Here is a 55,559-nt window from a genome sequence, read left to right as displayed (position 1 = left end):
TCAACCGGCTGGCAGAATGCTGCAATAGTGCGGGGCTGTCTCCGGTCCATCTTGCTGATGTTGTGGAAGATTTTCGGCGCTCCTGAATGGGAGAAAATAGGTCCAGATACTTGACCGCCGCACTGGAATCAGGTAAACTGAGACCGGCAAACGGCAATCGAGTGAAGCAGAGTAAAAAGCCACCCGCCAGGGTGGCTTTTTCGTCGTGTTCAAAGGGGGAAAAGAAGCATGGAGCAAACACAGAAAAAATGCGCCCTGTTCCGCTTCTGGAAGCGGGAGCCGGTGCTGTGTATTGCCGCAGTGTGCGCGGCGGCCTCCATTTTACTCAATCCGCCGTCGGCGGACTATCTCAATTATATTGACTGGCGGGTGCTGAGCCTGCTGTTCTGTCTGATGGCGGTGGTGGCTGGCTTGCAGGAGTGCGGCGTGTTCGCGGTACTGGCTCAGCGGCTGCTGGCCGGCGAACGGAGAATGCGGTTTGTGACCCTGGCACTGGTGCTGCTGCCCTTCTTTGTGTCCATGCTGGTGACCAACGATGTGGCCCTCATTACATTTGTGCCCTTTGCGGTGCTGGTGCTTGGATTGATTGGCAGAACGGAGCGGCTGATTTATATTGTGGTGCTCCAGACCATTGCCGCCAATCTGGGCAGCATGGCCACCCCGGTAGGCAACCCTCAGAATCTGTATATCTATGCCAACTATGAGCTGACCGCCGGTCAGTTCTTTGCCACCATGGTGCCCCTCACCCTGATTAGCCTGGTGGGGCTGGTCATTGCGGCCCTGTGTGTCAAGCCGGAGGGGATCCGGGTCACCTTTTCGGAAAAGGCCTCCATTCGCAGTCCTAGACGGTTGGGGCTGATGGCAGGATTGTTTGTGCTGTGCCTGCTGTCGGTGTTCCGGGTGCTGCCCTATCCGGCCCTGCTGGCCGTAGTGGCGGCGGGTATGCTGATCTTTGACCGGCCTCTGTTCCGCAAGGTGGACTACGGCCTGCTGGCCACCTTCTTCTGCTTCTTCCTTTTTGCAGGCAATGTGGGAGCCTGCACTCCCGTACGGGAGGCGCTGACGGCGGTAATGGCGCAGAACACAGCTCTGGCCTCCGGCATTACCAGTCAGGTCATCAGCAACGTGCCGGCGGCGGTACTATTGTCCAACTTTACCACCGACTGGCACGGGCTGCTCATCGGCACCAACATTGGCGGCCTTGGAACACCCATTGCATCTCTGGCCAGCCTGATCTCCATGAAGGCCTATCTCAAGTCCCCCGGCGCCCGGGCCGGCCGCTACCTGCTGGTGTTTACCCTGGCCAATGTGGCAGCCCTTGCCATTTTGACGGGCAGCGTGGTGCTGATGGGGCTGATTTTCCCCGGATAAGCGGATTTTGAACCCAATATAAGCGGATTATAGCTTGTATTTGATTAAAGAACATAGTATAATAATATACTGCTTCTTTTGCGTATTGCGGCGGGCCGGGGATCACCGGCAGCCTTGTTGGCCGGATCACCGGACCCGGCCCATATTCGATTAGAGAGGGTTCGGCATGACATGAATCGTACGTTGGAACATATCCTTCCCCGGGTGCAGAAGCCTGCACGCTATACCGGCGGCGAGTATAACGCGGTGGTGAAGGACCGGCGCCAAGTGGATGTGCGCTATGCACTCTGCTTCCCGGATACCTATGAGATCGGAATGTCCAATCTGGGTATGCGTATCCTTTATGGAGTTATGAACCAGATGGACGGCGTTTGGTGCGAGCGGGTGTTCGCACCCTGGGGCGATATGGAGGAGGAGATGCGCCGGGAGGGCATCCTGCTCTATGGCCTGGAGAGCGGCGACTCCATCGCAGACTTTGACCTGATTGGGTTCTCCCTGGGCTATGAGATGGCATATACCAATGTGCTTAATATGCTGGATCTGGCCGGGCTGCCCCTGCGCTCCGAGGAGCGCTACGGTCTGTCTCCCATTGTGATCGCCGGCGGTACCTGCGCCTACAATCCGGAGCCCCTGGCCCCCTTCGTGGACATCTTTGTGCTGGGCGAGGGCGAGGACGTGAGCGTAGAGATTATTCAGCTCTACCGCAAGGCCCGGGAGGAGTGCTGGAGCAAGGATGAATTCCTGGCTGCCGCTGCTCAGATTCCCGGCCTGTATGTGCCCTCCCTGTATGAGGTGTCCTACCGTCCTGACGGCACTCTGGAGCAGGTTGTTCCCCATGAGGGCGCCCCTGCGGTGGTGACCAAGCGGATCGTCCAGGATTTTGACAAGAGTTACTTCCCGGTGAAGACCATTGTGCCCTCCACCGAGATCGTCCATGACCGGGTGATGCTGGAGCTGTTCCGGGGCTGTATCCGGGGCTGCCGGTTCTGTCAGGCGGGCTATGCCTACCGGCCGGTCCGGTCCCGTGACCCGGAGATCCTGCTGAAGCAGGGCATTGAGGCTTGTAAGGACTCCGGCTATCAGGAGATGACGTTGTCCTCCCTGTCTACCAGCGATTACCGGCCTCTGGAGCACCTGTGCGACGGGCTGCTGGACTGGTGTGAGCCCAACCGGGTGTCTCTGTCCCTGCCCTCCCTGCGGGCGGATAACTTCTCTCTGGGACTGATGGAGCGGGTGCAGCACGTCCGTAAGTCGGGCCTTACCTTTGCCCCTGAGGCGGGCACCCAGCGCCTGCGGGACGCCATCAACAAGAACGTCACTGAGGAGGACCTGCTTCGGTCCTGCCGCACTGCCTTCTCCGGCGGCTGGTCCAGCGTAAAGCTCTATTTCATGCTGGGTCTGCCCACCGAAACTGACGAGGATGTGCTGGGTATTGCCGACCTGGCGGAGAAGGTCTACAAGACCTGGAAGGAGGTCACCCCCAACCCCAAGCGGGGTGTGACCATCACAGTGTCTACTGCTTGGTTTGTGCCCAAGCCCCACACCGCCTTCCAGTGGGAACCTCAGATCACCATGGAGGAGTATCAGCGGCGGGTCAAGCTGCTGCGGGAGCATATGCGGGGCCGGTCCATCAAGTACAACTGGCACGACTCCCAGACCAGCTTCCTGGAGGCGGTCTTTGCCCGGGGCGACCGGAAGGTGGCTGACGTCATTGAGACCGCCTGGCGGCAGGGCGCCAAGTTTGACGCCTGGAGCGAGTATTTTGACTTTGACCGCTGGCTGGCCGCCTTTGAGGCCTGCGGCGTGGACCCCGCTTTCTATGCCAACCGTACCCGTGAGAAGGACGAGCTGCTGCCATGGGATGTGACCAGCGTGGGCGTGACCAAGAACTTCCTGTGGCGGGAGCGGGAGCGGGCCTATGAGGCTGTCATCACCCCCGACTGCCGGGTCCAGTGCACCGGCTGCGGTGCCAATAAGCTCTATCCGGGAGGAAAATGTGATGCATAGACTGGCATTTACCAAGGCGGACACCGCCAAATTCATTTCCCACCTGGATCTGATGCGTACCTTCCAGCGGTCCTTCTTGCGGGCGGGTATCCATATCAAGCATACCGAGGGCTTCAATCCCCACGCATTCGTTTCCATCCCCCTGCCCCTGTCGGTGGGCTACTCCAGCAGCTGTGAGGTGCTGGAATGTGAGGTGCTGGACACGCCTCTGGAGGAAGTTCCCCAGCGTATGAACGCCGCCCTGCCTGCCGGTATTACCGTCCAGCGGTGCTATGAGGGTGTGCGCCCGGTGAAGGAGCTGTACTATGTCAACTATATCGTCACCCTGGAGTATGAGGCTGGCGCCCCCTTCGGGGCGGAAGCCGCTATCCGGGGCCTGCTGAGCCGGGACAGCCTGGTGATGGAGAAAAAGAGCAAGAAGGCCAAGACCGGCAAGGTGGAGGTGGACCTGATCCCCCTCATCGCCAAGGCCACCGTGGAGGAGCGGCGGGACACCATCGCCCTGGACCTGATCCTGAAGGCCCAGAATCCGGGCCTGAATCCGGAACTCATTGTGTCGGCTATCCGCACCTACTGTCCAGACGCCGCCCCCGATTATGCGGTGTTTCACCGCCGGGCGGTGCTGGATGAGCAGTTCCAGCTCTGGGAGTAATTGCATCAAAAGGAAAACGGACTTTTCGCCTTTGGGCGGAAGGTCCGTTTTTGATGGGAAACGAGCGCTCATTTTTGAAGAATCGATAATTGACAAGGGCAGAGGGGAGGGCTACAATGAGGCCTGTTGTACCGGCGGGACAGGCCGGTACGGATATCCCGGAAGCGAGGCGAACTTAACCAATGAAAATACTCTGTCAATTCGGCGTGATCTTCGGGGTGTGCTGGGTGAGCCAGATCCTGGAGAACCTGCTGCCCTTTCCATTCCCAGCCAGTGTGATCGGTATGGTGCTCCTCTTTGTGCTGCTGGCCACCGGTGTGCTCAAGCTGGAGCACGTTCGCGAAAAGGCCGACTTCCTGCTGGCTAACATGGCCTTCTTTTTCCTGCCCGCCGGGGTCAGCGTTATGAACTACTTTGACGTATTGAGCAGCGCCCTGGCGCCCCTGCTGGTGATCTGCCTGGTGACCACGGTGCTGGTGTTTGGCGCCACCGCTCTGAGCATCAAGCTGACTCTGCGGCTGATGGGAAGGGGGAAGCGCCGTGTCTGAGTGGACCAATTCTCCCTTCTTTGGGGTGGCGCTTAGTGTACTGGCCTTTTGGATTGGTGTGAAGATCCAGAAAAAGACGGGCCTGGTGGTATGCAATCCGCTGCTCATCGGCGTGATTCTGGTGATCGGACTGCTGCTGGCTCTGGGGATTCCCTACGAGAATTACGACCAGGGAGGCAGCCTTATCAATCTCTTCCTCTCTCCTGCCACTGCCTGTCTGGCGGTGGCCATCTACAGCAAAGTTCAGCTGCTGAAGGAGAATTGGCTGCCCATTCTGGTGGGCTGCGTGGTGGGCTCCCTGGTGTCCATGGGGAGCATCTTGGGGCTGTGCCGCCTCTTTGGGCTGGATGAGGCTATGACAGCCTCTCTGCTGCCCAAGTCGGTGACTACCCCCATTGCGGTCAGCGTGGCCCAGGCTCACGGCGGCATTCCCTCTATTACCGTGGTGGCGGTGATCCTCACCGGTATCCTGGGCAGCATCCTGGCCCCCCTGCTGATCCGCCTGTTCCGGGTGAAGGACCCAATTGCCGCGGGTCTGGCCATCGGGGCCTGCTCCCATGCGGTGGGTACTTCCAAGGCTCTGGAGCTGGGCGAGACCGAAGGTGCCATGAGTGGTCTGGCCATCGGGGTATGCGGCCTTGTGACCGTGCTCTTTTCTCTGATTCTGCTGTAAAAAAAGATCGGGCGCATTGCGCCCGATCTTTTTTTTACAGATCGATGGGGTCCACATCCACGGGATGGGTCTTGCGGTACTCCTTGGTCCACTGGGACAGCTGGAAGATGGTCCACAGATCGGACACGCCGGCATACAGCAGTACGATGCCGATGACCCGGAAGAGGGCGGCCTCAGCCAGCAGGGGGTGGAACACCACAAAGATGCCCAAGCCGGCGGAAACCAGAGAGAGGATCAGGTTGATGTTCCAATGGGAGTAATCCATCCGCTGCAGCTCCAGGGTGCGCTTGACGCTGAGCAGAGCGTCAATGGCGATATACAGGCCCAGGATCACAGGAATAACGCCCTGAATCAGCGGGGGATAGATGACCATGACAGCACCGATGGCGGCAGCCACGATGCCCAGGAACAGTCCCAGGAAAGCGCTTCCCTTCCGGTCCTCGCTGCGGTAGAAGCCCACAATGGCAAAGATACCGTAGAGCAGCAGAATGGCGCCGAAGGCATAGCAGATGATATCCATGACAATGGTGGGCCACAGGATGAGTACAATGCCCAGGATCAGATAGAGAATGGAGAGAAAGACAAAGCTGACCGTCATATTTTTCAGACGTTCTTTCATAATAAGACCACCTTTCTCCAGTGTTACAGGCTTGGGGCCTGCCAGCCCTTGCATACATCGATCCAGCCGGCGCTGTTGGACAGCTGGGCCAGCTCGTCACAGTTGAGCCTGACGGCGGAGGCTGCATTGCCGGCGGCGGGGTAGATGGTGTCAAAGCGCTGAAGGGAGATGTCCAGATAGGTGACGGTGTTGGGGTGGGTGATGCCAAAGGGACACACGCCGCCGATCTGATGGCCGGTAAAGGCTTCCACCTGCTCCGGAGTCAGCATGGTGGCCTTGTGGTGGAACTGGGCCTTGAATTTGGCGTTGTCGATCTTGGCGTCACCGGCGCAGACGATGAGTACGGCACCGGCCTCATGAACAAAGGAAAGGGTCTTGGCAATGCGGGCGGGCTCGCAGCCTACGGCCTGGGCAGCCAGCTCCACAGTGGCGCTGGATACGTCAAACTCCCGGATACGGTCCTCGTAGCCCCGCTGGCGCAGATAAGTGCGGCACACTTCAATGGACATTTTACTTCCCTTCTTTCTTGGCCTCAGCCTTGGCCAGGAACCGGTCAGCCTGAATGATGAAGCGCTGATGCTCTCCCTTGCCGATGGGACCGGCCTCGTCAAAGGCGGCCACGGTATAGGTGAGCTTGCGGCCCTCCACAGCGGTGACCTCCGCCTCGGCCCACACCTTCATACCCACAGGGGTGGCGGCGTCATGGCTGACGTTGAGCAGGGTGCCTACGGTACCCTGCCCCTCTTCCAGCTGGGCCTGCACCGCATTGACGGCAGCATTCTCCATCAGGGCGATCATGCAGGGGGTGGCAAACACGGGAACCAGACCGCTGCCCACGGCGGCGGCTGTATTTTCAGGGGTGACCACAATTTCGGCCCGGCCCTTCATACCTACAGTAATGGACATAAGAGCGACTCCTTTTTTCTGAAATCAGTTCGTACGTGTACTATTTTACATCAATCCCCAGCATAAGGCAAGCGGAAAGCCGCACATTGCTGTGCGGCTTTCCGGAGATGGGATTTAGTTGGAGGCCAGCATGAGACGGGTCCACTCAGAGTCGTAGAGGGCCAGGGTCTCGGCGGGCAGGTTCTTGAAGCTCTCGCACTGGTCCAGAATGCTCTGGTCGGGATAGGCATAGGGATCGCCGGAAACCTCGGGGTCCAGCTCCTCCCGGACGGAGAGCAGGGGGGAGGAGTACCAGATCTCCTCACAGTTCTTCAGACCGGCGGCGGTGGAGCACATATAGTTGATGAAGATCTCGGCGTTCTCCTTGTTCTCGGCGTTCTTGGGGATGCACATGGCGTCCACATACAGGTTGGTGCCCTCCTCAGGCAGGCAGAAGGCCAGATCGGGGTTGATCTCCTGCATGGTCAGGAAGTCGCCGTAGTAGTAAGCGCCGATGGCGGCGGAGCCGCCCTGCATCTTCTCAAAGATCTCGTCCATGACGTAGGACTGGACCAGGGGCTTCTGCTGGATGAGCAGGTCCACGGCCTCCTTGATCTGAGCCTCGTCGGTGGTGTTGTAGGAGTAGCCCAGGTACTTCAGGGCCACGCCGATGGCGTCCCGGGAGTTGTTGAACATGAGGATCTGGCCGGCGTAGCTCTCATCGAACATGGTGCCCCAGCTGGTGGGAGTCTCCTCCACCATGGTGGTGTTGTAGATGATGCCCAGAAGGCCCCACATATAGGGCACGCTGTACAGGTTCTCCGGGTCGTAGTCCGGGTTCTTGAGGGCGGGATCGATGTCCTCAAAGTTGGGAATGTTGTCGAAGTTCAAAGGCTCCAGCATATCCTCTTCGATCATACGGGAGATCATATAGTCGGAAGGGATGACCACGTCGTAGCTGGCACCGTCGTTTTTGAGCATACCGTACATGGACTCGTTGCTCTCGAAGGTGTCGTACACGACCTCAATACCGGTCTCGGCGGTGAAGTCCTCCAGCACGGACTCGTCAATATAGACGCCCCAGTTGTAGACGTTGACGACGCCCTTGTCGGCGGCGCCAGGTTCGTTGGCATCACCGGAGTTGGTGCCGCCGCAGCCGGTCAGTGCCAGACTGAGGGAGAGTGCGGAGGCGGTCAGAAGTGCGAGAGACTTTTTCAATTTCTTTCTTTATCCCCTTTCGGAAATGATGATTATAACAGCCCGGAGGGCGTGTTACCAGAGGGCGGGCTTACCGGCCCGGGTTGAGTTTGGCCTTCCGGCGGGCGGCAGCGTTCTCCTGGCGCACCTGCCGGATGTTGACGGTCAACAGCAATGCAAACACACAGATAAACATGAGGGTGGACAGGGCGTTGATCTCGGGCGTCACCGGCTTTTTCACCGCGGTATAGATCTCCACCGCCAGAGTGGTGACGCCGGAGCCCTTGGTGAAGTAGCTGATCACAAAGTCGTCGATGGACATGGTGAAGGCGATGATCAGGCCGTTGAGCACGCCGGGCATGATCTCAGGCAGGATGACTTTGCGGAAGGCGTACCATCCGGAGGCCCCCAGATCCTGAGCCGCCTCATATACGTTGGGGTCCAGCTGCCGCAGCCGGGGCATCACCGACAAGATCACATAGGGTGCGTTGAAGGTGATGTGGGCCAGAAGCAGGGTGCCGAAGCCGGTGCGCCAGCGGACACCCAGCCACTGGCTGAGGAAGCTGTCGTTAAACACACCGATGGCGAACACGAAGAGCAGCATCATGGACACGCCGGTGATGATGTCCGCGTTGGTCAGGGGAATGTTGTTGATGGACATACACACACTGCGGGAGCGGCGGCGCATACTGTAGAAACCGATGGCGGCTGCGGTGCCCAGAATGGTGGCGATAAAGGCGGCCAGCACCGATAGGATAATGGTGGTCCGCAAGGCTCCCAGCAGGCGGGTGTTATGGAACAGCTCTACATACCAGTCCAGGGAGAAGCCGCCCCAAACCCGGTTGCTCTTGGTGGCGTTGAAGGAAAAGATGATGAGCAGGATGATGGGGGCGTACAGGAAAACGTACACCAGCAGGGTAAACACCCGGGAGGGAATGCGATGCTTTCTCACAGCACAGCCACCCCCTCTTCACCTTCGCCAAAGCGATTCATAATGGCCATCAGGATCAGTACGATCACCATCATCACCAGGGCGATGGCGGAGCCCAGGTGGGGGTTGTAGGCGTTGCCCAAAAACTGCATTTCGATCAGGTCGCCCAGCAGCAGGGTCTTGCCGCCGCCCAGCAGGCGGGACAGGGCGAAGGTGGACACCGAGGGAATGAACACCATGGTTACTCCGGACAGCACGCCGGGGAGAGACAGGGGGAAGATGACCTTCCGGAACACCATGGAACTGCTGGCTCCCAGGTCCTGGGCGGCTTCGATGACCTTGGGGTCGATCTTGTCGATGACCGAGAAGATGGGCAGCACCATAAAGGGCAGGAAGTTGTACACCATGCCCAGCACAATGGCGCCCTGGGTATTGATCATGTGGAAACAGGTCAGATTGGTGCCGAAGATGGTGTTCCACAGATCGAAAAAGCCGATGGCGGACAGGAACTGATTGATGAGGCCGTTGTCGTCCAGGATGGACATCCAGGCGTAGGTCCGCAGCAGGAAGTTCATCCACATGGGCAGCATGATGAGCATCATGGCTACCTTGCGTACCATCAGCTTTTCCCGGGACAAAAAGTAGGCCAGGGGGTAGCCGATGAGGATGCAGATGGCGGTAGCCACAAAGGCCAGGACAAAGGAGTTGCGGAAGGCGGGGACGTAGGTCCCCATGTTGCTGAAGTTGTCCAGGGTAATGCTGCCGTCCTGACCGGTAAAGGCAAACACCACCACCAGAATGAGGGGGGCCACCACGAAGATGGCCATCCAAACCACATAGGGCGCGGCCAGCCACTTATTCTTCATCGTCGCTGTCCTCCTCCAGCCGGTCCTCGTTGAGCTCGTCATACTCGGAGGAGTAGGAGCTGTAGTCGCCGAAGGTGCCGGAGTATTGGCTCTTCTTCATGATATGGAAGCCGTCGGGGTCAATCTTCACCCCAATCTTTGCCCCCACGGGGGAGTAGTCGGTGGTCTGGATGAGCCACTTGAAGCCCCGGAAATCCACGATGATGTCGTAGTGGATGCCTTTGAAGGTGACCTCGGTGACAGTGCCGGTGAGCTGGCCCTCGGCCTCGGGCACGATGTCGATGTCCTCGGGGCGGATGACCACGTCCACCGCCTCGCCGGGGGCAAAGCCCTTGTCCAGGCATTTGAACTTCCGGCCGTACATTCCAACCACATAGTCCTCGTGCATGATGCCGTCGATGATGTTGGACTCACCGATGAAGTCGGCCACAAAGGCGTTCTTGGGCTCGTTATAGATGTCCTCGGGGGTGCCGATCTGTTGGATCTTGCCCTCGTTCATCACCACGATGGTGTCCGACATGGTGAGGGCCTCTTCCTGATCGTGGGTGACGTAGATAAAGGTAATGCCCACCTGCTGCTGGATGCGCTTGAGCTCGATCTGCATATCCTTACGCAGCTTCAGGTCCAGGGCGCCCAGAGGTTCGTCCAGCAGTAGAACCTGGGGGCGGTTGACGATGGCCCGGGCGATGGCGACACGCTGCTGCTGGCCGCCGGAGAGAGAGTTCACCGACCGCTTGCCGTAGCCGGCCAGGTTGACCAGGGCCAGAGCCTCCTCCACCCGCTCCTTGATCTCGGACTCCGGGACCTTGATCATCTTTTTGGGGTCCTTGGGATCGGGCACTTTGTTGACCCGCAGGCCGAAGGCCACGTTTTCAAAGATGTTCATGTGGGTGAACAGGGCGTATTTCTGAAAGACGGTGTTGACCTTCCGCTTGTGAGGGGGAACGTCATTAATCCTCACGCCGTCAAAATACACGTCGCCGGAGGTAGGCTTCTGAAAGCCGCCAATGATACGAAGCGTCGTGGTTTTGCCGCACCCGGAGGGACCGAGCAGCGTGAGGAACTCCTTGTCATTGATATAAAGGTTGATGTGGTCCAAAATGACGTCGTCGTCAAATTTCATGAAGCAATCCGACAGGCGGATCAGTTCCTTGGACATTTATCCTCCCCCATTTCTAAACGGTAGTAAAGGGCGTACCCAAACCGGCGGTTGGGTACGCCCTTATGACGAAACAAATATATATGGAATTGCGAAAAATGTCAATAATAAAACCGCTTTTTTTTCAGGGATTTTACGGCCGCTAACTTTGATGCCAAGTGTGGTGGCAACAAAGTTATCAGAGGATTATCATATGAGGTGAATAAAAGGGACATAGGCAGCCCTTTTGCTGTTAAAACAGATTGAACGGCCTGGGACAAACAGGTATAATAGAAGCTGAAAAAAGCTTTCTTATGTGGCTGGAGCGGCAAAGATCCGGGGGATGGTAACTGTGAAAGAATGCTATCATGATAAAAAACGGCTTATTGCCTGTTTTGCCAGTGTGATGTGCGGAATACTCATCCTGACCGGCGTATGGTGGGGGAGCCACGCCCGGGCATTCCGGGTCTTGCTGGAGCAGCTGCCGACGGCCGACGGCTGCGGAATGCAGTTTTATGTGAGCGATGAGGACGGAAAACGGGAGCGGAGGACCATTGACGATCCGCAGGACCGCGCGGCGGTACTGGCCGAGGTGGAACGGTTGGATTTTTCCAGGCCCAGGCTGTCAGACGATCTGTGGGACGCGGCGGAATATTATAGCTGCTTCTGGATAGAGATCTATGGGACGTCGTACCTTCTGGAGCTTCAGATCCCATTGGACGATCCGCAGCAGGCCCTTATCCGGGCCGACGGAAAGGCGTTCCATGTGGAGGGCGGCGAGGCGTTTTTGACGGCCCTGGAAGGCTGGTTGTACGAGTAGAGAGATGGAAACAAACAGTCTGCGGCGCCCTGACCGGGCGCCGCAGACGATTTTCTATTCTTATTCCCCAAAATATTCCGCCACAAAGTCCACGTTTTCCACCGTGAACACCTTACCTCTTAAATACTCCAGAAGTCCCGCGTCGGTGGGGAAGGTAAACTCCAGCTTGTAGGAGTACAGGGCCTGGAAGGAGCGGCCGTACTGCTTGTTGTCCCGCTCCCGGCCGTACTTGCCATCCCCCAGCAGAGGGTGACCGGCGGCGGCAAACTGGGCCCGGATCTGGTGGGTGCGTCCGGTCAAAAGCTCGCACTCCACCAGGGACAGCCCCCGGTTGACCTTTAAGGTCTTATATAAGGTAGCGGCGCTCTTGCCGCCGGGCACCGGTTTGTGGAACACCTTCACCTGGGCGCGGCTCTCATCCTTCAGCAAAAAGCCCTCCAGCTTGCCCTGAGGCGGGGCCATGCGCCCGTGGATGATGGCCAGGTAGAACTTGGCGATCTCCCGATCCTTGATCTTCTGGTTGAGGATCCGCAGGGTCTCGGCGTTCTTGGCCGCCATAACGATGCCGCCGGTGTTCCGGTCGATGCGGTTGCACAGGGCGGGGGTGAAGGAGTGCTCGTCCCGGGGATTCCACTCCTTCTTTTGATAAAGGTAGGCCTGGATGTGGGTAATGAGGGTGTTGACCTTCTCGTGCTCGTCGGCGTGGCACAGCAGGCCGGGCCGCTTGTTGAGGAGCATCAGGTTCTCATCCTCATATACGATGTCCAGCTTGGGCTTGAACACCGCCAGGAAAGCATTATCTTCCCGGGGCTGGTCAAAGAACTCATCGTTGATGTATAATTGCAGCAGGTCCCCCACCTGGAGCCGCACATCCCGGGCGGAGCCCTTGCCGTTGACCTTCACTCGCTTGAGGCGGATGTATTTCTGAGCCAGGGGAGCGGGGAGGAGAGGCAAGGTCTTGCCCAGCCACCGGTCCAGCCGCTGCCCGGCGTCATTTTTTCCAATGGTAAATTCCCTCATAGTGACCTCCAGTACGTCAGAGACGTATCTTTTAAGCAGTCCCTATTATACTGAACAGGCTGCCCCAGCGCAAGTGGGGCGGGGATTTGGCCTGAAAAAAGTGGTAGAAAAAAGTTGAAAAAAAGATTTGACAACCGGAAGTATTTTCGCTATAATATTCCGCGTACCGTTATGAGGAGGGTATTATGCGCTTCAATCTGAAGGAGATACTTCATGTACCGGGCGCGTCCCTGCCCTTTGCATTCCAGCTGGATCTGTCCGACTTGGATTTCTATGGGGAGCGGCCCTTTGCCCATCCCATCGTGATCCATGGGACGGTACGCAATATGGCGGGTGCGCTTATGCTGGAAGGAAGCGCGGACACCACCCTGGAACTGGTGTGTGACCGCTGCCTGAAGCCCTTCCGTCAGGAGTTGCGTCTGCCCGTCAGCACTCTGCTGGCAGAGACCCTGGAGGATGAGGAGAACGACGAGATCGTGCTTCTGGAAGACGGCGCCGTGGATCTGGACGAGGTGTTCACCACGGCTTTGGTGCTGTCTATGGATTCCAAGCACGTCTGCTCGGAGGACTGCAAAGGCCTGTGTGCCACTTGCGGCGCCAACCTGAACGAGGGCCCCTGCGGATGCAGAAAAGAGATCGATCCACGTTTGGCTGCACTTGCGCAGCTGTTGGATAAAGATGAGTAAGATTTGCCCGGCCAGGGCATGAACCTAAGGAGGTGTCATAGATGGCAGTCCCTAAGAGTAAAGTGTCCAAGCAGCGCCGGAATAAGCGCCGCAGCTCCGTGTGGAAGCTGGAGACTCCCGGCGTCACCACCTGCCCCAAGTGCGGTGCGTTCCGTCTGCCCCACCGGATGTGCAAGAGCTGCATGAGCTACAATGGCCATGAGCTGGGCAAGGTGGAAACCGCTGAGGCGAAGTAAATAGCCGAAAAAGAACGAGGGGAGACAAGCCCCTCTTTCTTTTTGCCCGGAAATCGGGTAAAATGAAGTGAAATGCCCTATATACCATAGGATCCCGGGAAGGAGCGTGCCCATGAGCCTGACAAAAATTGCATCGGTGGACCCCCACAGTCCGGCCCGAAAGGCGGGGGTGCGCCCGGGGGAAACCCTGACCCACATCAACGGCCATCCCATTGTGGATGTGCTGGACTATAAGTTCTACGCCTACGACCCCAAGCTGGAGCTGACCCTGACAGAGCCGGAGGGAGGCAGCCGTACGCTCCGCATCCGCAAGGCGGAGGGAGAGGATTTGGGGCTGAATTTTGAGACCTACCTCATGGACCGGGCCCGTTCCTGCGCCAATAAGTGCATCTTCTGCTTTGTGGATCAGATGCCCCCCGGAATGCGGGATACCCTTTATTTTAAGGATGACGATGCCAGACTGTCCTTTTTGATGGGCAACTATATGACCCTCACCAACCTGTCCAAGCGGGAAATTCAGCGGATCATCGATTTGCGGATCAGCCCCATCAATATCTCGGTCCACGCCACCGATCCCGAGCTGCGCACCGCCATGCTGAAAAATCCCCGGGCGGGGGAGTGCCTGGACATCATGTCTCGGTTTGCCCAGGCAGGGATCGAGATGAACTGCCAGGTGGTGGCCTGCCCTGGCATCAATGACGGTCCCGCTCTGGCCCGTACCATGGAGGACCTGGGCCAGCTCTATCCTGCGGTGACCAGCGTGGCGGTGGTGCCGGTAGGTGTGACCAAGTTCCGGGAGGGACTGTGTAGCATCGAGCCCTATACCAAGGAACAGGCTGCTGCGCTGATCGACCAGGTGGAGGATTTTGCTGCCCGCTTTATGGAGAAAAAGGGTACCAATCTGGTGTGGTGCTCCGATGAGTTTTACCTCATTGCCGGACGGGCGCTGCCGGGGAAGGCTTATTATGAGGATATGGACCAGCTGGAAAACGGTGTGGGAATGCTGCGGCTGCTCCTCCATCAGGCCTCCATGGCCCTAGAGGAGGAAGAGCCGGAAGAGACGGAGCCCTTTTCCATTGCCACCGGCCTGTCCGCCGCCCCCTTTGTGCAGGAAATTGTTGACAACGCCCGGAATCAGTGTGGTAATATAAAAGGAACGGTCTATCCTATTATCAATCGTTTCTTTGGGGAGACCATCACGGTCTCCGGCCTGATCACCGGAACCGACCTGATCGAGCAGCTCAACGGCAAGGATTTGGGCAAGCGGCTGCTCATCCCGGATAATATGCTCCGGGCAGGAGAGCAGGTATTTCTGGACGACGTGACCGTGGAGCAGGTGGAGCAGGCTCTGGGCGTGACTGTGGTTCCGGTGCCTGCCGACAGCGGCTTTGACTTGGCGGATGCCATCCTGGGCCGGGAAGTAACAGCCCAATGCCCCGTTCTCCCACCGGAGGCGGAGTATTATCGATATAACCCGTCGTCGTAGCAAAGTCCATTCCGTTCGTGACGCCCTGGTGGGCATCCCTTACTTCATTCCCTTGCTCCTCCTCTCCCAGCCGAACCCGCTGCGCTGGGCTTCGGCTGGGGGCCCAATGAAAGGATGATCCAATGAAACCTTTAATTGCTATCGTGGGACGGCCCAACGTGGGCAAGTCCATGCTCTTTAATAAGCTGGTGGGCCAGCGGCTGTCCATTGTGGAGGACACCCCCGGCGTCACCCGGGACCGGCTGTATGCCGAGGCCGAGTGGCTCAACCGGAAGTTTGACCTGGTGGATACCGGCGGTATCGAGCCGGGCACTGACAGCGAGATCCTGGCTTTCATGCGCCAGCAGGCGGAGATCGCCATCCAGAACGCCACCGTTATCATCTTCCTGTGCGACGTCAAGACCGGCCTCACCGCCTCTGACCAGGAAGTGGCCAATATGCTGCTGCGCTCCGGCAAGCCGGTGGTGCTGGCGGTAAACAAGATGGACCAGGTGGGCCACACCAATCCGGACATCTACGAATTCTACAACCTGGGCCTGGGCGATCCCATCGCCGTGTCCGCCGTTCACGGCCACGGTACCGGCGACCTGCTGGACGAGTGCTTCAAATACTTCCCCCCGGAGGACGAGGAGGAAGAGGACGACGACGTCATCAAGGTAGCCATCATCGGCAAGCCCAACGTGGGCAAGTCCTCCCTGGTCAACCGGATTTTGGGGGAGAAGCGGGTCATCGTCAGCGACATGGCAGGCACCACCCGGGACGCGGTGGACAGCTACTTTGAGAACCAGAAGGGCAAGTACCTGCTCATCGACACCGCCGGAATGCGGAAGAAGTCCAAGGTGGACGATCCCATCGAAAAGTTCTCCGTGCTCCGGGCCACCATGGCCATCGAGCGGGCCGACGTGTGCCTCATCCTGATCGACGCCAACGAGGGTGTGACTGAACAGGATACCAAGGTGGCCGGTCTGGCCCATGAGGCGGGCAAGGCCTGTATCATCGTGGTCAACAAGTGGGACTCCATCGAGAAGGACGACAAGACCATGGACCGGATGCGCCAGGATGTGCGCCGGGACCTGTCCTATATGACCTACGCCCCCATCGTCTTTATCTCCGCCCTGACGGGTCAGCGGGTGGACCGGCTCTTTGACCTCATCAACTATGTCAATGACCAGGCCTCCCTGCGCATCACCACCGGTATGCTCAACTCGGTGCTGGCTGACGCCACCGCTCGGGTGCAGCCCCCCACGGACAAGGGCCGTCGACTGAAGATCTACTATATGACCCAGATCGGCATCAAGCCCCCTCATTTCGTCTGCTTCTGCAACGACGCCAAGCTGTTCCACTTCTCTTACCAGCGCTATCTGGAAAATCAGATCCGCTCTACCTTCGGCCTGGAGGGTACGCCGGTGCGGCTCACCATCCGGCAGAAGAGCGACAAGGAGGGGTAAGTCCATGCCGGCAGCTTCGATGGAAATGATCCTTTTGGTGGTGGCTGCAGTGGCGGTCATTGCCTACTTCTTCGGCTGTTTCAATGGGGCGGTCATTGTCTCCAAGTATATCCTGCGCAACGACGTGCGCAAGCATGGCAGCGGCAATGCGGGCCTGACCAACTTCTACCGTACCTTCGGCGGTCCCCTGACCCTGGTAGTCATCCTGACCGACGTGCTGAAGGCGGTAATCGCCATCCTGCTGGGTCAGTGGCTTTTCAGTATGGTTACTCCGCCCCAGGACTGGCAGGCCATCTGGCCGGTGCTGGGTAAATACTGGGCCGGTACCTTCTGCCTGCTGGGCCATATGTTCCCCTGTATGTTTGGTTTCAAGGGCGGCAAGGGGATTCTGTCCGGCGGTACCATCGCCATTATGATGGACTGGCGTATCGCGCTGGTGGTGTGGGGCGGGTTTATTATCCTGGCCGCCATTACCAAGTGGGTCTCTCTGGGTTCCATCTGGGCGGGGGCCTCTTTCCCCTTTGCCAGTTGGTTTGTCTATCAAAATCTGGTGATTCTGGTGATCGCCATTTTGATCGGTGGACTTGTGGTGTGGAAGCACCGGGGTAATCTGGTGCGTATTCTGAAGGGCACCGAGTCCAAATTCAGCCTGCATCATAAATTGAACGGGGGTACTTCGAAGTGAAGATCGCGGTACTGGGAAGCGGCGGCTGGGGCACGGCCCTGGCGCTGGTGTTGCTGGAAAATGGTCATGATGTGACCTTGTGGTCCTATACGGAGGAGGAGTCCGCCGTACTGCGTCAGACGGGAGAGAACCCCATGCTGAAGGGTGTAGCTCTGCCCAAGGAGCTGAAGCTGACCTCTGATCTGGTCTGTGTGAAGGGCTGCGGCGCGGTGGTGCTGGCCACCCCGTCCTTTGCCGTACGTACTACGGCTAAGGCCGCGGCGTCTCTGCTGGAGCCTGGTGCGGTGTTGGTATCGGTGTCCAAGGGCATTGAGAAGGATACCTCTCTCACCCTCACCGACGCCATTGAGCAGGAGGTGGGCGATGCCCATCCCATCGTAGCCCTCTCCGGTCCCTCCCATGCGGAGGAGGTGGGACGGCATATCCCCACCGTGGTGGTGTCCGCCTCCAAGGATCGCTCCGCCGCGGAGCAGGTCCAGGACCTCTTTATGAATGAGCGCTTCCGTGTGTATGCCTCCGACGACGTGGTAGGCGTGGAGCTGGGCGCAGCGCTGAAGAATGTCATCGCTCTGTGTGCCGGTATCAGCGACGGTATGGGCTACGGTGACAACACCAAGGCGGCCCTGATGACCCGGGGCCTTACCGAGATCGCCCGGCTGGGCGTGGCCATGGGCGGCCGCCGGGAGACCTTTGCCGGCCTGTCCGGTGTGGGTGACCTGATTGTTACCTGTACCTCCATGCACTCCCGTAACCGCCGCTGCGGTATTCTGATTGGTAAGGGCACTCCCACGCAGCAGGCGGTCAAGGAGATCGGTGCTGTGGTGGAGGGCTACTATGCCGCCGCCAATGCCCGTACCCTGGCCCGGAAGGTGGGTGTGGAGATGCCCATCACTGAGGCGGCCTATCAGGTGCTCTACGAAGGTAAGGACCCCCGCCAGGTGATCGTGGATCTGATGACCCGGGAGCGGAAGCACGAGCTGGAGGATAGCTGGGTTTAAGGCCTCCTAAAAAAATTTCAAAAAATCGAAAAAAGTACTTGCATTCCTCTAAGAGGTGTGGTAATATAATCAAGCCGTCTGAAACACGGCGGCGATCTCCGGGTGTGGCGAAGTTTGGTATCGCGCTTGAATGGGGTTCAAGAGGCCGCTGGTTCGAATCCAGTCACTCGGACCATCTAATGGTAATCCGAATTACATTATCCAAGTGGGTAATGTAATTCGGATTTATCATTTTTGTTGAAAATATGTTTTGGAGAAGCGATAGGGAATATTCCCTATCGCTTTCTATTTTATCACATATGTGTTATTCTTAATGAAACGGATATGTTTATAACTTAGAGGGGGAACTAACATGAGAAAGCACATGAAAAAGATCCTGATTGCTTTGCTGGCCTTAATTGTCCTTTGTGCTGGTGTGTGGCGTTTGCGGCCGCATTCTTTAGCGGATATCATTTCTGTTGATGAAAGTGCAATTATTAGTCTTGCCTGTACTGCAAATATCAGTGGAGTTAGCAAGGATGGAACGCCATTTATTGATAACTATGAATTGCAAGCGCTAACAGGCGGCAGCAAGGATTTTATCGCAATCATCGATATATTAAATCAATCTGGATACCAGCAGAACTTTCAAAATTTATTCCCCTGGGCAATCACATCTGTCAGTTCAAATGGCAGTTCTATGAATGCAAACATTTTCCTTGTATGGGGGAGCACAGAAAAGGAAACGTGTTTTTTGACGGTTTACGACGATGGAAAAGTAGTTGTTAGTTTGGGAGAGAATAATGGATTTTTAGTTTATCATGCAACGGATCGTTCTATGTTGGATCAGCTTGTGAACTATGTGCAAGAACATGGGACAAAAACTGATAAATGATATGATTAAGGCGGGAACATCGCTTCAGATGTTCCCGCCTCTTGTTGTTCCTGTTTTATCTTATTCCGTTCCTGGGATACGAAAGAGATCGATCACAGGAAAAGGCTGCTGCAGCCCTGAACCGCCAGGAACAGGACCCCGGCAGAGAGCAGGGGTGCGATCTTGCTTGCCGGACTGGAGGCCAGACGCTGACAGATGGCGGTAAACAGGAAGGTCAGCACCATAAACGCAGCCCAGCTCACCAGGGCAAACCGGAGCAGCTCCTGACCGGACATGAGACCTGCCGCCAGAGGCAGCAGAACGAAGGTCAGCGCGCTGAGCAGCGCTGTCACAGGCCAGCAGCGCCCCTCCACCGGCTTCCCGGAATAATGCTCGAGAATCAGGGCCACCAGGGAGATCCCGCTGACCAGCATCAGGTCCAGCGGCGGCAGGATGGCGGCGGGAGCAAAGGCGTGCTCTGCCAGATAGCCCAGAAATACCAGGCCCGCAACCACAGCCAGGAAGGTATTCAGACGATAGGTATTTTTCATCACATCAACCTCCCCATTCGGTGGCGCTGGAGCCAATATCCGCGCCGGTTACAAAGGCACTGGCTGAGGTAACAGCCTTGGCCACCGCCTTGGAGGTAACGGTGGCGCCGGTGAGGGCGTCCACATTTTCGCCTACGGTAAAGGTGGTGCCATTCCAGAGGAACTGAGACAGGAAGGATACATCGGAGAGGGCCTCCATGCCAAGCCCGTAGGTCTCCTGCATATCCCGCACCACCAGACTGGCAATGGTGCCGTCCAGATTGACGCCTACCAGCATGGTGATATCGCCGGCATATCCGGCGGTGACCGTTTCGATCACATAGCCGTTATCTGCCTTGTAGACCGCGGAGATAGCATCGTCCTCGCCGGTGTACTCCTCCTGGACAAAGGATTCTGCGCCGGGCAGAAGGCTGGAGAGGATGGACTGCAGCTCCTGTTCCTTGTTTTCCTGAGCAATGGGGGAGAGCACGGTGGTGCCCAGGAACAAAACCAGGGCGGCGATAAGAAGGGCAGCCACAGGCTGGATCAACTGTTTTACGTTCACTGTACGCCGCCTCCTTTCACAGTACCAAAGCGCTTGGGGGGTGTGAGCCGGTCCAGGCTCCAGGCACAGGCGTTCATCAGCAGGATGGCATAGGTGACCCCTTCCGGGAAAAGTCCGTAGTAGCGGAAGCAGACGGTCAGTACGCCGCATCCCACGCCGTAGATCAACTGGCCCATGGGGGTAACAGGGGAGGTGGCATAGTCGGTGGCCATAAAGAAGGCGCCCAGCAGCACGCCGCCGCCCATCAGGCTGTAGAGCATCCACAGGACGGGGTCCTGGCCTTTGGAGAAGATCAGGGTAAGCAGTGCCACAGAGCCCAGGTAGGCCACCGGAATGCGCCAGGAGATCACCTTGCGCAGCAGCAGGTATCCGCCGCCCAGCAGCAGGGCCAGGGCGGACACCTCGCCGATACAGCCGCCCATATTCCCCAGAAATACATCCAGCAGGGACTCCGTAGGCAGCGCAGGCATCTGCATATGGTGCAGAGGGGTGGCGGAGGATACGATGTCCACTGAGACCGACAGCGGGTCCAGGGAGGTACCAGGCGCCGCATAGCGGACCATCCAGCTGGGCCAGAACAGGACCAGGAAAGCCCGGGCAGCCAGGGCAGGGTTAAAGATGTTCTGTCCCAGACCGCCGATCAGCCCCTTGACCACCACAATGGCAAAGACACCGCCCACAGCCGCCAGCCAGTAGGGGGCGGAGGCGGGGAGGGTCATAGCCAGCAGAACGCCGGTCACCGCTGCGGACAGGTCCGGCAGGGTGTTGCTCTGCCGGGTGACCATGCGGTAGAGCCACTCAGAGAGCAGGCAGGCCAGCACGGTGACCGCGGTCAGGACCAGGGCTCTGATACCAAAGAACCACACACCGGCCGCAAGGGCGGGAATCAGCGCGATCAGCACCGATCCCATCAGACGGCTGGTGCGGAACCCGCTGTGAATGTGCGGAGAGGATGTTACAAGCAGTTTCATGCTTTCTTTGCCTCCTTCAGCTGCTGTTTGCCCGCACGGAACCGCTCCACCAGCGGGAGCTGTGCCGGGCAGGTGTAGCTGCAGCTTCCGCACTCGATACAGTCCGTCAAATGCAGTTTCTCAAGTTCCTTCCAGTTCCCGGCCTGTTCAAAGCGGTACAGGTACAGAGGCTGCAGGTGCATGGGGCAGACGGACACGCACTTGGCGCAGCGGATACAGGTCTGGGTTTTGGACTGGGGAACTGTGGCTTTCAGGCACAGAATGGCGTTGGTGCCCTTTAACACCGGTACGGCCAGGTCCTTTTGGGCAAGGCCCATCATGGGGCCGCCGGACAGCACTTTCTGGGTGTCCTCCGCCATGCCGCCAGCAGCGTCAATGGCCTGCCCGAAGGTGGTACCAATGCGGAAAATCATATTCTTGGGCGCCGCAGCTCCGTCGCCGGTGACCGTCACAATGCGGCGGGTGACCGGCTTTCCCTCGTATACCGCCTGATAGACGGCGGCAGCGGTGGCTGCGTTGAACACGGCGCAGCCCACGGCGGCGGGCAGCTTGCCCGGAGGGACCTGTCGGTTGGTCACGGCCTGGATCAGCTGCTTCTCCGCGCCCTGGGGGTAGCGGGTGGGCAGTACCCGCAATTCGATGGATGAGTCCTTGGGCAGGGCGTCCCTCAGGATGCGGATGGCCTCCTGCTTGTTGTCCTCAATGGCAATCACCGTATGCTTGGGTGCGAGGGTATGGATCAGGGTCTCCGTTCCCCGGATCACCTGCTCCGGATAAGTACAGATGAGGGTATCGTCCGCCGTAATATACGGCTCGCACTCACAGGCGTTGATGATGACATAGTCCACCTGGCCCAGTGCGGAGAAGGCCTTCACGTCTGTGGGGAATGCGGCGCCGCCCATACCCACGATACCTGCATCCCGGATGATGCGGAGGATCTCGTCTCCAGAGAGATCCTGGTGGGTCAGATGGGGCTTTAAGGTGTCGTCCGGTGTGTCTGTATAGTCATTCTCGATCACCACGGACAGTGCTTCGCTGCCGCCGGGGTGGGGACGGGGCTCCACAGCCACCACTTTACCGGAGACAGAGGCATGGATGGGGGCGCAGATTCCTTCGCCATCGCCGATCTTTTGTCCCATTTTGACCTGATCGCCCACCTTGACCACGGGGGTGCAGGCTGCGCCGATATGCTGGATCATGGGCAGGACGACCTGCGCCGGCAGGGGTGCGGGAATGGGGGCCGCGCCCCGGGAGAGAGCTTTATGTCCCTCTGGGTGGATACCACCCCAAAACAATTTTCTCATTCTTTCCACCTCGATGATATGAGCGCTTTGGCTATATGCGGATATACGCCTGAAATCCGGGGCTGTACAGGATGGTTCCGTCCTGACGCACCCACATGGCTTCTGCCTGGAAGGCGTCCAGCAGGGCCTGTCCCTCCTCCTGGGGCAGGGTAAAAAGGGCGGTAGAGAGGGCGTCTGCTACACCGGAATCCCGGCACAGAATGGTGACCGAGCGCCAGTAGCCGGCAGGATAGTTGGTGTCAGGATCTATGATATGGTGGTATGGAACGCCGTCCACGGTAAAATACCGCTGATAATCTCCGCTGGTGACCACAGAGACATCTTCCACATAGATGGTATGGAGATATTGCTCCGGATCTTCCGGGTCCTGAATGCCTACCACCCACGGCTGGCCGCTTTCCGGCTTTGGGCCGGTGGGACAGACATTTCCACCCACGCTGATGAGCAGCCCGGAGGGGGTGTTCCGGCAGACCTGCTCCACCGCATAGCCTTTGGCAATGGCGCCAACATCCAGTTTGACCTCCGGGTCAGACAGGAAAATGGTACTTTCTTCCACGTCAATCTGGATGCTGTCGATATCCGTGTGGGCTGCGGCCTGTTCCAGGGCAGCCTGGTCCGGCAGTGCCGCCCGACTGGGGTCGGCTATGCCGGTTTCCCGGGCGTCATGCCACAGGCGAAGTACGCTGCCCATGGCGATATTGACCCTGCCCTCCGTCTGGGTATACAGCTCCTTGCTGAACAACAGCAGGTCAATGATCCGCTGATCCACCTTGATGGGGTGTTCCCAGCCGTGATCGTTGATGGTCTTGATGTTGTTGATTCCTTCGTACTCATTGTAGATGTCGTAGAGCTGATGATATTCCAGCAGTTCATCATGGAAGACCTGGGCCGTGTCGGTAAAGGCCTCCTCGGTTTCGGCATATCCCACGATGGTGGTGACGGTGTCAAACAGGGTCAGAAATGTAGCCTCATAGCGGTTCAGACCAGTGTCGTCAGACTTTGCGGGGGCTGCTGTGCACCCGCAGAGCAGAACCAGCAGGAGGATCAAAGTGGCCGTTCGCTTCATATAACCTCTACTTTCCAAATGACAGGCGTATCAAGCTGCCGTCTGAAGAAAACTCAGGCGGCGGCTTTTGCGATCAGGGCCTGGAACTCCCCGATGGCAATGGTGACCGAGGCGGCCAGGTCTGCGTCGGCGGCAGCGCCCTTTTCGGTCACGGCGATCCCCGCCACCTGGTCCAGGGTCTTGCCGGTCACATATGCGCAGAAGGCAGCCACCTGCTCGTTCCATTCCTTGCCGATGGGGCTGATCTGGCCCATGCCGTAGTTGTCGCCCAGCTCATTTTTGGTGGGCGGTACCGCGGTCAGGTCGGTGGTGATAACGCCGGCAGCGTCAAAGTCCACGTTGGCCTGCACAGCGTCGATGTAGCAGCTGGTGATCACGTCGCCGTTCAGGGTAATGGCGGCCACAGTGGCGGAGGTCTGGACCTGGCCGGGCTCCTCAGCGGTGGCGCTCTTGCTGTTGGCAATGTTGGTGGAGGTGGTCAGAACCAGACGATCCCCCTGCATGGCGCCAAGATGAGTGGCGTTGGAAACCGCCTGCTCGATGGCATCCAGATAGCCGGCGATGGAGACGGTGACGGAAGCAGCCAGATCCGCATCGGCGGCCTTGCCCTCCTCGGTCACGGCGATGCCCTTGATCTCCTCCACCGTCTTGCCCTCTACGTAATCGGCCAGAGCCTGAACCTGTTCGTTCCACTCCTTGCCGATGGAGCTGACCTGGCCCATACCGTAATTGCTGCCCAGCTCGTTCTTGGAGGGAACCTGGGCAGTCAGGTCGGCAGTCAGGGTTCCGGTGGCGTCAAAGGTGGCTTTTGCCTGGATGGAGTCGATCACGCAGGAGTCGATGACCCCTTCGTCGGTCACAGTGACCGCCACCAGTTCAATATTGGCCTGGCTGTATCCATCCTCGCCGTCCGCGGCATTTTTGCTGCTGGACAAGCTGGTGCCCAGATAGAGACCGGTTTTGACCGCGGCATCCGATGTACCTTGAGTGTGTTCCGGAACCGGTTCGGTGACGGCGGGCGCAGATTCCTCAGGCTGAGGGACAGCCACCACTGCCGTGCTGCCGCAGGCGGACAGTGCGCCCATAGTCAGCGTACCGGACAGGATCAGTGCAAGCAGTTTCTTCATGTGTGATACCTCCTGAATTATGATTCGGTGTGATGTATCTGCTTCATTTCAAAGTGAATGAGAAATGATAACAGCGCACGCAAAAGGATGACCGCCCCCAATACCATCAGCTCATTGAGCTCGTGCACCAGGACGGTTTTCAAGATCTCGGCGGCCATTTTGAATTCCAGACTGATGGCCAGCCCGTTGGCCAGAGCAAATTTGACGTCTGATCCGGAGTGGGTGACAAGCCCTTTCAGGTAACGGATAAATGCGCCGGTGGCCGAGACGACCACCACGAAGATGCCCATGATCTCCAGAATTGCGATGATGGTGGGCAGGGCAGTTTCAATCAAATTCTCCAGCATAGGAAACCTCCATGTTTGATGCAAAGGGCAGCTGTGCCGCGATCATGGCCCGGAAACAGGCGGCGGAGACTGCGCCGGTCAAAAAACCTGTGACAATGGAAATCAGCAGCAGCGCCGGAAGATATCCAGCCACATAGACAGAGCGCAGCAAGAGCACCGCCATCAGGACCTGACCGGTCTGGTGGGCGGCCGCACCGCAGATGCTCACCCCATAGATGGAGAGGAAGGGGAGGCGGCGGGTCAAAGCCATGGTAGCCATGGCCAGTACCCCGCCGGTGATGGAAAAGAAAAAGGCGGTAAGGCCGCCGCCAAACATGGCACCAAGGGCGCACCGTATGACAAGGATCTGAACGGCGCTTTTGCCGCCCAAAAAGTACAGGGCAAATAGGGTGACAATATTGGCCAGCCCCAGCTTTACCCCCGGCAGCGGGATCAGCAGCTGTAGGGGAAGAAAGCGCTCCATATAGGATAACCCCAATGCAAGTGCAATCAGCATAGCGCTTAGCGCAAGAGATCTTGTTTTTCCCATGTCAGCCTCCTATCTGGTTACACCGTCCACCTGGGGTTCCCCTTCGGTACCCACCAGACGAAGCTCCAGGCGGTTGGGCAGGCAAACGATGCTCTGTCTGGCATCTTCGTGCCAACCGCTTTTGACGCAGTCCTGGCCCGGACAGTTGGAATCAATGATGGCAGCCCGGCCATTTTGGATTTTGACCGTGTTCTGATAGCTGCCGCTGATCTGGATCTCCTGATCCTGCATCAGGTCATACTCGCCCTTCCAAATGCCGTCCTGCCAGATCTGGACAGAAGCGGCCTTTCCGCCTGAGCCCATACTCCAGCCGGCAATCAGAGCGGCCGCGGCCATAAGGACCAGGCACACCGCCAGAAGATCGCCCCGGCACAGAGTCAATCGAACTGTTTTGTATGTTTCTCTCATTTCACTGACCTCTGCGCTTGCGCATGACATTCAGCGCCACAAACTGACCCAGCAATTCCACAGTGCCGACTGTTCCCAACAGACTGCTGTTTACAGTCAGATCATACCGGTCCAGATTGGCCCATTTCTCGCCGGTATAGAGTCCGTACAGCCGGGCCCTCTCCCGGTCCTGGTAGAGGGCCTCGCGCTGGGCCTGTTCTCTGGAGAGATGATTTTCTTCCATGATCCGCTGGAGGCGATGCTCCATGTCACAGTGGATGAAGGTACGCATGAGGCCTTCCCGCCCGGCCAGCACATGATCGGCACAGAAGCCCACCATGACGCAAGGCCCGGCATCGGCCAGCCGGAGAATCTCTTCCTGCCAGTCCTCGATTCGAGTGTGGGGCAGGGCGTCCACATTGTAATAGGGAATATTCAGATGTTTGGCCAGTCTCTGGCCGATCTCCCGGCCGCCGCTGCCATATTTCCGTGCAATCGTTATAATCATCTGACGGCTCCACTTCGTGACAAGAATGAATTTGTCAAAATTATAACAATCTCTGATTAATGGGAAATTACTGTACCCTTAATATTTGTTAAGAAAAGAGGATGGATGCCTCCCAACAGGAAAACATCCATCCTCTTTCTTATGATATGCTGTTGTCGCAGTGTTCATCCTCCTGGGCGGGGATGGGCAGTCGAACGGTGAATGTGGTTCCCTGTCCCAATTCGCTGTGGACACGGACCGTGCCGTGGTGTTCCTTTACCACCTGCTGTACGATGGCCAGACCCAGCCCGGTTCCTTTGCCTCGCTCCTTGGTGGTAAAGAAGGGCTCAAAGATGGTTTCCAGCAGTGCAGGGTCGATTCCAGGCCCTGTGTCGGCCACATGGAGGCAGATCCAGTCATCCTCAGGTTCGGTTGTGATGGTAAGGGTTCCGCCGTCTGTCTCCATGGCCTGGTAGGTGTTTAAAACCAGGTTGAGCAGCATCTGGGACAGTTGGATCTCGTTGCCGTGTACCCAGAGGTGCCGGCACTGAAGCTTGTGGCTGACCTCTACCTTGGGAGGTTTCGCCGGTGCGGCGATCTCCAGAACGCGGACCACCAGATCGTCCGGCGAGATATACTGGAAAGTGAGGGGAGTATTTTTGCGGGAGAGGTCCGAGAGGCGGGAGATAATGGTTTTTGCCTTTCTGGAGGCCTCGTAAATTTCCAGCACATTGTCATAGGTCTCTTCGGCGTCCGGCGGCAGTTTTTCCAGAACCAGAATGGAGTAACCCATAATGGGGGTCAGAAGGTTGTTGAATTCATGGGCAATGCTGGAGGTCAAGGTGCCGATGATCTCCAGCCGCTGATGGTGGGCCAGAGCCTGAGACTTCTTAGTGACCGCCTCCAGGGCAAGATTTTGTTCCCGAAGCATGAGTACTTCCTGCTGGGCTCGTGCGTTGCGCCGGGCCACCAGCAGGATGGAGCCAGCCAACAGCAAAATTCCAATCACGATCATGCTGCTGTAGGCGGTAAGCCGTATAGCGGACATATGGATGGGCCGTTTAATGGTTTCATAATTGAGGGAGGCACCCACTGTAAACACACCATTGTTTCCGTCGGCTGGGATGGCTGCCATGCGCGCCGTATAGGCTTTTCCATCTTCGCTGGTCTGAGCTTGGTAGAAAAGAGACACATTCTCGCCCTGGCTTTGGCAGTTCAGCAGCGCATTCAATTCGTCCTGATTGATTATGCCGCCTGTATCATCCTGGACCAGGGTTGCCACAGCGCCTTCATCTGTTTGATACAGCAGGGTTCGCCCACCTGCGTCCAGAAGCAGAATGCGGTCTTGGGTGCCGGAAATCAGATTTCCCGCCACAGCCTCATAAAATTCCGTAAGCTCGATCAGTACGGCGTATTGCAGCTCTCCTTCCATGCCTTTCTGGAACGAAAGATAGATGGTGCCGGAGGCATCCACGCAGGGCCTGATGTCAACGTCTCCCTCCAGGCCGGCATTGGGCGGAAACACATAGTCTGTTTTTCCGCGGGAGGAGTATAAAATACTTCCATTGTCGATACAAAGAATGTCGTATGTCAGAGGATGTTCTGATAGGATGGTCCCCTCCACCTGAAGGGCAAGTGCTTCCGTATTTCCAGTGTTTCGGTAAGCAGTCTCAGCATCGTCCAGGTCGTTCCTCTGCAATGTGTGCTTCAGCTCCCGGGAAAATTGCTGAATATAGCTGGTGATACTGCGGTCCACCGAGCGGGACAGCCCCAAAAGCTGCCGGTCTTCGTTTTCGATTATAATGTTTTCATATTGGTGGAAAACCCGAAATACCATAAAAATTCCGGCAAATATGAGGGCGAAGGCCAACAGGATAATAACCAGAAATTTGCGCTCCAATTTGATGGGCGGCTTCAAGTAAATTCCCCCCTTGTCAAACATATACTCGTCTTTTATACTGGATATCATACTGGAAGAAGCAAGCCGTGTAAAGGGGGATGCACCTTGGCTGATCTTGTACTCATTGTTGATGACGACAAAGCCGTTCTTACCATGCTGTATAAAGTGATCAGCAGCAATGGCATTCAGGCAGATACCGCCGATTCCGGCGAACAGTGCCTTGAGATGCTGACAAAGAAAACATACGATCTGCTTTTGCTGGATATCAATCTGTCCGGCATGGATGGGTTTCAGGTGATTCAGCATATCCGGCGAAACGGCAGCAAGATCCCCATTATGATCGTCAGCGGACGCAAAGAGGATTATGATACCCTCTATGGCCTGGACATCGGTGCAGACGACTATATTACCAAACCCCTCAACCCTGTTACCCTTGCGGCAAAGGTAAAAGCCCTGATCCGCCGCAGCCGGGGGAATTTGCCCGGAGCGGATCAGATCATCACAGCCGGTCCCTTTCAGTACAATACCAGCACTCTGCGGTTCTATAAAAATGGGGAAGAGGTGGTTCTCTCCTCCAAGGAAAACGCCATTATCAAGCTGTTTATGGACAATGTGAATCATATTTTTTCCAAGGATATGATCTACGACCTGGTATGGGGATCGGCTATCATTGACGAAAATGCCATTATGGTTTATATCAACCGAATCCGGGCAAAAATCGAAGAAAACCCATCCAAGCCCCAATATATCCAGACGGTCCGTGGATTGGGCTACCGCTTTGTAATTCCATAAGGAGCGGAAGAATACGGGGCGGCCTTCCGTGGCGCATGGATGAGACTTCCAGCAAAGTATTTTAGAGGAGGCATTTTGTCTGAATCTGGATTTCTTTGTGGAAGAAAAGGCGGAGCGGCGGGAGTGCAGGCTTGCAATTCGGTGGGAAATAGCATATAATAAGGGGTAGCCCAACGGCTGGCAGTACCAGTCAGCCAGTTTTTAGGGGAAACAGATTATGTCATAAGGGAGTGATATGCGCCGTGAGCGGTGACCCTCTGAGTCGAGAATGCAACACAACTGGCACGGCGTATTGGATCGGCGTTTGACCGGTATAACCGGGAGCGCCCGCACGCCTGTGCCCTTTTTCGGTCCGCTGGTATAAGCGGAACGAATCAGCGAGACAATAGGTGTGCGGGGATTTTTATGCCTTTTTGGTCCCTGCGCCCAGAAAGGCGTGAGTGAATTGCTTTCCATCCATAAGACCATCAATGGGAAAATGACCAAGCTGGATGCCGTACAGGACGGCTGCTGGGTCAACCTGACTTATCCCAGCGAGGATGAACTGAACACAGTGGCGGTGACCCTGGGCGTGGAGCCCACCTTCCTGCGGGCCGCGCTGGATGAAGAAGAGACCTCCCGTATCGACACGGAAGAGGGACAGACCCTCATCATCATTGACGCTCCTTCGGTGGAGAAGGATGATGCGGTGGTGTATTCCACCTTGCCTCTGGGCATTATCGTCACGGAAAAGCACATCATTACTGTCTGCCTGAAAGAGACTTCCATTCTGAAGGATTTCCAGGACGGGCTGGTGCGCAACGCAGACACCCAGAAGCGGACCCAGTTTATTCTCTATATGCTGCTCCAGGTGGCCAAGCGCTTCCTGCAATATCTGAAGCAGATCGACAAGATCTACAACTACATGGAGCGGCAGCTCTACAAATCCCAGCGGAACAAGGAGCTTATCCAACTGCTGGACCTGGAAAAGTCGCTGGTTTACTTTAATACCTCACTGAAAGCCAATGAGGTCACGTTGGAGAAGATCCTCCGGGGACGCATCATTACCCTTTATGAGGAGGACCACGATCTGCTGGAGGACGTGCTCATCGAGGTGCGCCAGGCTATCGAGATGGCCAACATCTATTCCTCCATCATTTCCGGCATGATGGACGCCTTTGCCTCCGTAATCTCCAACAACCTGAACGTGATCATGAAGGTGCTGACCTCCATCACCATCCTGCTCACCATCCCCAATATTTTCTTCAGCTTCTACGGCATGAACGTAGCCAATCTGCCCCTGGATCATTTCTGGTGGTTCCCCCTGGTGCTGTCCCTGGGCGTGATTCTGGTGACCGGCATCATCCTGAAGAAGAAAGATCTGTTCTAAATTTCGACCCGCTGTCCGGCGCTGCCGCAGCGGGTCTTTCTTTTATAAGCTGACAAATATTTCAAAGAAAAAATAAAGTGCGATTCATACTGTGGTAACATTTTCATGGCATAATAGTTAGCAATGAACTAATTGGCAAAGGGGTTGTCCCCTGGGTATGTGAAGAGAATGGAGGTTTTTCATGGCAAGCAATCCGAATTACTGTAATATTACGCCTGAAATCGAGAGCCTGGCGACTATGGCAAAAGAAAACAGCCGCATCGATCCAGGCGATTTTGTAAAGTATGATGTGAAGCGGGGCCTGCGTGATCTGAACGGTAAGGGTGTGCTTGCCGGACTGACCGAGATCTCCGATATTGTGGCCAAGAAGATCGTGGACGGACAGGAGGTTCCCTGTGAGGGCAAGCTGTATTACCGCGGCGTGGACGTGGAGCAGCTGGTGGCAGGCGCTCTGAATGAGGGCCGCTTTGGCTTTGAGGAGACCGCTTATCTGCTGCTGCTGGGCAAGCTGCCCACCAAGGAGGAACTGGACGGCTTTACCAAGCAGCTGTCCTATTATCGCTCCCTGCCCAATAACTTTGTGAGAGACATCATTCTCAAGGCGCCCAGCCATGACATCATGAACTCTCTGGCCCGCAGTGTCCTCAACCTGGCCTCCTACGATGACCGGGCCGACGACATCTCTCTGCCCAATGTGATGCGCCAGTGCGTCCAGCTTATTGCCCTGTTCCCCATGCTCAGCGTCTACGGCTATCAGGCCTATAACTATAAGAGCGGCAGCAGCCTGTACATCCACGCGCCCCGGCCGGAACTGTCGGCGGCGGAGAACATCCTCTCCCTGCTGCGGGCGGATTCCTCCTATTCCTTCTGGGAGGCCCATGTGCTGGACATCTGTCTGACCCTCCATGCCGAGCACGGCGGCGGTAACAACTCCACCTTTACCACCCATGTGGTTACCTCCTCCGGCACCGATACCTACTCCTGTATGGCGGCGGCCTTGGCCTCTCTGAAGGGTCCCAAGCATGGCGGTGCCAATATCAAGGTGGTGCAGATGTTTGAGGACATGAAGGAGCACGTAAGGGACTGGAAGGATGAGGACGAGGTGCGGCAGTATCTCCAGGATCTGCTGGACAAGAAGGCCTTTGACAAAGCGGGCCTGATCTACGGTATGGGCCATGCCGTTTACTCTCTGTCCGACCCCCGCGCCAACATCTTCAAAACATTTGTGGAAAAGCTGTCCCGGGAGAAAGGCCGCAACGAGGAGTACGAGCTCTACTCCATGGTGGCCCGTCTGGGCCCCGAGGTCATTGCCGGGGAGCGGAAGATGTACAAGGGTGTGTCCGCCAATGTGGACTTCTACTCCGGATTTGTGTACCATATGCTGGATCTGCCTCTGGAGCTGTATACGCCTATCTTTGCTATGGCCCGTGTGGCAGGCTGGTCCGCCCACCGCATCGAGGAGCTTATCAATATGGGTAAAATTATCCGTCCTGCCTATAAGTATGTGGGCAGCCATGCGGATTATGTGCCTATGGATCAGCGCTGAACAACAACAAAAGAGCCGCCCTTTAGGGCGGCTCTTTTTTGCTCAATTGGCTCTGCGAACCTCCAGGTAGTAGTGTTCGGTCGACGGGTCCAGCGTGACGGTTTTGATCCCGCTGTATAAATCAAAACCAAAGTTCTGCCGGACGATCCGAATCAAACCCCGGTCCTCCAAAGTGGCGGCCTGTTGGGTACAGGTCAGGTTGGAACCCAGCTGAGTCAGAAGATCATAGCCGTAGATTCCGCGGTTCTCTGTGTGGGCGCACACGAAGTCGTAGCTGCCTTCTTTGATAAAGGAGGCCTCCACCGTGACACGCTCCCCGGCGGGGATGGTGAGGGTGGCCTCCCCGTAGAAAATGCGTTCCTGGATGTTGCACCATTCGAATACCATCTCCAGCATCGTCATGTTGGACGGGATGGAGGTTCCAAAGCTTTTGCAGAGGGTGTCAAAGAATACTGCTCTGGGAAGTGCAAGAACACCCATTGGTTTTCCGTACTTTTGATCCAGGGTGTCCGGAGCCTGGCAGAGAGAATCCAGTACGTTACCCAGAGTGGACTGGTACTGGGTGACGTGGGCCGAGACGCCTGCCAGCTCCTCCCCGGGGGTACAGCCGCCGTCCTGGTAACCCTGAATGGTGTATTCCTCCAACGGATCTCCCACTACGATGAGTAGTCGGGGATCCTCGGCATGGGGTGAGTTGGAACCGGGCAGAGAGAAATGGCGTTGAGCCCAGCCTGCCTCCTCGTCAATCCCGCTGCCGTCGAAGCCGTAGGTCAATACGGCGGGGGCGTCCTCCGACCAGGGGTAGGTCACCGCCAGGGTGGGGGCGATGGCATCGCTTTCCGGAAGGACAAAGTCGGTAAAAGAATAGACCGTCACCGGAGTGTCCAGGGTGGGAGCCTCCTGGTGGGCGGCTGTCAGATCTCCACCCTTGATGATGGCCGCGTATTCCTCCCAGGACTCCACACTCTGGTTCCCGCCCACGCCGGGGTAAATGGCGGTCTCCAGCTCCGTGCCGTTTGCCGTCAAGGTAACGGGATAGAGTTCATAGAAACTCCCGGCAAAGGGATAGACCAGGGTAACGGTCAGGTCGGTGTCTGTGGGATTGGTGAGTACATAGGAGTCTTTGATCTGGATTTTAGTGCTGTTTCCGTCTTGCCATGGGGTAAAGTCCAGGGTGATGTGCCGCTCAGCGGTCAGATTGACGTCCTCCAGTGTGGTCAGAGGAAAGACCGGCCCGGCGTAGGACATGAAGGTGGAGGCCTCGTCGTGACCGGCGCCGGCGCCGCCGCTGCTGCCTCCGATCCGGGGCAGCAGCCAGAATCCGCCCAGTACCACCACGGCCAGACCAGCGCATACCCCCATCCAGGGTTTGAATCGCCGGGACTGCCTGCGGGCGGCGGGAAGGGCGGCAATCCGCTCCCGCAGCTGCTGAGAGGCGTGGAGGTTCTCAACTTGGGCCAGATAATCTGTCTTATTCATCCTCAAAGCCTCCGATCATCCGTTCCCGCAGGGCCTGCCGCCCCCGGGAGAGCCAGGACAGTACCGTGTTCCGCTTGGCCCCTAAGATCACCCCGATCTCAGCAGCGGTGTACCCCTCAAAATAGTGCAGGTAGATGGTGTTGCGGTAGGGCTCCGGCAGGGCCCGCACCTCGTCCAGTACCGAGCCGTCCGCACCCGGAGGAGCGGGGAAATGTTCGGACAGAGGCACCTCGCCGCTGCGCTTGGCCCGGCGGAGATTTTTGCACTTGTTGATGGTCACCCGCAACAACCAGGCCTTCAGATGTTCCCCGTCGTGAAAGCCCTTGCCGCTGCGCAGCAGGGCCTCAAAGACCTCCTGGGTTACATCCTCCGCGTCCTGTAAGGTGGGGGCGTTGTGGCAGGCCGCCCGGTATACGGTGTCCAGATGGTGTTCCATTGCGTAGGAGAAGGGGGCATCCCCCTGGAGCTGCATGGCCATAGCGCTCTCTCCTTTCTGCCCTGTACACACCTGAGCGGGGCAAATGAGTGCATCGAAAATAAAAAAGTTCGCCGCCGCAGCAGTGCGGCGGCGAACTTCGCTTTAAGGCTGTGCGGCTACCGCTTCGGCCACTCGGATGCCGTCCACGGCGGCGGAGGTGATGCCGCCGGCGTAGCCAGCACCCTCACCGCAGGGATAGAGGCCCCGGACGGTGGACTGGTAGTCCTCCCCCCGGAGAATGCGTACGGGGGAGGAGGAGCGGGTCTCCACACCGGTGAGCAGGCTGTCCGGTGCGGCGAAACCGTGGAGCTTTCGGTCAAATATCGGCAGAGCCCCCCGCAGGGTATCGGTGACGTAATCGGGCAGACAGCGGTCCAGGTCGGTAGGGGTGACGCCGGGACGGTAAGTGGGTTCCACAGTGCCCAGAGTTTTGGAGGCTTGCCGGGCCAGGAAATCCTTTACGGTCTGGGCAGGGGCATGATAATTTCTGCCGCCCAGTTGGAAGGCAGCCTCCTCCCAGTGTCGCTGGAAAGCAACTCCGGCCAGAGGGTGGTCGGAGCCGAAGTCGGCGGGACCCACCCCCACCAGAAAACCGCCGTTGATATTTTTGCCGTCTCTGGCCCGATGGCTCATGCCGTTGGTTACCAGCCGCCCCTCCTCAGAGGCGGCGGCTACCACCTGGCCGCCGGGACAGACGCAGAAGGTAAAGGCGGAGCGGCCGTTAGGCAGGTGGCAGGCCAGCTTGTAGTCGGCGGCGGGCAGTTTCTCCCATGCGGGGCCAAACTGAGCCAGAGAGACGGCACTCTGGGGATGCTCGATGCGCACGCCGATGGCAAAGGGCTTCTGTTCCATGGGCACACCCGCCTCCAGCAGCATCTGGAAGGTGTCTCGGGCGGAGTGGCCGGGGGAGAGGACCAGTGCATCACAAGGCAGATCGTAGCTTCCCTGAGGGCCTTCCACAGTCAGCCCGGCTACTGCCCCATCCCGGAGGATGAGACCGGTGAGCTGATGGCCAAAGCGCACGTCGCAGCCCAGGCGAATCAGTTCCTGTCGAATGTTTTTCACCACGTCCCGCAGCACGTCGGTACCGATGTGGGGCTTGTGCTGGTACAGAATGTCCTCCGGGGCTCCTGCGTCCACCAGGGTGCGGAATACAGTGGAGATACGGGGATCGTGGGTGCCGGTGGTCAGCTTACCGTCGGAGAAGGTGCCCGCGCCCCCCTCGCCGAACTGGACGTTGGAGGATGGGTCCAGCACGCCGGTGGACCAGAAATGCTCCACGTCGGCGGTGCGCTCCTCCACCGGGCGGCCCCGCTCCAGCACGATGGGGGCCAGACCGTTGCGGGCCAGGAACAGGGCGGCAAACAGACCGGCGGGGCCCATACCGACCACCACCGGCGGCAGGGAAGAGGTCCGCCGCACGGTTGGGAAAACATAGGGGGCGCTCTGGTGCAGGGAGACGTTTCTGTCCCGGCACCGGGCCATGACTCTGCCCTCGTCGGCCACGGTTACATCCACAGTGCAGACGTAGTGGACGTCGTTCTTTTTCCGGGCGTCGATGGATTGCCGGGCCAAAGACAGCCCGGTGATGACCTCCGGTTTCACGCCCAGAATGCGGGCGGCCTTTTTTTTCAGCTGCCCTTGGCTGCCGTCAAGGGGCAGGGAGATATTTTGGATGCGGAGCATAGAGTGATCCTCGTATTTCTCAGAATGCTGGTATTATATCATAAATAAAGAAAAATGGCATCCATCCGTTGTAAAGGATGGATGCCATTTTTGTTTTAAGGTTAGTAGGAAACGCCCTGCCAGATCATGGCGTCGGCCACCTTCATGAAGCCGGCGATGTTGGCGCCCGCCACCAGGTTGCCGGGCATACCATACTCCTCGGCGGCCTTGGCGGCGTTGTGGTAGATGTTGGTCATGATGTCGTGGAGCTTCTGGTCCACTTCCTCGAAGGTCCAGCTCAGGCGCATGGAGTTCTGGCTCATCTCCAGACCGGAGGTGGCTACGCCGCCGGCATTGGAAGCCTTAGCGGGAGCAAACAGCACACCGTGCTGCTGGAACCAGGCAACCGCCTCGGGGGTGGAGGGCATATTGGCACCCTCGGCCACGGCGAAGCAGCCGTGCTCCACCAGAGCCTTGGCGCCCTCCAGGGGCAGCTCGTTCTGGGTAGCGCAGGGGAGGGCAATGCCGCAGGGAACGGTCCAGATGCCCTGGCAGCCCTCGTAATACTTGGCGGTGGGGACATAATCCAAATAGGTCTTAATGCGGTCTCGCTTGACCTCCTTGATCTCCTTGATAACCTTGTAGTCGATGCCGTTCTCGTCCACGATGTAGCCGTTGGAGTCGCTCATGGCGATGACCTTGCCGCCCAGCTGGGTAGCCTTCTGGTTGGCGTAGATGGCCACGTTGCCGGAGCCGGAGATCACCACGCTCTGGCCCTGGAAGGACTTGCCGGCGGCCTTGAGCATCTCGTTGGTGAAGTAGCACAGGCCGTAGCCGGTGGCCTCAGTGCGGGCCAGGGAGCCGCCGTAGGTCAGGCCCTTGCCGGTCAGCACGCCGTTAAACTCGTTGCGGATCCGCTTATACTGGCCAAACAGGTAGCCGATCTCACGGGCGCCCACGCCGATGTCGCCGGCGGGCACGTCGGTGTCAGGGCCAATGTGGCGCTGCAGCTCAGTCATGAAGGACTGGCAGAAACGCATGACCTCGTTGCTGCTCTTGCCCTTGGGATCAAAGTCGGAACCGCCCTTGCCGCCGCCCATGGGCAGACCGGTCAGGGAGTTCTTGAATACCTGCTCAAAGCCCAGAAACTTGATGATGGACAGGTTGACGGAGGGATGGAACCGCAGGCCGCCCTTGGAGGGGCCGATGGCGGTGGAGAACTGCACCCGGTAGCCGCGGTTCACCTGGACCTGGCCATGGTCGTCCACCCAGGACACGCGGAACAGCAGGCTGCGCTCAGGCTCCACCATACGGTCCATAATGCCCATCTTGGCCAGCTCGGGCTTCTGATTGTACACGGGCTGGAGGGATTCCATAACCTCGCCTACAGCCTGGAGGAACTCGGGCTCATGGGCGTTCTTCTTGCAGACGCCTTCGTACACGTTCTGAAGGTAAGAATTGGTGATCGTAAATGCCATAATGCCAAACCCCTTTGCTTGGCGGCCCTAGGGGGACCGACCGAAATTTGATTGTGTTCAGCTGTTCAGAGGAACACTTTGCTGTGTTGAAGTTATTATAATTCATAGCGCCATGAAATGCAAGAGAAAAAAGAAGAATTGCATATTTGACGAAAAACACCCGATCCGACCGGTAGGAAGTGCACCAGTTTGACTGCCAGGTTGCAAAGAGGAACGGGCGGTCGCATTGGCGACCGCCCGTGGCATATGTAATACCTTAGTTCTTCTTTTTGCCGACCACCAGCAGGATCACGCCGATGACGATGAACATGGTGCCGGGGTTAGCGGTACCGCTGCTCATGATGCTGGTGAACTGGGCCTCCAGGCTGTTGTTCTGCATAAAACCGTAACCGGCGCAGCCGATACCGGCGATGATCAGAATGATACCCAGGATAAACATATGGACACTCCTTTCTCTTTGTACTCTCTTTTTCTGTTCCCATTGAGGCGGGAAAAGATCATCTGGGCGCAGGGTCCAAATGGCAACTATTATACTCAAGTTCGAAAGAAAGTCAATCGAAAGCCGTAATAAATTTTGCGTGTTAACATAGGATAATAAATATAAGGTATGAAAAACTCTTTGACGGAAGGTGGAAAAAGCATTATACTAAAATCAGGATAGGAGGTGTCCTTATGAAGCATATCGTCATCACCATCGGCCGTGAATATGGCTCCGGCGGACGGCTCATTGCCAAACAGTTGTCCGAGGAGATGGGCATCACGTTCTACGACAAGCAGCTGATCTCCGATGTGGCCAAAAAGACCGGCTTTTCCGAGCACTTTATCCGCAACGCCGAGCATCAGCGCCCCACCAACAGTTTTCTCTATGACCTCTATACCAGCGTACAGACGCCGTCGGTACCCGACCAGGTGTTTATCGCTCAGGCCAAGGTCATTAAGGAGGCTGCTGCCAGAGAGTCCTGCGTCATTGTAGGCCGCTGTGCCGACTATATTCTCCGGGATCAGCCCCGCTGCCTGAAGGTGTTTGTCAATGCGCCTCTGGATCAGCGAATCCGCCGCGTCCGGGAGGAGTACGGTGTACAGGAGAACAATCTGGAGAGCTATGTGATCCGGCAGGATAAAGCCAGGGCCTCCTATTATAACTATTTTGCCACCGGCCGCTGGGGACAGAGTCGGGAATACGATTTGTGCGTCAACAGCCGCATCGGTATCGACGCCTGTGTGGCTGTGATTCGTGCCGCAGCCCAGGCGATTGCCGACAGCTGATTTTTTAAAAAGCCGGAACCCGTTGCACCGCAACGGGTTCCGGCTTTTTTTATGGAAAAAATCTCATAAATTGTGAACAATATTGATTGATTGTGTGAACATTAGCACTCTCCTATTGACAGTGCTAATTCTGGTGTTATAATAAGGCTGTGCTTAGGAAAGAGGACCGAAAGGGAATCGGACCGAGGTACGGTTACAAGAAAACAAAGCAGGTAACAAAAGCTCGCCACCGAGAGGTCCCACTCCCCAGCTACGAGCCGCAGAAGACGAATGGAGGTATGACTTATGTTACCTAGCATTTTTGGTGAGAATTTGTTTGATGAGTTTTTCCAGGACCCCTTTGACCGGATGTCGGTTTTTTCCGATCACAACCCGCTCTATGGTAAGCACGGTAAGAATCTGATGAAGACCGATGTGCGGGAGACTGAGAATACCTATGAGTTGGATGTGGATCTGCCCGGCTTTAAGAAGGATGAGGTCCAGCTGGAACTGAAGGATGGCTGTCTGACAATCAGCGCTGCCAAGGGCCTGGACAAGGATGAGGAGGAAAAGAACGGCCGTTATCTGCGCCGGGAGCGCTATGCGGGCCAGTGCAGCCGCAGCTTCTATGTGGGCGATCATGTGGAAGCCAAGGATGTCTCCGCTAAGTTTGAGGATGGCATTCTGAAGATTACCCTGCCCAAGATGGTTCAGCAGCTGCCTGTGAACCACACCATTGCCATCGAGTAAGCAAGTATTAAAAATGGGCGCGCTGCATATTGCAGCGCGCCCGTTTTTTTGACATACGGGATCTTTACCAAGGAGCCCTTGAATCTGTTCTGCCGGCTATGGTATGATGATTTCGCTTGAAAAGCCCTTTGGCAACCAGCGGTTGCGGAAGTTCAAGCCAAACTTTATGGCGAAAAACCGGATGGTTTGATAGGCTGAACCTGTCCGGTAAGGCCGGAAGAAAGGATGGCGAGAAAGAATGACCTTGGGAGAGCGGATTCTGAATTACCGCAAGCGCGCAGGTATGTCTCAGGAAAAACTGGCCGAACTGCTGGGGGTGTCCCGTCAGGTGGTGAGCAAGTGGGAAGGCGATGCTGCCCAGCCGGAACTGGATAAGATTGTGGCACTGGCCAGGCTGTTTGGGATTACCACGGACCAGCTGCTGCTGGGAGAGATGCCAAATCCGGGGCCGCCCACAGAGGCTGCGCCTGAGAAGAGAGAACCCAGATGGTATCTGCTGGGGATTTTGCCGCTGGCGGTGGGCGCGTATTTACTGATCCGGGGAGTGCTGCAGCTTTCTGCGGTGAGCGGCTTGTGTGAGTTTATGAAGTTACCCGGATTCCTGTCATAGGGGGATAAGAGAATGGATCTTGATCTTTATAATAGTAGTATGGACCGTGTGATGTCTTTTATGTATGGTCCTATCATTACTCAGATCGTACTGGGCGGAATCCTGGTAGCAGCAGGGGTGTTAATCCTGGTCCTGGGGCACCGCCGTTATCGACGGAAATATGGAAAGTAAGAGGAAGTAAAAAAGTTTTTTGAATTTGAAAAAAACACTTGACGGCAGAGTTAAGTTGTGCTATCTTAATATCAGAAATGATAATCATTACTGATTAGCACTTCCGGCTAACCCGAAATGAAATAAAATGAATGACAAATTAGGAGGAAAATCACATGAAAAAGTGGGTCTGCTCTGTTTGCGGTTATGTTCACGAAGGGGATTCCGCCCCTGATTTCTGCCCCATCTGCAAGGCTCCCAAGGAGAAGTTCGTGCTCCAGGGCGGCGATAAGACCTGGGCTTCTGAGCACGTGGTAGGCGTGGCCAAGGGCGCTCCCGAGGAGATCATCCAGGGCCTGCGTGAGAACTTCCAGGGCGAGTGCTCTGAGGTTGGTATGTACCTGGCTATGGCCCGTGTGGCTCACCGCGAGGGCTATCCCGAGATCGGCCTGTACTGGGAGAAGGCTGCCTACGAAGAGGCTGAGCACGCCGCTAAGTTTGCCGAGCTGCTGGGCGAGGTCGTGACCGACTCCACCAAGAAGAACCTGGAGATGCGTGTGGACGCCGAGAACGGCGCTACCCAGGGCAAGACTGACCTGGCTAAGCTGGCCAAGCAGCACAACCTGGACGCCATCCACGACACCGTTCACGAGATGGCTCGCGACGAGGCCCGCCACGGCAAGGCTTTCGAGGGCCTGCTGAAGCGTTACTTCGGCTAATTGAAACCGCATAAATAAGCACTTTTTGAGAGGGAATGGGGAAACCTGTTCCCTCTCTTTTTGCGCCTCCGCCGCTCCATTGTGGATATTTTTGTGGCATTTCTTTCTTTTCCATCCGTGAAAACTTTCCACATGTGGATATTCAGTTTTTTGCCCTATATCAAGCGGTTTTTACCGCTTAATACCGAAAAATAAAGAGAAATTAACAACTTTTGAGAAGTTTTTGCTTTGCCAGGACAAAAATCAAGAAGTTTTGAAGCGTTTTCCTTGACTTTCACCGATTTTTTGAGCTGCCAAAGCAAAAAATCCCTGCCGCTGATTGCTTTTCACCGCGATCCTTTCATCTTGCAGCCGTTTTCCGGCTGCTTTTTTCTTGCTCCCATTATACCGCATGTTCCGGTTAAAGTACAGGTTTTACGATAACCTTCGCATTGCTGGAGGCGGGATCAAAGAGCTGAATCGCTTTGGTGAAGGCGTCTGCATGATTGGTAGTGCCTCCGGCGGTCAGGCTGTACACTGCGCTTTTCAGTGTGTCCACCGAGGTGATAAGCTGCGTGTTTGCCACAGCGGTATTGGAGAAGCTGACGATGCCGATCCGGCTGCCGGAACCGATTTGACCGTCTTGTGTGTTATCGGTGGCTTCATCGATGATGTCGATGAATGTCTTTGCACCCAGATTCATATTGGTCAGTGGTATGCCTGCCATACTGCCGGAGCGATCCAGAATCAGCACGATATCGGTTGGATTGGTGATAATATCCGGCGCGGCAGACAGTGTCAGACTCACACGCAGCGAACCATCGCAGGCAATGCGGTCGGTATTGATTACCTTGTTGGAATTTGTAACCCCCATTCGTGTTACCTCCTTCTGGGAAATGATCCCACAACATATTATGCGCGAAAGAGATCGGTGGCACAGGCCTGAGGAGTGCGGAGGGCACAGCGAAATAATCCGGGCTTTTTTGCAAAGCAAAAAGGTGGCAGGCACTTTTGTGCCTGCCACCTTTTCTTGTTTTTCTAAAAAGATAGAGGTGAGTTACACGGTGGGTGTGCCGCAGTCGGGACAGAATTTGCCCGCCACCATTTTACGGCAGTTGGGGCAGAAACGGTCGCCGGCCGGCTGAGGCTGGCCCATGGGCTTGCCGCACTGAGGACAGAATTTGACCTGGGTGGGGCTGGCATAGCCACAGGAGGCACAGACACAGGCGGCCTGCTGAGGCTGGGCGGCCTGGGGCTGTGTCATCTGTCCCATCTGACCCATCATCTGGGCGGCCATCTGCATTCCCATGGCCATTCCCATACCAGAGGCGGCGGCCGAACCAGCGCTGCCGGGGGTGGACATACTGTCGGCCATACTGACGGAGGTATATTTGCCCATGTCGGTAACGAAGGACTGGGCGGCCACCTTCTCCGCCATCTTTTGGACCTCAGGCGGATAGTTAAAGGCCAGGATATTGACGTCCGCCACGCCCAGACCAAAGTCGCTGAGCTCTTTGTCCAGCTCCTCCTGAATGGCTTTTCCCAACTTCCGGCTGTTCTGCTGAAGCCCCACCAGCGCGTTAAGACCCATCTGCTGCTGTCCGTCCAGGATGGCCTCGGCTACCACCGGGTTGAGCTCGCCCATGATCCGGTCGGCCACATCCTCCAGAGAATAGGTGGCTTTGACTCCGGCCACCTTGTTGATAAAGGTCTGGTAGTCCCGGAACTCAATGACCAGATTGCCGTTGCATCCAACGGGGATACCGCTGGGTACCTCGGGCGTGGGGATCATGATCCGCTGCCGGGTGCCCCAGGGCAGAGTCAGTTCCTTCGCGTTGACAAAGTAGACTTCCGCACGCAGGCCGGAGTCCCCCCGCAGGGATAGCCAGCCCTTCAGTGTGGAGAAGAAGGGAACAATATCGGTGTAGATATCGAAATTGCCCTGATTTTCAAAAATAGCGCCCACAATACCGTCGGAATAGAAAATGGCCTTCTGTCCCGGCCGCACAATGAGGTGGGAGCCCCGCTTGATCTCCTTGGCGGGCCACTTGTAAAAGAGTACGTCGTCCCGGAATTCTTCCCATTCAATGGTATCTTTTCCTTGACCAAACCATGCCATGGCTTTTCCGTCCTTTCTATGTCTCAGAGATTGTCCTCCCAGGCCGTCCAGGGAGAATCCTCCTGGATGACAATAGCCTGAGGCTGTGCGTTTTCCTCCGCCTGAAGAGCGGGCGGGGCGGCTGCACCGGTAAGCAGAATGACCGCGGCGGTGATGACTGCCGCTGCCGCGGCTACCGCCGCTACGATTTTGGGAACACTGTAGGGCCGCTGGCCGCCTACTTTGCCGCTCTCACCGTTGATGATGTACATATACTGCTTGCCGTTGTAGGCAAAGGCCGAGGACCAGGCGGGCAGCAGCACGTGTTTATAGGTGATCTTGTGATATTCAATGTTGATATTGCTGACCCGGGCATGGCTGAAGCCCCGGGACAGGATGTCGCTTTCCGCCTGATTGATCTGATCGGTGCGGACCTGCTCTTTGGCGGTATCCACCGCCTGGGTGGCGGGGATGGCATAGTGCTCCGCCAGAAAACCGGACAGATAGCTGGGGGAGAAGGGAAGGGTGTTGTCGCAGGTATTGTAGGGCAGGACCTTTTCCACCACCTGGCTGGCTGAATTCATGGTTGCGCATACCTGCAAATCGTCATAAAAGCCGCCCACAGTACCGCTTACCGGCCGCCAGTGAATTTCCGTGCGGGTGTTGCCCTTGCTGTCCCGAACAGTATGGGTGTTGCCGCCTTGTCCCCAGTATGTACTGGTTACCTGGGCGTCAAAGGTCCAGAAGGGAAGGTAAATGCCCTGGAGTTTGCCTGCCTGATAGGCCTGTTTCAGACGGTTGGGGGCAAACCAGCGGCTTTTGACCCACTTGGCAAAGTTCTGCTGGGCAGTTTCACGGTCCACCCGGAAGGGAATTACACCGTCAGGGGGGACACCGGCCTCCTGGCGGCTCTCCAAAAGCTGGGTGGAGCCGCACATGGGACAGACCGTGGCAGTGCAGTGCTCGTCCACCGCAATTTGCGCGCCGCAGGTACCGCAGACGATAATGACGGTGTCGGGGAAGGACACCCTCTGGCCCTCCCGCTGGACGTATCCCTCAAAATCATGCTCCTCCACCCGCTGAACGGTAGTCTCCGCGATGTAGGGAGTCCGGCAGGCGGAGCACTCCAGACGCTGCTTGGCGATATTCCATTTGATGGTTCCGCCGCAGTTGGCACATACCTGGCGGTCCACTTTTTCCTGATGTTCTGTCTGCATACCGTGACCCTCTTTCGTAACTGGATACCGGACAGGGCCGGCGTTGGTGAAGCGTATAGCTGATTATACCTTGTAACTGACTCGGATTTCAACTCTTTCATTGTGAAATGCCAAACAGGCTGATAACTGGCGAAATCTGTTAAATGTGCAGGAGGGGAGGAGGTTGGACCCGCCGGCTTTTTATACATAAGGTAGGAAATTGAGGGCGGGGGTATAATAATCGTTGACTTGAATATCTTTGGAGGGTATGCTATAGTTACCTTTGTATGATTCCACGGGAGTGTTCCCTGGGAAAATGTGGAAAGATGAGGAACGACCTATGTACCCCTGTGCAGCGGATCAGGTATGCTTTATTGCAAACAGGTGGAGCCTGGAAGCCGGTAAATCGGCGGGCTCCGGTCGGAGAGAGAATGGGCATACCGAAGGAATGAGCTTCCTTCGGTATGCTTTTCTGCGTCCAACAGACCGTTCGGCGGGCGCCGACTTTTGGGGGAGGGCCCAGCTGTGATCAAACAATTTGCTCTTTGGCTGCGGGATATGTTTATCCGCAACCGAAGCCTGAATGCTACCCGGATCGTGGCGGCCTCTTTTGCCGTGATCATTTTGGTGGGTGCTTTGCTGCTCACCCTGCCCATTGCATCCCGGGACGGCCAGAGCGCCGGATTCTTTACGGCGTTGTTCACTGCCACCTCGTCCACCTGCGTTACAGGCCTGATCCTGGTGGATACCTGGGTCCAGTGGTCCTTCTTCGGCCAACTGGTGATTATCCTTATGATTCAGTTGGGCGGCCTGGGCTTCATGACGGTGATTACCCTGGTGTCCTTTGCCCTGCGCCGCCGCATCGGCTTGTCTGAGCGGCTTATTATGGTATCCACTCTGAACCTGAACGATCTGGATGGTGTGGTACGGATGGTGCGCCACGCTCTGATGGGTACCTTCCTGATCGAGGGAACAGGGGCGGTGCTGCTGAGCATTGCCATGATCCCCCATTTTGGTATCCTGGGCGGCATCTGGCGGGGGATCTTCCATTCCATCTCCGCCTTCTGTAACGCCGGCTTCGATTTGCTGGGCGGAAAATTCGGTGCATTCAGCAGCCTGGCCGGATTGCAGAACAATCCGTTGGTGCTGGGCACCATCGGAGCCCTCATTGTAGTGGGCGGCCTGGGCTTTTTTGTGTGGGAGGATATCCTGGAAAAGCGCTGCTGGCACAAACTTTCGGTGTACAGCAAAATGGTGCTTATCGTTACCGGAGTGCTGATTATCGGCGGCGCGCTGTTCTTCCTGGTGGAGGAATACTCCAATCCCGCCACCCTGGGGAATATGCCTCTGTGGGAGAAGATCATGAACTCCATCTTCCAGTCCATTACCCTGCGTACCGCCGGCTTTGACGCCATCGGACAGGGAGGACTCAGCGATACCAGCAAGGCATTTTCTTCTATCCTGATGCTGATCGGCGGCTCCTCCGGCTCCACTGCCGGCGGCCTGAAAACGGCTACTGTGGCGGTGCTGCTGCTGGCCCTCCGGTCCGGACTGGCAGGACGGGAGCAGGTCACCTTCCGAGGCCGCACCATTCCCTACCGCCGGGTACTCAACGCCATGACGCTGGCGCTGGTGATGCTGTTTTTGTTCCTGGTGGGGTCTATGACGATCTCTACGGTGGAAAATTTGCCCTATCTGGACTGTGCCTTTGAAGTAGCCTCCGCCATGGGTACGGTGGGTCTGACCACTGGTATCACACCGGGACTGAGTGTGTTTTCCCAGTCTCTGATTATTCTGCTGATGTATATGGGCCGGGTGGGTGTGCTCTCCTTCTCCATTGCCTTTATCACCCGCGGCGGCCGGACGGCCAAGATCAAATATCCGGAAATGAATGTGATGATCGGGTAACCACCCGGTTGGAAGGATGTGTAACCGAATGAAAACCTTCGTTGTCATCGGCCTGGGCCGGTTTGGCAGCGCCGTGGCCACCGAGCTCAGCTCCCTGGGCCACGAGGTGCTGGCCCTGGACGACTCCGAGGAGAATGTACAGAAGGTGGCCGACAAGGTCACCCATGCCGTTACCGGCGACGCCAGAGATCCGGCGGTGCTCCGGGCCCTGGGCGTACGCAACTACGACTGCGCCGTGGTGGCGGTAGGCGTGGATGTGGGTACTTCCGCCCTCATCACCCTGAACCTGAAGGAACTGGGCGTGCGTAAGGTAATTTGTAAAGCCCAGAGCCATGTCCACCGCAAAGTGCTGGAGAAAATCGGCGCCGACCGGGTGGTGTTCCCCGAGCATGAGATGGGCGTCAAGCTGGCCCAGGGCCTGTCCAGCTCCAATGTCCTCAATTTTATTGAGCTCAGCGAAGATTTTGGTATTGTGGAGACCACCGTGCCCCGGGACTGGCTGGGAAAAAATCTGGCGGAACTGAATGTACGGGCCCGCTATAAGGTCAACATCATTGCGGTACGGAAAAAGGGCCAGGAGGCCTTCAATGTGACCCCCGGTCCCAGCACCATTATGGAGGCGGGAGACACGGTGGTGGCCCTGGGCCGCACCGAGGACGTCAACCGCCTGCAGGATCTGTAAGATGGGTATGGAACGAATCACCAGCCGCCAGAATCCTCTGGTGGCCCGGCTGCGGAAGCTGGGAAACGACAAGAAAACCCGCCGGCAGGAGGGAGTCTTTCTCTGTGAAGGACATAAGCTGGTGGAGGAGGCCCTGCGCTGGAATGCCGGGGTGGAAACTCTGGTGGTGGCCGAAGGCATTGAGCCGCCCCGGAAGTTGCCGGAGGGTGTGCGCCTGGTAGAGATGCCCGCCGACGTGCTCAAGTCGGTTTCCACGGTGGACACGCCTCAGGGAATGCTGGCGTTGTGCCGTACCCCCGACCTGACGCCGCCAAAGACGCTGACCCCGGGACTCTATCTGGTGCTGGACGGGGTCCAGGACCCGGGTAACGTGGGTACTGTATGGCGCACTGCCGATGCCTTTGGCGCGGAGGGAGTGTTCCTGCTCCCTGGATGTGCCGAGCCATTCTCCCCCAAGACGGTGCGCTCCACCATGGGCGCCTGCTTCCGTCTGCCGGTGTGGGAGACTGGGCTGAAGGAACTTACCGTCCTCTTGAAAACGGCGGAGCTGCCGCTGTATGCCACCGCACTGCGGGAGGATACCGCCGATCTGCGCGCGGCTGATCTGAGCCGCGCCGCGGTAGTCATTGGAAGCGAGGGCAGAGGTGTGTCCCAGGCTGTGCTGGACGTCTGCGCCCTGACCTTGAAGATCCCCATGCGGGACCGCTGCGAGTCCCTCAACGCCGCCGTGGCGGCGTCCGTGGCGCTGTGGGAGGGCTGGCGGAACCGCTGAGCCAACGAGAGAGGAGGGGCCGCCGTGGCGGGCATTCAATATCTGCTCTGGCTCTCTACTCGGCGGGGCCTGCCCCAGCGGCACCAGGTAGAGCTGCTGGACTATTTCGGCGGCGCCGAGCGGGTGTACTTTGCCGACCGGGAGGCCTATGAGCCTCTGCACCTGACCCAGGAGGCCAGGCGTTCCCTGTGTGACAAATCTCTGGACCAGACCAATCGGATTCTGGAGAGCTGCGACCGGCTGGGCCTGTTTTTGCTCAGCTGTCAGGACGGAGCCTACCCGGAGCGGCTGCTCCAGCTCAGCGACTATCCCCTGGTGCTCTACGGCAAGGGGAGGTTGTTCCGCTTTGATGAAGAGGTCGCCATTGCAATGGTGGGCTCCCGCCAGTGCTCCGCCTACGGTGTACGGACCGCCGGGCGGATTGCTATGGGCCTGGCCCGGGCAGGCGCTCTGGTGGTGTCCGGTCTGGCCCAGGGTATCGACGCGGCCTCCCTGAAGGGCGCGCTCCAGGGCGGCGGACCGGTAGTTTCGGTGCTGGCCGGCGGTGTGGATGTGGTCTATCCCGCCTGCAACAGCTGGCTCTATGAGGATGTGGCCGCCCGGGGCGCCATCCTGTCGGAGAATCCGCCGGGTACCCGGCCGGATGGCTGGCGTTTTCCCCAGCGCAACCGCATCTTAAGCGGACTGTGTCTGGGTGTGGTAGCTGTGGAGGCGGGGGAGCGCAGTGGCGCTCTCATCACTGCCCACGACGCCCTGGATCAGGGCCGGGATGTATTTGCGGTCCCCGGACCGGTGGATGCCGCCACCAGCGCCGGGACCAACCGGCTTATTGCCCAGGGCGAGGCCAAGCTGGTGCGTACTGCTGGGGATATCCTGTGTGAGTATGAGGGGCGATATGCCCACAAGCTGTGCCAGCCCCAGCCTATGACCGCCGAGGAGGCGGATGAGCGGCTGGAGGTTATGCCCACCCCGCCGCCGGAGCCTGAGCCAAAACCCGAAAAGCCCGTCCAGAAGGAGGGGCTGCCTGTCGCACCGCGCAGCGGTCTGGAGCAGATGGGGGAGGAACAGCGGGAGATTTTCTTCCTGCTGTCGGAAAAGACCCTCACTGCCGACGAGATTGTGGGGCAGACGGAGATCCCTGCCCGGCGGGTCAATACCGCCCTCACCCTGCTGCAGGCCGGGGGCTATCTGAAGGAATTACCGGGCCGGCGGTTTGCCGCTGCCGTCCGTTTTGAGGAACAAAAATAAAAGGAGTATCGTACTGTGGCAAAATCGAATCTGGTAATCGTCGAGTCCCCGGCGAAGGCCAAGACTATCGGCAAATATCTGGGGCCCGGCTATCAGGTGAAGGCCTCCATGGGCCATGTCCGGGACCTGCCCAAGAGCAAGCTGGGCGTGGATGTGGACAACGACTTCACGGTGGACTATCAGCCCATCAAGGGCAAGGAAGAGGTCATCGACGACCTGACCAAGGCCGCCAAGAAGAGCGATAAAGTATTTCTGGCCACCGACCCTGACCGGGAAGGAGAGGCCATCTCCTGGCATCTAAAGGAGATGCTGGGGATTCCCGACGACAAGACCTACCGGGTGACCTTTAATGAGATTACCAAGAAGGTGGTCAACGACTCCATCGCCCACCCCCGGGCTATCGACATGGACCTGGTCAATGCCCAGCAGGCCCGCCGGGTGCTGGACCGTATCGTGGGCTATCAGATCTCCCCCCTGCTGTGGAAAAAGATCCGCCGGGGCCTGTCCGCCGGACGGGTTCAGTCGGTGGCCACCCGGCTGGTGTGTGAGCGTGAGGCCGACATCAAGGCCTTCGTGCCTCAGGAGTACTGGTCCCTGGAGGCCGATCTGGCCCGTATCTCCCCCAATCTGGGGCAGTTCAAGGCCAGTTTCTACGGAAAAGAGAAGAAGATGGAGCTGAACAGCGCGGAGGCCGTTCAGGATGTGGCCCAGGCTGTCCAGGCTTCCCCCTTCTCCGTGAAGAGCGTCAAGCGCCAGGACAAGCAGCGCAACCCGGCGCCTCCCTTCATCACCTCCACCCTCCAGCAGGAGGCCAGCCGCAAGCTGAATATGACCCCCCGGCGCACCATGTCCATCGCCCAGCAGCTCTATGAAGGCGTGGACATTGAGGGTGAGGGCACCGTGGGTCTCATCACCTATATGCGTACCGACTCCCTCCGCCTGTCCGACGAGGCCACCGCCGCCGCCCGGGACTTCATCCTGTCCCGCTATGGCGAGCAGTACTACCCCGGCAAGCCCCGGGTGTACAAGACCAAATCCGGGGCCCAGGACGCCCACGAGGCCATCCGGCCCTCCAACGTGGCCCTCACCCCGGAGGACATCAAAAAGTCCCTTACCGCCGAGCAGTACAAGCTCTATAAGCTGATCTGGAGCCGCTTCCTGGCCTGCCAGATGGCCTCCGCCGTCTATGACAGCGTGTCCATCGAGGTGGAGTCCGCCGGCTACACCTTCCGGGCCACCCACTCCTCCCTCAAGTTCTCCGGCTATACTGCCGTGTACGTGGAGGGCAAGGACGAGGAGGACGAGGCTTTCCAGTCCCCCCTGCCCGACCTGAAGGAGGGGGAGCCCCTGGAGCTGAAGGGCCTGAAACCCGATCAGCACTTCACCCAGCCTCCCAGCCGCTACACCGAGGCTACCCTCATCAAGGCCCTGGAGGAGAAGGGCATCGGACGCCCCTCCACCTACGCCCCCACCATCTCCACTATTCTGGACCGGGAGTATGTGGTAAAAGAGGGCAAGAACTTGCGGCCCACCCCCCTGGGCGAGGTGGTCACTGGCCTGATGAAGGACAAATTCACCGACATTGTGGATACCGCCTTCACCGCCAACATGGAGGAGCAGCTGGACGAGGTGGAGACCGGCAAGGTGGACTGGAAGAGTCTGCTGAGCCAGTTCTACGGCGGATTTGAGAAGGAACTGAAGCAGGCCGAGCAGGACCTGGACGGCGAGCGCATCAAGGTGCCCGACGAGGTGTCCGACGTGATCTGCCCCAAGTGCGGCCGCAACCTGGTGTACAAATCCGGCCGGTTCGGCCGGTTCCTGGCCTGCCCCGGCTGGCCGGAGTGCGACCACACCCAGCCCATCGTCATTGAAATGCCGGGCAAGTGCCCCAAGTGCGGCGGTAAGATCCTGAAAAAGACCTCCAAGCGGGGCTATGCCTACTACGGCTGCGAGAATAACGCCAACAAGGACGAGGCCCGCCGCTGCGACTTTATGACCTGGGATGTGCCCGTGAAGGACAACTGCCCCGAGTGCGGCCATACCCTGTTCAAGAAGTCGGGCCGTGGCTTCAAGAAGCCCTTCTGCATCAACCCCGAGTGCCCCAACTTCCTGCCTGAGGACCAGCGGGGCTATAAGAAAAAGACCACTGCCGTCACAGAGACTCCGGCGGAGGGCGCTCCCCCCGAGGAGGAGAAGAAGCCTGCCAAGAAGACGGCTGCCAAAAAGACCACCACCAAGAAGGCGGCGACCACGAAAAAGGCCACCGCCGCCAAAAAGACCACAACGAAAAAGACGACCACCCAAAAAGCCGCCAAGACCACAGAAGAGGCCTGACCGGCGGAGAAAGGGAAGGAAAAGCCATGAAGATCCTGTTGCTGAACGGAAGTCCCCGGGCCAACGGCAATACCGCCCTGGCGCTGGGAGAGATGGAGAAGGTATTTGCCGACCAGGGCATTGAGACGGAACTGATCCACATCGGACATCGGGATATTCGCAGCTGTGTGGCCTGCGGCCGGTGCAGCGAGCTGGGCCGGTGTGTGTTTGACGATCTGGTCAATGAGATTGCCCCCAAGTTTGAGGCCTGCGACGGCCTGGTGGTGGGCAGCCCGGTATACTACGCCTCGGCCAATGCCACCCTGGTGGCTTTTCTGACCCGCCTGTTTTATTCCACCCCCTTTGACAAGACCATGAAGGTGGGGGCCAGCGTTGTAGCCGCCCGCCGGGGCGGACTGTCATCCACCTTTGACGAGCTGAACAAATTCTTTACCATCAGCGGGATGCCGGTGGCCTCCAGCCAGTACTGGAACAGCATCCACGGCAGAGCGCCCGGCGAGGCCGCTCAGGATGCGGAGGGTCTGCAGACCATGCGTACCCTGGCCCGGAACATGGCTTTCCTGGTCAAGAGCATCGCCCTGGGCAAGGCCCAGTACGGCCTGCCCCAGCGGGAACCCGCCCAGCGGACCAACTTCATCCGTTGACCCTACTCCAAGGAGGAACCTATGGAACCTGTACTCGTGATCGGCGCGGGTCTGGCTGGGTGTGAGGCTGCGTGGCAGCTGGCCCGGCGGGGCATCCCCGTGATCCTGAAGGAAATGAAGCCCCACAAAATGACCCCCGCCCACCATACCCAGTGGTTCGGTGAGCTGGTGTGCTCCAACTCCCTGCGCTCCGACCAGCTGGAGAACGCGGTGGGCCTGCTGAAGGAGGAGCTGCGGCGGATGGGCTCCCTCATCCTCTCCTGCGCCGACGAGCACCGGGTGGAGGCCGGCGGCGCTTTGGCGGTGGACCGCCATGGCTTTGCTCAGGCCATCACCGAAAAGATCCGGAATCATCCTCTCATCACTGTGGTGGAGGGGGAAGTTACTGCCATCCCCTCCGAGGGCAACGTGATTGTGGCCTCTGGGCCCCTGACCTCCGACGTGCTGGCAGATGCCATCAAGGATTTCTTCCCGGAGAGCCACTACCTCAACTTCTTTGATGCCGCTGCCCCTCTGGTCACCTTTGAAAGCGTAGACATGGACAGCGCCTTCTTTGCCTCCCGCTACGATAAGGGTACCCCGGACTACATCAACTGCCCCATGACCGAGGAAGAGTACGACGCATTCTGGACTGAGCTGTGTGCCGCCCAGGAGGCGGAGGTCCACGGCTTTGAGGACAAGAACGTGTTTGAGGGCTGTATGCCGGTGGAGGTCATGGCCCGCCGGGGGAAGCAGACCCTGTGCTACGGGCCCCTCAAGCCCCGGGGCCTGCGGGACCCCAAGACCGGCAAGGAGCCCTTTGCCGTGGTGCAGCTGCGGCGGGACAATGCCGATGGCACCATCTACAATCTGGTTGGCTTCCAGACCCATCTGAAGTGGCCTGAGCAGAAGCGGGTGTTCTCCATGATCCCTGCCCTGAAAAATGCGGAATTCGTCCGCTACGGCGTCATGCACCGCAACACCTATCTGGATTCCCCCCGGCTGCTGGACCGGTACTACCGGGTGAAGAAGGACCCCCGGATCTGTTTCGCTGGCCAGATTACCGGCGTGGAGGGCTATGTGGAGTCCACCGCCTCCGGCTTCCTGGCGGCGGTGGAGTTGGCTCGGCGGCTCACCGGCAAGCCGCCGGTGGATTTCCCGCAGGAGACCGCCACTGGCGCCCTGGCCCTGTATATCAGCAATGAGAGCGTTACCGATTTCCAGCCCATGAATGTGAATTTCGGCATCATCCCGCCCCTGGGCTATAAGGTCAAGGGCAAGCGGAACAAGAACGCGGAATTGAGTAAGCGGGCTTTGGAAGTGCTGGCGGGACTGGATGTAGAATAAGGCGCGTCCGCTTACCCGGGAGCGAAAGCGACCCGCCGCCGTGCGGCGCCAAGTATTTTGCGAAGCAAAATCTTGATGCCGGGCGAATTCACTTCGCCCGAGCAGATTTCAGGGTCGGGGCCCCCACGGAAATATGATTTCCGTGGGGAACAAGAATGCCGAATTGAGTAAGCGGGCTCTGGAAATGCTGGCGGGACTGGATGTAGAGGGCTGAGACCCCACCCGTCTGAAAACGGAAGAACATAGAAAGAAGAGGAGAACCATATGAAGATCATCGTAGACGCCATGGGGGGCGACAACGCGCCTGCTTCCAATGTGCGGGGCGCACTGGCTGCGGTCCGTGAGCTGGGGGTGGAGGTCATCCTGGTGGGCCGGGGAGAGGATATCCTCAAGGTCCTGAAGGACGACGGTATCGATCAGCTGCCTCCCGGCCTGGAGATCGCCCACGCCAGCCAGGTGGTGGAGATGTGCGACAACCCCGCCACCGCCTTCCGGGAGAAGAAGGACTCCTCCCTCACTGTGGGCCTCAATCTGTTGAAAAACGGGGACGGCGATGCCTTTGTGTCCGCCGGCAGCACCGGCGCCCTGCTCTCCGCCGCCACCCTGATGATCAAGCGGGTGCGTGGTATCCGCCGGGCCGCGCTGGCCCCTGTGGTGCCTACGGGCGCAGGCGGCGCAGTGCTGATTGACTGCGGGGCCACCGCCGAGGGTACGCCGGAGTACCTGCTCCAGTTTGCCTTTATGGGGTCCTACTATGCCGAGCGGGTACTTAAGCGGCCTGAGCCCAAGGTGGGCCTGCTGAACATTGGGGCGGAGCCCTCCAAGGGCACCGATCTGCAGCGGGAGGCCCACGCCCTGCTCACCGAGGCAGACAAGGCCGGGCGCATTCACTTTGTGGGCAACGTGGAGGCCCGGGAGGCGGTGTTCGGCCAGGTGGACGTCATTGTGTCCGACGGCTATTCAGGCAATATCTTCCTGAAAACCATGGAGGGTACCGGCGGCTTTATGGCCAAGGAGCTGAAGGCCATGTTCAAGAAGAGCTTCCTCACCAAACTGGCTGCGGTGCTGGTGTCCGGTGGGCTCAAGCAGTTCAAAAAGAAGATGGACTCCAGCGAGGTGGGCGGTACCGCTCTTATCGGTATTTCCAAGCCGGTGATCAAGGCCCATGGCTCCTCCAACGACTACGCCATCAAAAACGCCATCCGTCAGGCTCGGGATTTTGCCGCCTCCGGCATGATCGATGATCTGGTGGAGAATATCGAATATATGCGCTTGCCTACCAATGCAGAGGAAAAAATTTGAGTTACCTATTGACAGGCGCTCAAGACTTGCACTATTATCATAGTGCAAATGTAAAGACGCCGTCGGACGACGGATGCGACAGGAGTAGATGAACATGATTTTTGAGAAGATTGCCGGTCTGCTGTCCGAGCAGTTTGGTGTGGAAGCTGACAGCATCACCATGGACACCTCCTTCGAGGACCTGGGTGCCGACTCTCTGGACATCGTGGAACTGACCATGGCGGTGGAAGAGGAGTTCGGCCTGGAGAATATGGACGAGGACGACCTGTCCGGCGTTGCCACTGTGGCCGACCTGGTCCGCTATCTGAAGTCCAAACTGGAAGACTGACACAGGATCAGACTGGGGAGCCCCGCCGACGGCGGGGCTCCTGTCATGAAAGGGAGGGACGGCCATGGAAGCCTTGGAAGAAAAGCTGGGTTACCGCTTCAACCAGCGGGCCCTGTTGGAAAATGCTCTGACCCACAGCTCCTACGCCAACGAGAACAAGGCGAGAGGGTGCCAGAGCAATGAGCGGCTGGAGTTTCTGGGAGACTCCGTGCTGGGTATGGTGACGGCGGACTACCTGTTCCGCACCCATCCCGATCTGCCCGAGGGGGATCTGACCCGCACCCGGGCGGCCCTGGTGTGCGAGGGCAGCCTGGTGGAGGTGGCCCAGCAGCTGAACCTGGGAGCCTACCTGAAACTGGGCAAGGGTGAGGACGCCGGCGGCGGCCGGGAACGGCCCTCCATCGTGGCCGACGCGGTGGAGGCGGTGATCGCCGCTGTCTACCTGGACGGGGGCATCGGCTCCGCCCGTAAGATCATCCAGAAATTTATTCTGGACCGGGAAGAGGAGAAGAGCGCCAGCCGGGACTACAAGACCGCCCTGCAGGAACTGGTCCAGCGGGAGAGCGGCCAGGTGCTGGGCTATCAGCTCATCGGTGCCCAGGGCCCCGACCACGCCAAGATCTTCTCGGTGGAGGTGGACCTGAACGGTACCCCCATCGGCCAGGGCAAGGGCCGCAGCAAAAAAGAGGCGGAGCAGAATGCCGCCAAGGCTGCCATCGAGAAACTGAAGGGTTGAGTGATTGCCAGAGTGCTCCGCCTCTTTTGCGAGCGTAAGCGAGCCGCCGCTCTGCGGCGCCAAGCGTTTTGCCGGAGGCAAAACCTTGATGCCGGGTGAATTCACTTCACCCGGACAGATAGAATGAAATGGGGTTCCCAAACCGCCGTGCGGTTTGGGGGCGGAGCAGAATGCCGCCAAAGCTGCCATTGAGAAGCTGAAGGGCTGAGGGCATCAACCGGAAAGAAACAGGACTGCGGATTATCCGCAGTCCTGTTTTATGTGTTTCGGGGGCAAAATGTAGGTTTGTCAAACAAATTGGACGGCGAACTGGGAAGGAGAAGAGTAGTTTAAGGGCCTCATAGGGAAGTTGTTAGAGCGGCGGTTGTGGGCAGCGAGCTGTCTGGCGAAGTC

General features: G+C 57.9%; 58 protein-coding genes and 1 tRNA gene (1 of these 59 running past the window's edge). 32 read left to right on the top strand and 27 right to left on the bottom strand.

Annotated features, from left to right (window positions below; genetic code table 11):
- The 6 genes from B5F94_RS16910 to B5F94_RS09360 form a co-directional block, all read left to right on the top strand.
- Window positions 1-86: the end of a DUF6514 family protein gene (locus tag B5F94_RS16910; RefSeq protein ID WP_255396453.1), read on the top strand. 139 nt of this gene lie to the left of the window's left edge; the window shows 86 of its 225 coding nt (coding positions 140-225); its start codon lies beyond the left edge, outside the window; the stop codon is at window positions 84-86.
- A gap of 142 nt (window positions 87-228) precedes the next feature.
- The gene (locus B5F94_RS09380) at window positions 229-1,371 is read left to right on the top strand and encodes an SLC13 family permease (protein ID WP_087329669.1); all 1,143 of its coding nucleotides are present in this window, start codon (window positions 229-231) and stop codon (window positions 1,369-1,371) included.
- A 171-nt stretch (window positions 1,372-1,542) separates the two neighbouring features.
- Window positions 1,543-3,378 carry a TIGR03960 family B12-binding radical SAM protein gene (locus tag B5F94_RS09375; RefSeq protein WP_087329667.1) on the top strand — a complete coding sequence of 612 codons (1,836 nt, stop codon included), beginning with the start codon at window positions 1,543-1,545 and terminating at the stop codon, window positions 3,376-3,378.
- Window positions 3,371-4,030 (top strand): TIGR03936 family radical SAM-associated protein, encoded by a 660-nt coding sequence (locus B5F94_RS09370; RefSeq protein WP_087329665.1) that lies wholly within the window; start codon window positions 3,371-3,373, stop codon window positions 4,028-4,030. The genes B5F94_RS09375 and B5F94_RS09370 overlap by 8 nt, the downstream gene beginning before the upstream one ends.
- A gap of 182 nt (window positions 4,031-4,212) precedes the next feature.
- Window positions 4,213-4,578, top strand: a complete 366-nt coding sequence (locus tag B5F94_RS09365) for a CidA/LrgA family protein (RefSeq protein ID WP_087329663.1) — start codon at window positions 4,213-4,215, stop codon at window positions 4,576-4,578.
- Window positions 4,571-5,251 carry an LrgB family protein gene (locus B5F94_RS09360; protein ID WP_087329661.1) on the top strand — a complete coding sequence of 227 codons (681 nt, stop codon included), beginning with the start codon at window positions 4,571-4,573 and terminating at the stop codon, window positions 5,249-5,251. The genes B5F94_RS09365 and B5F94_RS09360 overlap by 8 nt, the downstream gene beginning before the upstream one ends.
- Before the next feature lie 34 nt (window positions 5,252-5,285).
- Here the strand turns inward: B5F94_RS09360 and B5F94_RS09355 are convergent, their stop codons facing one another.
- The 7 genes from B5F94_RS09355 to B5F94_RS09325 all read right to left on the bottom strand — a co-directional run bounded on the left by B5F94_RS09355 (window position 5,286) and on the right by B5F94_RS09325 (window position 10,908).
- Window positions 5,286-5,870 (bottom strand): HdeD family acid-resistance protein, encoded by a 585-nt coding sequence (locus tag B5F94_RS09355; RefSeq protein ID WP_087267054.1) that lies wholly within the window; start codon window positions 5,868-5,870, stop codon window positions 5,286-5,288.
- Window positions 5,871-5,893: 23 nt separating this feature from the next.
- The gene (locus B5F94_RS09350) at window positions 5,894-6,379 is read right to left on the bottom strand and encodes a YbaK/EbsC family protein (protein ID WP_087329659.1); all 486 of its coding nucleotides are present in this window, start codon (window positions 6,377-6,379) and stop codon (window positions 5,894-5,896) included.
- 1 nt (window position 6,380) lies between these two features.
- Window positions 6,381-6,776 carry a thioesterase family protein gene (locus B5F94_RS09345; protein WP_087329657.1) on the bottom strand — a complete coding sequence of 132 codons (396 nt, stop codon included), beginning with the start codon at window positions 6,774-6,776 and terminating at the stop codon, window positions 6,381-6,383.
- A gap of 114 nt (window positions 6,777-6,890) precedes the next feature.
- Window positions 6,891-7,973 (bottom strand): ABC transporter substrate-binding protein, encoded by a 1,083-nt coding sequence (locus B5F94_RS09340; RefSeq protein ID WP_087329655.1) that lies wholly within the window; start codon window positions 7,971-7,973, stop codon window positions 6,891-6,893.
- Window positions 7,974-8,043: 70 nt separating this feature from the next.
- Complete coding sequence (locus B5F94_RS09335) at window positions 8,044-8,904, bottom strand: ABC transporter permease (RefSeq protein WP_087329653.1); 861 nt, start codon at window positions 8,902-8,904, stop codon at window positions 8,044-8,046.
- On the bottom strand, window positions 8,901-9,749 hold the full coding sequence (locus B5F94_RS09330) for an ABC transporter permease (protein ID WP_087329650.1): 849 nt from the start codon (window positions 9,747-9,749) through the stop codon (window positions 8,901-8,903). Before B5F94_RS09330 ends, B5F94_RS09335 begins: the two co-directional genes overlap by 4 nt.
- Complete coding sequence (locus tag B5F94_RS09325) at window positions 9,739-10,908, bottom strand: ABC transporter ATP-binding protein (RefSeq protein ID WP_087189156.1); 1,170 nt, start codon at window positions 10,906-10,908, stop codon at window positions 9,739-9,741. Before B5F94_RS09325 ends, B5F94_RS09330 begins: the two co-directional genes overlap by 11 nt.
- A gap of 331 nt (window positions 10,909-11,239) precedes the next feature.
- On the opposite strand from B5F94_RS09325, the gene B5F94_RS09320 reads away from it, so the two are divergent.
- Window positions 11,240-11,707 (top strand): hypothetical protein, encoded by a 468-nt coding sequence (locus B5F94_RS09320; protein ID WP_143383271.1) that lies wholly within the window; start codon window positions 11,240-11,242, stop codon window positions 11,705-11,707.
- A 60-nt stretch (window positions 11,708-11,767) separates the two neighbouring features.
- Here the strand turns inward: B5F94_RS09320 and B5F94_RS09315 are convergent, their stop codons facing one another.
- Window positions 11,768-12,727: an RluA family pseudouridine synthase gene (locus tag B5F94_RS09315; RefSeq protein ID WP_087329646.1), complete on the bottom strand. Its 960-nt coding sequence runs from the start codon at window positions 12,725-12,727 to the stop codon at window positions 11,768-11,770.
- Window positions 12,728-12,912: 185 nt separating this feature from the next.
- Here B5F94_RS09315 and B5F94_RS09310 point away from each other — a divergent pair, with 185 nt between their 5' ends.
- The 8 genes from B5F94_RS09310 to B5F94_RS09275 all read left to right on the top strand — a co-directional run bounded on the left by B5F94_RS09310 (window position 12,913) and on the right by B5F94_RS09275 (window position 19,140).
- Window positions 12,913-13,413 carry a YceD family protein gene (locus B5F94_RS09310; protein WP_087329644.1) on the top strand — a complete coding sequence of 167 codons (501 nt, stop codon included), beginning with the start codon at window positions 12,913-12,915 and terminating at the stop codon, window positions 13,411-13,413.
- 41 nt (window positions 13,414-13,454) lie between these two features.
- On the top strand, window positions 13,455-13,649 hold the full coding sequence (gene rpmF, locus B5F94_RS09305; RefSeq protein ID WP_087189152.1) for a 50S ribosomal protein L32: 195 nt from the start codon (window positions 13,455-13,457) through the stop codon (window positions 13,647-13,649).
- Window positions 13,650-13,761: 112 nt separating this feature from the next.
- Window positions 13,762-15,135: a DUF512 domain-containing protein gene (locus B5F94_RS09300; protein ID WP_087329642.1), complete on the top strand. Its 1,374-nt coding sequence runs from the start codon at window positions 13,762-13,764 to the stop codon at window positions 15,133-15,135.
- A 122-nt stretch (window positions 15,136-15,257) separates the two neighbouring features.
- Window positions 15,258-16,583 (top strand): ribosome biogenesis GTPase Der, encoded by a 1,326-nt coding sequence (gene der, locus B5F94_RS09295; RefSeq protein WP_087189150.1) that lies wholly within the window; start codon window positions 15,258-15,260, stop codon window positions 16,581-16,583.
- A 4-nt stretch (window positions 16,584-16,587) separates the two neighbouring features.
- The gene (locus B5F94_RS09290) at window positions 16,588-17,268 is read left to right on the top strand and encodes a glycerol-3-phosphate acyltransferase (protein WP_242955467.1); all 681 of its coding nucleotides are present in this window, start codon (window positions 16,588-16,590) and stop codon (window positions 17,266-17,268) included.
- Window positions 17,265-18,266, top strand: coding sequence for an NAD(P)H-dependent glycerol-3-phosphate dehydrogenase (locus B5F94_RS09285; protein WP_087329640.1), 1,002 nt, complete (start codon window positions 17,265-17,267; stop codon window positions 18,264-18,266). The genes B5F94_RS09290 and B5F94_RS09285 overlap by 4 nt, the downstream gene beginning before the upstream one ends.
- A gap of 98 nt (window positions 18,267-18,364) precedes the next feature.
- Window positions 18,365-18,441, top strand: a tRNA-Pro gene (locus tag B5F94_RS09280).
- 177 nt (window positions 18,442-18,618) lie between these two features.
- Window positions 18,619-19,140: a hypothetical protein gene (locus tag B5F94_RS09275; RefSeq protein WP_087329638.1), complete on the top strand. Its 522-nt coding sequence runs from the start codon at window positions 18,619-18,621 to the stop codon at window positions 19,138-19,140.
- Window positions 19,141-19,232: 92 nt separating this feature from the next.
- Here the strand turns inward: B5F94_RS09275 and B5F94_RS09270 are convergent, their stop codons facing one another.
- The 11 genes from B5F94_RS09270 to B5F94_RS09220 form a co-directional block, all read right to left on the bottom strand.
- A complete protein-coding gene (locus tag B5F94_RS09270) occupies window positions 19,233-19,670 on the bottom strand; it encodes a hypothetical protein (RefSeq protein ID WP_087329636.1) in 438 nt (145 codons plus the stop codon).
- A 4-nt stretch (window positions 19,671-19,674) separates the two neighbouring features.
- Window positions 19,675-20,214, bottom strand: a complete 540-nt coding sequence (locus tag B5F94_RS09265; RefSeq protein WP_087329634.1) for an FMN-binding protein — start codon at window positions 20,212-20,214, stop codon at window positions 19,675-19,677.
- Window positions 20,211-21,185, bottom strand: a complete 975-nt coding sequence (locus tag B5F94_RS09260; RefSeq protein ID WP_087329632.1) for an RnfABCDGE type electron transport complex subunit D — start codon at window positions 21,183-21,185, stop codon at window positions 20,211-20,213. Before B5F94_RS09260 ends, B5F94_RS09265 begins: the two co-directional genes overlap by 4 nt.
- A complete protein-coding gene (gene rsxC, locus B5F94_RS09255; protein ID WP_087329630.1) occupies window positions 21,182-22,489 on the bottom strand; it encodes an electron transport complex subunit RsxC in 1,308 nt (435 codons plus the stop codon). Before rsxC ends, B5F94_RS09260 begins: the two co-directional genes overlap by 4 nt.
- A 31-nt stretch (window positions 22,490-22,520) precedes the next feature.
- Window positions 22,521-23,555, bottom strand: coding sequence for an FAD:protein FMN transferase (locus B5F94_RS09250; protein WP_087329628.1), 1,035 nt, complete (start codon window positions 23,553-23,555; stop codon window positions 22,521-22,523).
- 53 nt (window positions 23,556-23,608) lie between these two features.
- Window positions 23,609-24,682: a hypothetical protein gene (locus B5F94_RS09245; RefSeq protein ID WP_087329626.1), complete on the bottom strand. Its 1,074-nt coding sequence runs from the start codon at window positions 24,680-24,682 to the stop codon at window positions 23,609-23,611.
- A 17-nt stretch (window positions 24,683-24,699) separates the two neighbouring features.
- Entirely contained in the window at window positions 24,700-25,029 is a 330-nt protein-coding gene (locus B5F94_RS09240; protein WP_087189406.1) for a DUF1622 domain-containing protein, read from the bottom strand.
- Entirely contained in the window at window positions 25,010-25,525 is a 516-nt protein-coding gene (locus B5F94_RS09235; RefSeq protein WP_087189405.1) for a Gx transporter family protein, read from the bottom strand. The genes B5F94_RS09240 and B5F94_RS09235 overlap by 20 nt, the downstream gene beginning before the upstream one ends.
- A gap of 42 nt (window positions 25,526-25,567) precedes the next feature.
- Window positions 25,568-25,966, bottom strand: a complete 399-nt coding sequence (locus B5F94_RS09230; RefSeq protein WP_158099510.1) for a NusG domain II-containing protein — start codon at window positions 25,964-25,966, stop codon at window positions 25,568-25,570.
- Between the two features lies 1 nt (window position 25,967).
- Window positions 25,968-26,453: an AAA family ATPase gene (locus B5F94_RS09225; RefSeq protein ID WP_087189396.1), complete on the bottom strand. Its 486-nt coding sequence runs from the start codon at window positions 26,451-26,453 to the stop codon at window positions 25,968-25,970.
- A gap of 139 nt (window positions 26,454-26,592) precedes the next feature.
- Window positions 26,593-28,350 (bottom strand): sensor histidine kinase, encoded by a 1,758-nt coding sequence (locus B5F94_RS09220; RefSeq protein WP_158100271.1) that lies wholly within the window; start codon window positions 28,348-28,350, stop codon window positions 26,593-26,595.
- Window positions 28,351-28,437: 87 nt separating this feature from the next.
- Between B5F94_RS09220 and B5F94_RS09215 the strand changes: the two genes are divergently transcribed.
- From B5F94_RS09215 to B5F94_RS09205, 3 genes are all read left to right on the top strand, one after another.
- Window positions 28,438-29,124, top strand: a complete 687-nt coding sequence (locus tag B5F94_RS09215; protein WP_087189394.1) for a response regulator transcription factor — start codon at window positions 28,438-28,440, stop codon at window positions 29,122-29,124.
- Window positions 29,125-29,569: 445 nt separating this feature from the next.
- Window positions 29,570-30,493, top strand: a complete 924-nt coding sequence (locus B5F94_RS09210; protein WP_242959364.1) for a magnesium transporter CorA family protein — start codon at window positions 29,570-29,572, stop codon at window positions 30,491-30,493.
- A 181-nt stretch (window positions 30,494-30,674) separates the two neighbouring features.
- A complete protein-coding gene (locus B5F94_RS09205) occupies window positions 30,675-32,039 on the top strand; it encodes a citrate/2-methylcitrate synthase (protein WP_087329622.1) in 1,365 nt (454 codons plus the stop codon).
- A 42-nt stretch (window positions 32,040-32,081) separates the two neighbouring features.
- Here B5F94_RS09205 and B5F94_RS09200 read toward each other — a convergent pair whose 3' ends face one another.
- The 5 genes from B5F94_RS09200 to B5F94_RS09180 form a co-directional block, all read right to left on the bottom strand.
- Complete coding sequence (locus tag B5F94_RS09200; RefSeq protein ID WP_087329620.1) at window positions 32,082-33,518, bottom strand: hypothetical protein; 1,437 nt, start codon at window positions 33,516-33,518, stop codon at window positions 32,082-32,084.
- Window positions 33,511-33,996, bottom strand: a complete 486-nt coding sequence (locus B5F94_RS09195; protein ID WP_087329618.1) for an RNA polymerase sigma factor — start codon at window positions 33,994-33,996, stop codon at window positions 33,511-33,513. The genes B5F94_RS09200 and B5F94_RS09195 overlap by 8 nt, the downstream gene beginning before the upstream one ends.
- Window positions 33,997-34,098: 102 nt before the next feature.
- The gene (locus B5F94_RS09190) at window positions 34,099-35,682 is read right to left on the bottom strand and encodes an NAD(P)/FAD-dependent oxidoreductase (protein WP_087329616.1); all 1,584 of its coding nucleotides are present in this window, start codon (window positions 35,680-35,682) and stop codon (window positions 34,099-34,101) included.
- Between the two features lie 101 nt (window positions 35,683-35,783).
- Complete coding sequence (gdhA, locus tag B5F94_RS09185; protein WP_087189329.1) at window positions 35,784-37,139, bottom strand: NADP-specific glutamate dehydrogenase; 1,356 nt, start codon at window positions 37,137-37,139, stop codon at window positions 35,784-35,786.
- 256 nt (window positions 37,140-37,395) lie between these two features.
- Window positions 37,396-37,578 carry a DUF3185 family protein gene (locus tag B5F94_RS09180; RefSeq protein WP_087329614.1) on the bottom strand — a complete coding sequence of 61 codons (183 nt, stop codon included), beginning with the start codon at window positions 37,576-37,578 and terminating at the stop codon, window positions 37,396-37,398.
- Window positions 37,579-37,811: 233 nt separating this feature from the next.
- On the opposite strand from B5F94_RS09180, the gene B5F94_RS09175 reads away from it, so the two are divergent.
- The 4 genes from B5F94_RS09175 (at window position 37,812) to B5F94_RS09160 (ending at window position 40,613) form a co-directional block, all read left to right on the top strand.
- A complete protein-coding gene (locus B5F94_RS09175) occupies window positions 37,812-38,405 on the top strand; it encodes an AAA family ATPase (RefSeq protein ID WP_087329612.1) in 594 nt (197 codons plus the stop codon).
- A gap of 285 nt (window positions 38,406-38,690) precedes the next feature.
- A complete protein-coding gene (locus B5F94_RS09170) occupies window positions 38,691-39,134 on the top strand; it encodes an Hsp20/alpha crystallin family protein (protein WP_087329610.1) in 444 nt (147 codons plus the stop codon).
- A 238-nt stretch (window positions 39,135-39,372) separates the two neighbouring features.
- Window positions 39,373-39,744: a helix-turn-helix domain-containing protein gene (locus tag B5F94_RS09165; protein WP_087329608.1), complete on the top strand. Its 372-nt coding sequence runs from the start codon at window positions 39,373-39,375 to the stop codon at window positions 39,742-39,744.
- A 326-nt stretch (window positions 39,745-40,070) separates the two neighbouring features.
- Window positions 40,071-40,613, top strand: coding sequence for an NADH peroxidase (locus B5F94_RS09160; RefSeq protein WP_087266976.1), 543 nt, complete (start codon window positions 40,071-40,073; stop codon window positions 40,611-40,613).
- A gap of 400 nt (window positions 40,614-41,013) precedes the next feature.
- Here the strand turns inward: B5F94_RS09160 and B5F94_RS09155 are convergent, their stop codons facing one another.
- The 3 genes from B5F94_RS09155 to B5F94_RS09145 form a co-directional block, all read right to left on the bottom strand.
- Window positions 41,014-41,466 (bottom strand): vWA domain-containing protein, encoded by a 453-nt coding sequence (locus B5F94_RS09155; protein ID WP_087329606.1) that lies wholly within the window; start codon window positions 41,464-41,466, stop codon window positions 41,014-41,016.
- A 183-nt stretch (window positions 41,467-41,649) separates the two neighbouring features.
- Window positions 41,650-42,711 (bottom strand): SPFH domain-containing protein, encoded by a 1,062-nt coding sequence (locus B5F94_RS09150; protein WP_087266972.1) that lies wholly within the window; start codon window positions 42,709-42,711, stop codon window positions 41,650-41,652.
- Between the two features lie 23 nt (window positions 42,712-42,734).
- Window positions 42,735-43,907, bottom strand: a complete 1,173-nt coding sequence (locus B5F94_RS09145; RefSeq protein ID WP_087329604.1) for a hypothetical protein — start codon at window positions 43,905-43,907, stop codon at window positions 42,735-42,737.
- Between the two features lie 504 nt (window positions 43,908-44,411).
- Here B5F94_RS09145 and B5F94_RS09135 point away from each other — a divergent pair.
- From B5F94_RS09135 to rnc, 10 genes are all read left to right on the top strand, one after another.
- Window positions 44,412-45,794, top strand: coding sequence for a TrkH family potassium uptake protein (locus tag B5F94_RS09135; RefSeq protein WP_087266966.1), 1,383 nt, complete (start codon window positions 44,412-44,414; stop codon window positions 45,792-45,794).
- 28 nt (window positions 45,795-45,822) lie between these two features.
- Window positions 45,823-46,476, top strand: coding sequence for a potassium channel family protein (locus B5F94_RS09130; protein ID WP_087189312.1), 654 nt, complete (start codon window positions 45,823-45,825; stop codon window positions 46,474-46,476).
- Window position 46,477: 1 nt separating this feature from the next.
- Window positions 46,478-47,248: a TrmH family RNA methyltransferase gene (locus tag B5F94_RS09125; protein WP_242965646.1), complete on the top strand. Its 771-nt coding sequence runs from the start codon at window positions 46,478-46,480 to the stop codon at window positions 47,246-47,248.
- Window positions 47,249-47,272: 24 nt separating this feature from the next.
- A complete protein-coding gene (dprA, locus tag B5F94_RS09120; RefSeq protein ID WP_087329602.1) occupies window positions 47,273-48,496 on the top strand; it encodes a DNA-processing protein DprA in 1,224 nt (407 codons plus the stop codon).
- A 15-nt stretch (window positions 48,497-48,511) separates the two neighbouring features.
- Window positions 48,512-50,830, top strand: a complete 2,319-nt coding sequence (gene topA, locus B5F94_RS09115; protein ID WP_087329600.1) for a type I DNA topoisomerase — start codon at window positions 48,512-48,514, stop codon at window positions 50,828-50,830.
- 26 nt (window positions 50,831-50,856) lie between these two features.
- The gene (locus B5F94_RS09110) at window positions 50,857-51,474 is read left to right on the top strand and encodes a flavodoxin family protein (RefSeq protein ID WP_087329598.1); all 618 of its coding nucleotides are present in this window, start codon (window positions 50,857-50,859) and stop codon (window positions 51,472-51,474) included.
- 21 nt (window positions 51,475-51,495) lie between these two features.
- Window positions 51,496-52,800, top strand: a complete 1,305-nt coding sequence (gene trmFO, locus B5F94_RS09105; RefSeq protein WP_087329596.1) for a methylenetetrahydrofolate--tRNA-(uracil(54)-C(5))-methyltransferase (FADH(2)-oxidizing) TrmFO — start codon at window positions 51,496-51,498, stop codon at window positions 52,798-52,800.
- A gap of 264 nt (window positions 52,801-53,064) precedes the next feature.
- Window positions 53,065-54,102, top strand: coding sequence for a phosphate acyltransferase PlsX (gene plsX, locus B5F94_RS09100; RefSeq protein WP_087329594.1), 1,038 nt, complete (start codon window positions 53,065-53,067; stop codon window positions 54,100-54,102).
- A gap of 94 nt (window positions 54,103-54,196) precedes the next feature.
- Entirely contained in the window at window positions 54,197-54,430 is a 234-nt protein-coding gene (locus tag B5F94_RS09095; RefSeq protein WP_087189306.1) for an acyl carrier protein, read from the top strand.
- A gap of 64 nt (window positions 54,431-54,494) precedes the next feature.
- Window positions 54,495-55,166 (top strand): ribonuclease III, encoded by a 672-nt coding sequence (gene rnc / locus B5F94_RS09090; protein WP_087329592.1) that lies wholly within the window; start codon window positions 54,495-54,497, stop codon window positions 55,164-55,166.
- The last annotated feature ends 393 nt before the right edge of the window (window positions 55,167-55,559 follow it).

Origin of the sequence: Flavonifractor sp. An4, from assembly GCF_002161755.1 — a bacterium.
GTDB classification, from domain to species: domain Bacteria; phylum Bacillota; class Clostridia; order Oscillospirales; family Oscillospiraceae; genus Flavonifractor; species Flavonifractor avicola.
The sequence above is the reverse complement of the archived record's forward strand: the minus strand, read 5'-3'. Positions and strand labels throughout refer to the sequence as shown.

Bases quoted from the DNA above. Each gene is read 5' to 3' on its own strand.
- B5F94_RS09380 (WP_087329669.1), top strand. From the start codon at position 229: ATGGAGCAAACACAGAAAAAATGCGCCCTGTTCCGCTTCTGGAAGCGG.
- B5F94_RS09375 (WP_087329667.1), top strand. From the start codon at position 1,543: ATGAATCGTACGTTGGAACATATCCTTCCCCGGGTGCAGAAGCCTGCA.
- B5F94_RS09370 (WP_087329665.1), top strand. From the start codon at position 3,371: ATGCATAGACTGGCATTTACCAAGGCGGACACCGCCAAATTCATTTCC.
- B5F94_RS09365 (WP_087329663.1), top strand. From the start codon at position 4,213: ATGAAAATACTCTGTCAATTCGGCGTGATCTTCGGGGTGTGCTGGGTG.
- B5F94_RS09355 (WP_087267054.1), bottom strand. From the start codon at position 5,870: ATGAAAGAACGTCTGAAAAATATGACGGTCAGCTTTGTCTTTCTCTCC.
- B5F94_RS09350 (WP_087329659.1), bottom strand. From the start codon at position 6,379: ATGTCCATTGAAGTGTGCCGCACTTATCTGCGCCAGCGGGGCTACGAG.
- B5F94_RS09345 (WP_087329657.1), bottom strand. From the start codon at position 6,776: ATGTCCATTACTGTAGGTATGAAGGGCCGGGCCGAAATTGTGGTCACC.
- B5F94_RS09330 (WP_087329650.1), bottom strand. From the start codon at position 9,749: ATGAAGAATAAGTGGCTGGCCGCGCCCTATGTGGTTTGGATGGCCATC.
- B5F94_RS09325 (WP_087189156.1), bottom strand. From the start codon at position 10,908: ATGTCCAAGGAACTGATCCGCCTGTCGGATTGCTTCATGAAATTTGAC.
- B5F94_RS09315 (WP_087329646.1), bottom strand. From the start codon at position 12,727: ATGAGGGAATTTACCATTGGAAAAAATGACGCCGGGCAGCGGCTGGAC.
- B5F94_RS09310 (WP_087329644.1), top strand. From the start codon at position 12,913: ATGCGCTTCAATCTGAAGGAGATACTTCATGTACCGGGCGCGTCCCTG.
- rpmF (WP_087189152.1), top strand. From the start codon at position 13,455: ATGGCAGTCCCTAAGAGTAAAGTGTCCAAGCAGCGCCGGAATAAGCGC.
- B5F94_RS09300 (WP_087329642.1), top strand. From the start codon at position 13,762: ATGAGCCTGACAAAAATTGCATCGGTGGACCCCCACAGTCCGGCCCGA.
- der (WP_087189150.1), top strand. From the start codon at position 15,258: ATGAAACCTTTAATTGCTATCGTGGGACGGCCCAACGTGGGCAAGTCC.
- B5F94_RS09290 (WP_242955467.1), top strand. From the start codon at position 16,588: ATGCCGGCAGCTTCGATGGAAATGATCCTTTTGGTGGTGGCTGCAGTG.
- B5F94_RS09275 (WP_087329638.1), top strand. From the start codon at position 18,619: ATGAGAAAGCACATGAAAAAGATCCTGATTGCTTTGCTGGCCTTAATT.
- B5F94_RS09270 (WP_087329636.1), bottom strand. From the start codon at position 19,670: ATGAAAAATACCTATCGTCTGAATACCTTCCTGGCTGTGGTTGCGGGC.
- B5F94_RS09260 (WP_087329632.1), bottom strand. From the start codon at position 21,185: ATGAAACTGCTTGTAACATCCTCTCCGCACATTCACAGCGGGTTCCGC.
- rsxC (WP_087329630.1), bottom strand. From the start codon at position 22,489: ATGAGAAAATTGTTTTGGGGTGGTATCCACCCAGAGGGACATAAAGCT.
- B5F94_RS09250 (WP_087329628.1), bottom strand. From the start codon at position 23,555: ATGAAGCGAACGGCCACTTTGATCCTCCTGCTGGTTCTGCTCTGCGGG.
- B5F94_RS09245 (WP_087329626.1), bottom strand. From the start codon at position 24,682: ATGAAGAAACTGCTTGCACTGATCCTGTCCGGTACGCTGACTATGGGC.
- B5F94_RS09240 (WP_087189406.1), bottom strand. From the start codon at position 25,029: ATGCTGGAGAATTTGATTGAAACTGCCCTGCCCACCATCATCGCAATT.
- B5F94_RS09235 (WP_087189405.1), bottom strand. From the start codon at position 25,525: ATGCTGATTGCACTTGCATTGGGGTTATCCTATATGGAGCGCTTTCTT.
- B5F94_RS09230 (WP_158099510.1), bottom strand. From the start codon at position 25,966: ATGAGAGAAACATACAAAACAGTTCGATTGACTCTGTGCCGGGGCGAT.
- B5F94_RS09225 (WP_087189396.1), bottom strand. From the start codon at position 26,453: ATGATTATAACGATTGCACGGAAATATGGCAGCGGCGGCCGGGAGATC.
- B5F94_RS09205 (WP_087329622.1), top strand. From the start codon at position 30,675: ATGGCAAGCAATCCGAATTACTGTAATATTACGCCTGAAATCGAGAGC.
- B5F94_RS09200 (WP_087329620.1), bottom strand. From the start codon at position 33,518: ATGAATAAGACAGATTATCTGGCCCAAGTTGAGAACCTCCACGCCTCT.
- B5F94_RS09195 (WP_087329618.1), bottom strand. From the start codon at position 33,996: ATGGCCATGCAGCTCCAGGGGGATGCCCCCTTCTCCTACGCAATGGAA.
- B5F94_RS09190 (WP_087329616.1), bottom strand. From the start codon at position 35,682: ATGCTCCGCATCCAAAATATCTCCCTGCCCCTTGACGGCAGCCAAGGG.
- gdhA (WP_087189329.1), bottom strand. From the start codon at position 37,139: ATGGCATTTACGATCACCAATTCTTACCTTCAGAACGTGTACGAAGGC.
- B5F94_RS09180 (WP_087329614.1), bottom strand. From the start codon at position 37,578: ATGTTTATCCTGGGTATCATTCTGATCATCGCCGGTATCGGCTGCGCC.
- B5F94_RS09175 (WP_087329612.1), top strand. From the start codon at position 37,812: ATGAAGCATATCGTCATCACCATCGGCCGTGAATATGGCTCCGGCGGA.
- B5F94_RS09170 (WP_087329610.1), top strand. From the start codon at position 38,691: ATGTTACCTAGCATTTTTGGTGAGAATTTGTTTGATGAGTTTTTCCAG.
- B5F94_RS09165 (WP_087329608.1), top strand. From the start codon at position 39,373: ATGACCTTGGGAGAGCGGATTCTGAATTACCGCAAGCGCGCAGGTATG.
- B5F94_RS09160 (WP_087266976.1), top strand. From the start codon at position 40,071: ATGAAAAAGTGGGTCTGCTCTGTTTGCGGTTATGTTCACGAAGGGGAT.
- B5F94_RS09155 (WP_087329606.1), bottom strand. From the start codon at position 41,466: ATGGGGGTTACAAATTCCAACAAGGTAATCAATACCGACCGCATTGCC.
- B5F94_RS09150 (WP_087266972.1), bottom strand. From the start codon at position 42,711: ATGGCATGGTTTGGTCAAGGAAAAGATACCATTGAATGGGAAGAATTC.
- B5F94_RS09145 (WP_087329604.1), bottom strand. From the start codon at position 43,907: ATGCAGACAGAACATCAGGAAAAAGTGGACCGCCAGGTATGTGCCAAC.
- B5F94_RS09130 (WP_087189312.1), top strand. From the start codon at position 45,823: ATGAAAACCTTCGTTGTCATCGGCCTGGGCCGGTTTGGCAGCGCCGTG.
- B5F94_RS09125 (WP_242965646.1), top strand. From the start codon at position 46,478: ATGGGTATGGAACGAATCACCAGCCGCCAGAATCCTCTGGTGGCCCGG.
- B5F94_RS09110 (WP_087329598.1), top strand. From the start codon at position 50,857: ATGAAGATCCTGTTGCTGAACGGAAGTCCCCGGGCCAACGGCAATACC.
- trmFO (WP_087329596.1), top strand. From the start codon at position 51,496: ATGGAACCTGTACTCGTGATCGGCGCGGGTCTGGCTGGGTGTGAGGCT.
- plsX (WP_087329594.1), top strand. From the start codon at position 53,065: ATGAAGATCATCGTAGACGCCATGGGGGGCGACAACGCGCCTGCTTCC.
- B5F94_RS09095 (WP_087189306.1), top strand. From the start codon at position 54,197: ATGATTTTTGAGAAGATTGCCGGTCTGCTGTCCGAGCAGTTTGGTGTG.
- rnc (WP_087329592.1), top strand. From the start codon at position 54,495: ATGGAAGCCTTGGAAGAAAAGCTGGGTTACCGCTTCAACCAGCGGGCC.